The following is a 57671-nucleotide window of genomic DNA, read 5'->3' on the forward strand; positions in this document are numbered from 1 at the left end:
GGCCATAAGACAGTATAGGTAAAGTATTCCCCAAAGAGGAACCAATTAAGCCACCTAATACAACCCCAGTAACAATAAGCAGTAATAATATCCAAGGATTACGATATCTACTCATGCTTTTCCCCCTTTTTCCCCTTCGGTGTATTACTTTAAACCTGTCGCTCTAGATAAACAAATGAAGTGACTAACACGAAAGTTATGAATTAAACTTTCGGTTATCTTAAGCGACAATTTAAGCACTACATCCTCGAAATAAATTCGGCTACAATTCAGAGGGAAAAAGACTCCCTCTAGATAAACAATCTAAGTGACCATCACAAAATCAGAGATTTTGGATGTCTACTTATGGTCATCTACTTATGAATTAAGTCTCATTTTATCAGATTGTGTTCATGCCATTCTTAAAAAGTATTTTAGCTTTTTCAAGAGTAAAGTTTGCCGTTAAGCCTATAAATATACCAGTGAAAATGCTAGCTAATATCATTATTGGTAGATATACATAGATTCTAACATTATTGATGATGAGTGCAGCTACACTTAACTGTGCCACATTATGGCCTAAAGCACCAAACACACTGACTCCAATCAAACTGAAATATCTGCTGAAAAATTTGTATACTACCCACATCAATAAAGTGCTAGCAAGAGCACCTGCCATACTATACATCATTGATGTAATTGCTCCCGATGCGATCCCAGCAATAAAACACCTTAACAAATTTACTGTTATTGCATATTTAAATCCGTAGATAACCAATGTTATCAATCCAATAATATTGGCTAGCCCCAATTTAGCACCTGGAGCAATACCAATAAAAGGGTTAGGAATAAATATTTCAATAATATGCAGTGCTAAACCTAACGAGGTTAGCATTGCCAAATGGACTAATTTTTTTGTATTCATGTTAAATCACACTTTCTATATACCAAATTGTTTACTAACCCATTAAAAGTTTATCATTAAAGGATTGAAGTTACAAGTAGAAAATAATTGATATTTGCTAATGAAGAAGCTTTATTTGTTAGAACAATGTTTTCTATAAATTAACCCTCTAGCTTTTATTGGCTAGAGGGTTAATCAATTAGTTCATAGTAATGGATTTTTTAGGGCATTTAGCTTCACAAGCGCCACACCCAATACATTTATCCGCTAGTATTTTATGTTTTCCCTTTAATTCTCCCTCAATTGCTTCAACGGGACAATGCTTTTTGCAGATCGTACAACCGACACATGTATTTTCATCTATCACTGCTTTTTTTCGCTTTTCTAGATCTCCTTCTATAGCACCTGTTGGACATTTTTCTACACATACAAAACATTGAGTACATTTATCATAATCAATAAAAGCTAAATTATTTTTAAAATCAATTGCATCAAATGGACACGCTTTAACACAGATTTGGCACGCAATACACGCAACCTCACATTTTTTTCTAACTACTTTACCAGTTTCTTTATTATTGCATGTAATAACAACAGTTTGATCATAAGGAACCATGTCAATTACATCCTTTGGACATACCTCAATACACTTACCGCAAGCTGTACATTTTTCTGGAATAATTCTAGCTATTCTTCCCTCAATAATTTCAATAGCATCAAATTGACAGGCTTTTACACAGGTTCCAAAACCTAAGCAGGAATAATTGCAGGCTTTGTCACCTCCACCTCCTACCATAGAAGCCGCCACACAGTCGTTGATTCCATGATAATCAAACTTATCTCTACATTTTTCTTTGTCTCCATTACAAATAACTTTTGCAACTTTTCTAGCTCTTTCATCTACTTCTACTCCCATAATTTCTGCCAATGCTTTTGCACAGTCAGGTCCACCAACAGGACATCCATCTACAGGAGACTTTCCCTCTGCTACAGCTTTTGCAAAACTATCACATCCTGGCAAACCACAACCTCCACAGTTTGCTCCAGGTAAAGCATCTCTTATGGCAAGGGCCCTTGGATCTATTTCAACAGCAAATTTTTGGGACGCATAGGCTAAACCTGCACCAAAAACTAATCCCAACCCACCTAAACTAATAATCGGATATATTATACTTTGAAGATTCATTTTATCACTCCTCTACACAAGTCCAGCGAATCCTAGGAAGGCCAATGACATCAAGCTTGCAGTAATAAGTGCAATTGGAAATCCTTTGAAAGCCTTAGGAACATGAGATAATTCTAACCTTTCACGAATTGCAGCGAATAAGACAATGGCTAAAGTAAATCCTAATGCTGCACCTATAGCGTGAACGATTGTTTCTATTAGATTATATTCTTGCGAAATATTTATAAGTGTTAATCCTAACACCGCACAGTTGGTAGTAATCAAAGGAAGAAATACACCTAAGGATTGATAAAGTGTAGGACTACTCTTTTGAATAACCATCTCTACAAATTGAACTAAAGAGGCAATAACTAAAATAAAAACAATGGTTTGCATATACTGTATATTTAATTCCTCTAAAATTAAAATTTGCGCTAAATAAGTTATGATTGAAGCTAAGGCCATTACAAAGGTAACCGCCATCCCCATACCAAAGGCAGTTTCAACTTGCTTTGAAACCCCTAAAAAAGGACAAATCCCTAAGAAACGAGATAAAATAAAGTTGTTTACTAAAATAGCACTAACTAAAATAATAAATAATGATGAAACGGACACATCCTACACCTCCTTATAGTTCATTTAAGTCTTTTGAAGTAATTTTATTAAACAGCGCCAACAGTAAGCCTAAAGCTAAAAACGCACCTGGAGGCATTGTCATAAATCTTGCTGGTTCGAAGCTACTCCACATAACAACATTGCCAAATATTGTACCAGCACCTAACCACTCTCTTACCATTCCTAAAATTACTAATGCACCTGTAAAGCCCAAACCCATTCCTGCTCCATCTACTAACGATCCGATAGCAGAACTTTTAGAAGCAAAGGATTCAGCTCTAGCTAAAATCAAGCAATTTACAACAATTAGAGGTATAAATATACCTAGCGCCGCATTTAAGGCTGGTAAATATGCTTTCAACAACATACCTATTACTGTTACAAAAGTAGCAATTACTACTATAAAAGAAGGAATTCTAATTTTACTTGGAATGAAATTTTTCAACAATGAAATTGCTACGTTTGAACCTACTAATACTGCAGTAGTTGCCAGACCCATTCCCAATGCATTAAACGCTGAATTGGTTACAGCTAATGTAGGACACATGCCTAATACCTGTACAAACACTGGATTATCATATATTAAACCTTTCATAAATATTCTATTTGGTTTCACAGTACTTCACCTCCTGTTATTTAACGGTTCTTCAATACCTCTTCAAATAAGCTACGAGCACTATTTACTCCTTCTACTGCAGCTTCTGAAGAAACAGTGGCACCACTAATAGCTTCAATATACTGGTCATCAGTTTCGCCGCCTTTTGTTGGAATAAATTCCGCTTCTGTAGATTTATCCAAAAACTGATTAGTAAACGATGCATCAGCTATTTTGGAACCTACTCCCGGTGTCTCAGTATGTTCACCTACTTTTACACCAGTAATTCTACCTTCACCAGATATACCCACTAGCATTTTTATCCTACCATCGTAACCTTGAGGATTTACTTGCACTGTATATCCTATGACTTCTCCATTTGATATACCTTCATATACTTCTAATATGTTTCTTCTACTAAGCATTTCTTCATCATCAATAATAGCAAAATCTTCTGCTTCTGGTAGTAAAGCTATCAAAGCTTCTCTTGTTTCCGCAAGAGCTCTTTCCTGAATAATTCCTTGGGTTAAATCATTTGTAAAACCAAGTATAAGACCTGCCACTGAAGTAATAATCAATAAAATGACACCTAACTTAATAATTTCCTTCATCTTTACTTCACCTCCCCAAATACTCTAGGGCTTGTAAATCTATCTATTAAAGGCGATGCTACGTTCATCAATAATATAGAAAACGCTACACCTTCTGGATATGATCCAAATAACCTAATTATAGAAGTCAGTAATCCACATCCAAAAGCAAAATACATTCTTCCTTTTGGTGTTACAGGAGAAGAAGCATAATCAGTAGCCATATAGATAGCACCTATCATCAATCCACCTGAGAAAACATGGTATAACATATAGGTAAAGTCAAATCCACCATATATTAGCGTTAATAATGCCACAGTACCTATATAAATGCCAGGTATCTTCCAAGAGATAACACCTTTATAAATTAGGTAAACACCGCCTAATATTAAAAGAATAGCAGATGTTTCTCCCATACTCCCTCCAATATTCCCTATAATTGTGTTAACTAATGGTGGTAAATTTGTTGGTACTGTACCTCCTGCCGTCTTCATAACTGCAAGAGGTGTCGCTGTTGTTACAGCATCTACGCCAGGAGTAATCCAATCTGTCATACGATCTGTCCATGAAAGAGTCAAAAATATTCTTCCCGCCAATGCAGGATTCATAAAGTTATGGCCTACACCGCCAAAAACTTGTTTTACAATAGCAATAGCGAAAAAAGAACCAACAACAGGCATCCACCATGCAGCAGATGCTGGTATGTTTAGTGCCAATAATAATCCTGTTACTACAGCACTGAAATCATTTATTGTTACAGGTCGTCCCATCCACTTTTGTACTCCTGCCTCCGTAACAACAGCAGTTAATACTGCTAACAATATAATAATAGCAGCATTTGTTCTAAAATAATATACAGATGCTATGGTAGCTGGTAATAAGGCTATAACAACATCTAACATGATTCTCTTTACTGTATCATCATCCAAAATGTGTGGAGAAGAAGATACAATTAGCTTTTCATCCATTGATTTCCCTCCCATTTAATTACTTTTCTTTTGCTCTCGTTTTTTAGCAATTATTTGATTTTTAGCTACTCTAATAGATGGTAGTAAAGGTCTTCTTGATGGACACACATAGGAACAAGAACCACATTCTATACAGTCTAAAGCCCTATATTTCTCAGCGTGCTCCATCCTATTAGCTAATGAATTTTCACTTATATATACTGGTTGTAAATTTGCAGGACAAATTTCAACACATCTACCACATCGAATACAGTTTAATGGATTAGGCATTTCAGCCTCTTCCTTATTAAAAACCAGTACTCCTGACGTTCCCTTGACTGCAGGTATTTCGTCATTATGTTGTGCAAACCCCATCATTGGCCCTCCTAAGATGAGTTTGCCTGGCTCCTCCACATATCCTCCGCATTGTTCAATCAACTCTTTCACTGGCGTACCAATTTTAATCAATAAATTTTTAGGCTCCTTAATAGCTTTTCCAGTCACAGTAGTGATTCGTTCAATTAACGGCATTCCAGTTTTTATAGTTTTGGCTATTTGTGCCGCAGTGCCTACATTACTCACAATTACACCTACATCCATCGGTAACCCACCTGAAGGAACTTCTTTATTGGTGATAGCGAAAATTAGTTGTTTTTCTCCACCTTGTGGATACTTTGTTTGTAATGCCGCTACTTTTATATTAGATTCTTTTTCAACAGCCTTTAACATCATATCAATAGCGTCAGGTTTGTTATTTTCAATACCTATATACCCATTTTCTACCCCCACAGCCTTCATCATTGCCTTTAATCCTAATATGATATCATCAGGGTTTTCAAGCATTAAACGGTGGTCAGCCGTTAGATATGGTTCACATTCAGCACCATTTAATATGATGGTATCCACCTTCTTTTCAGGAGGCGGAGAAAGCTTTACATGTGTAGGAAAAGTAGCTCCTCCCATACCCACAATACCAGCTTCTTTAATGATATCAATAATTTTTTTTGGCTCCAACGCTTCGATGTTACCCTTTGGTTGAATTGAGCCATCCACTTCATTTTTTCCATCTGACTCAATAACAATTGCTAAAGCTTCATTCCCAGTACCTATTGGCACATCACCAATAGCCTTAACAGTCCCAGATATACTTGCATGTACCGGAGCTGAAACAAAGCCTTTAGCTTCACCTATCTTCTGACCAATTTTCACAGCATCCCCCACTTTCACAATAGGTTCACAGGGGGCACCTATATGTTGTTGCAAAGGTATTATCACCGTAGCAGGCTCAACTGCTTTTTCAATCTTGAGTTGGGCAGTTGTCTCCTTCTCTTCAGGTGGATGAATACCTCCTCTAAAAGTAAAAAACTTCATTTGTATTTTCACCCCTTATTTAAAGTTTAAAGAACAATTAATAACAATAATGTTATGTTAATAATATAATCAAGATACTATTTGTATCTTATTATCTTGTATACTGTATATCTTGTTTTCTATATTTATACTATTGTTCTATTGTTTAGTATATCCTTCTATTATTCAATATAAAAACATGTATATCTATACAGCAAGACTGGTTGTTAAAAAGTTAATTATTATAATAACAAGATATCAAATAATATTATACAATAATTCTGTATGAATTACCATGTTATAAGGGTAAGTTTAAGAATTAACGATGTCTTTTATCTCATCAGCAACGTGCCTTTTTATCCAATCAATAACTTTAATGTCTGTTATTGGTAATCCTTGCAGTATAGCTTTAACTTCTTTGGTGTTAAAAGAAAAACTATTATTATTATAATGATGGTTGTATATATAATCAACTTCCTTTTCCATCATTAAAAGTGTAACTATAGTATCTTCTATAGATCCTAAAGGCGCCCTGTCAATATGGCTATGTTTAAAAACAACTGTTAAAATCGTGCCCATTCTTTTTTTTGACAAAATGTTAAAACTACCTTCGCATTGTAATGCAGCAGTTTTTAATAAAGAAACACCTAATCCAATTTTTCTTGTGTTTCTCGTAGTAAAAAAAGGATCCTCTACTCTTTTTAAAGTTTCCTCATCCATACCAATACCATTATCTTTTATTTCAATAGAGAATATATCTTTTGTAATATCTTCTTTAATAGTAATTTCTATTAACGTTGCCTCCGCCCTTATAGAATTCTGAGCAATATCTAATATATGTAAAGCTAATTCCTTCAACGCTACTCCTCCTAAGACTACATACTTTGTTCAAAAGTAGATGACTCAAAGTTTGATTTATAACTTTTAAGTCAGTCACTTTCACAGAGTGCAATAAAAAGTTTCTGTAATTTAAGTATGTAAATTTGACAGAATTTCACTTGCTTCTTTACTAAAGCCCTCAATAAGAAAATTACGTTCAAAAATAGTTCCTAGTCCGTGAGCATCAGAGCTAATAATTTTTTTATAATCACATAAATAAGGATGTTTCTTCGCTAATCTGATATAATCACATGTACTTGTAATTTCGACTACCTTCAAATTAAGTTCCGGTGAAATGAAACCTAAATTTGATAAAATGCTAAAACTATGTCGATCAATATGGGCTGGTATTGGAATGCCTCCAATTTTAATAACTTCGTCAATAGTTTCCTTTAAAGTTAAAGAAATAGCACTTATTAACAATTTACTATAATCTTCAACTATGTTATCTTCTTCATCATAAATATATTGATTTCCAAAAAGCTTAGTATTGTTGTTAATCTTAGGCAGAGTAACATCAAGTATCTCTTGAAATTTAGCAGCCTGCGTCAAGTTGTGAAATAATGCCAGCAGATGAACTTCTTCTTTTGTAGTTATTTCCACACCTGGAATAACAATCATATCATACTTCTCAGATACCTTTAAAAAACTTTGCAGATTTCTAGTGCTATTATGGTCGGTAATAGCAATAGCATCAAGCCCTTTTAACTGAGCCATACGTATTACATTGTTAGGAGTCATGTCATTGTCTGAACAAGGAGATAAGCCACTGTGAATATGCAAATCTACTGCCAGCATCATTATATTTGTAAGTACTTATTTATTTTAACTGCAATCTCGTATGCGCTTAATGGGCTTACTAAAAGAGGTATTCCTTCTTCATCAGCCTTTAATAAGGTAGCTTCTTCAATTTCTGCGTTCTCTGCTACAATGATACAGGATGCCTCCCCTAACGCTGCAACGGCAATAACATTCATGTTTGTCTGTATGGTAATCCAAACATCTTCTTTTTTAATATGTGCCATTACCCAGCTTAATAAATCCCCTATATAAACTCCTTTAATTATGTTACTCATATTATTTTGACCTGCAGCTACTTCTAAAAGCAATTCATTTTTTAATTGTTCTACTGTTAGCATAGTCTATCCCCTTTATCATTATTATTTTAAATTTCTAAATCAACTTAGTATGACAAAGCTGTAAGATTACTATTGACTATTAAAATCAACCGTATTTATCAATAGAAATGTTATGGATTGTAAATTACTATTTCTAATCTTGTACACTTTCCAACAGTTGATTCTATTTGAAATTCATCAGAACATCTCTTTATATTAGGTAATCCCATTCCTGCACCAAAACCTAATTCTCTGATCTTTTCTGAAGCAGTAGAGTATCCTGCCTTCATGGCTAATTCAATATTTTCAATCCCCGGGCCTCGGTCTTCAGCTATTATATTAACTTTCTCCGGATCGATATTAACTTCTATGAATCCACCTTCTGAATGTATAATAATATTCATTTCAGCTTCATATGTGGCAATTGCTATTCTTCTAAGAATTTGTGCATCGATACCTAACTGCTTTAACACCTTTTTAATGCTGCTAGACGCTTGTCCTGCTCTTGTGAAATCATCTTTTTCTATTTGATAACTTAATTTAATGGTTATCACTTCCTCCTATAAATTCTAATTAATTAAGCTATTTATGTACAATTTGTGCACCCTTTAGACCTTTCGAGTATAGAATACCGGAACTTACATACATAATATGCGGCGTAGACATAATTGCAATTTCATTTTCCTCAGCCAGCCTAATTGTATCTTCATCAGGCTTTTTACCTCGCACAAAAACCACCGCTGAAATATCCATCATTTCAGCAGTTCGAATCGTATGAGAATTTACTAATCCTGTCAAAAGTAAAGTTTTATCATCTACAAATGCAAGTACATCGCTCATTAAGTCGCAAGCAAAAGCAGTTTTCACTTCTCTTTCTAAATATTCCGTACCAGTTATAATTTCTGCTTCTAATAATTCTTTAACTTCTTTTAATGTCATTTCTTCACCTCCATATTATTTATCATTTGATGGTTTCTAACATTCTAAATAAGTTGTCTAAAAACAAGCTATGTAGCCTATATATGTTTTCTTCGTCTTCTAACAATTCTAAAGAGTGTTTAATATTGCTTTCTTGATGATGAATCATTTTTTCTACATTTTCACTTTTAGGTAATCCTTCAGGTATATTTTCGTCCTTTACCTTTTCCAATAATTGACCTACTAAAGTTTGTTGCTGTATTAGTAATTCTTTATATGTATCTAATTCACTTCGTTTATTTATAAAATTATACCATTCTTTAGCTTGTTTATCCATTATTTCAATTAAACTATTTAAGTCTTTTATTATACTTTCACTTGTTTCTTCCTTTGATTTATCATAACTAATTTTTTTTGCTGGTAAGTGAATTTCACTTATATAAGCATCAGGATAATATTCTCTTGCATAGGGAAGCTGTGTTTCTACAAACATTCTATTTGTTAATCCTAAAATATAGACTTTATATGCATTGTCAATTTTATATATTAAATGAGGCAATTTTTTTTCATTCAATTCTTCAACAAAGCTCTCTATATTCGCAGTATCAGAAACACTTGCTATTTGAATCATAAAAACTGAAAGCGGTAAAAGATCGCTTGTTGCCTGCTCTTCTAGGACACTATTATTTACTTCGCTTTCTTGGTTGAGGGCTTCTTCCTTATCACTTGACTCATTATTTAAGTCATCTGAATTTATTATTTCTTCTAATACATCCTCCTCTAGTGGTAAATCAGAATACAAAGCTGGCATTACTATTCTTTCAGTAATTCTTGAACCAAGAAAAATCGCGACTAGTGGTATAACAATTAGAAAAAGAATTATTAACGTATAATTATAATTCTTCCTAATCTTCATTGTTTTAAATCGTTTTCTTCTCATACCCATACCTCCAATTAGAATTTTATTTATAATAATATTCATCAATTTTATTGAATACTTGTCTTAATATATATATAATAGAATTAAGTGAAATTATTCCATAATTGGAGTTGATAGTATGATTAAAAATATTGTTCATCAGATTTACTTGGAAAAAATATCTCAAATTCAAAATCGCATACCTATTTCTCTAAATGTACCTACAAACAATAATACATCTTTTTCAGAAATCTTTAATCATGAAATTTCTAGTGCAGAATCATATACACATACTTCTAGCTTAAATCAATATATTAATATGGCGGCAGAAAAATATGATATTGCTCCAGAACTTATAAAATCTGTTATTAAAGTAGAATCAAACTTTAATATAAAAGCCTTATCCAAGGCGGGTGCTCAGGGTTTAATGCAATTGATGCCGTCTACAGCTAGAGAGCTTCAGGTAGTAAACCCTTGGAATCCACAACAAAATATAGAAGGTGGAACCAAATATTTGCGAAGGCTTTTAGATCAATATGAAGGTGATTTAACCTTAGCATTAGCTGCTTATAATGCTGGTCCTAGTAATGTAAATCATTATGGAGGAATCCCTCCTTTTTCAGAAACTCAGAACTATGTAAGTAAGGTATTAAAGGAATTAGGTTCATATGAGAATTCAACTCTCACTGTTTAATTAATACTTCTATTTAAAGTATTAATTAAACAGTTTTTCAACTATTATTTATCATTTTGTTTAGAAAAATTTTATTATATAACACATAAAAAAACAGGCTTAAAAGCCTGTTTTTTTATGTGCCTTTTTCTACAACCTTACTGCCGTTGAATATCTTCCATTATAATGTCCTGTATTTAGTGGAGATATTATAATTTTAGCATCACCAGGAGTTGAAGATGCATGAATAAATTCATTGTTTCCAATGTATATACCCACATGACTAATAGTAGAACTACTGCCACTATTAAAGAATACTAAATCACCTACCTGAAGTTGGTCTCTATTTATACGAGTCCCTACGTTTGCTTGATCTCGCGAAGACCTTGGCAAATTAATGCCTTTTTCTTTAAGATAATCTTTATAATAAGTATTCATAATATAATATACAAATCCTGAACAATCAAAACTATCCGGTCCAGCTGAAGCATATTTATATGGTTTTCCTAAATACTTTTCACTAACTGATTTTATACTACTAAGTGTATGTGTTCTGGTGCCAGAACGGTTTACGGGTTGTACCACATTAATCTGCAATTCAGCTTCTTCACTCTTAATCCAGCCTTCAATGAAATCCTTCGTTAAGATATTGTACCATCCATTGTCATAATTCTTTATATAGATATTATCATTTTTATTTAATGTAACAGCTATCTTACTTTGAGCGTTTGGACTTTCGTATATATTACTACTAACGGCTATTATCTTAGCTTGCGGATAATTTGGCACAGGATCTACAAAATCTGAATGAACAAAACCCTTCACCCCAGTGCTTAATTGTATTTGATACCATTCTTCATCTGTACTAAGAATAGGAACCTCTGTCCCATTAGACAATTTTGATATGATAGTGCCCTCTGTAGATGGCACAGAACGTACATTTAATACACCATCAGCATTAATAATTCCTTTTTTAAGAGCATTAGCTTTCTCATCATATTTTACGATAATATCCTTGTACATCCACCCTTTAGTGGCGTTATCCTGTAATACAACTTGATACCAATCATTTTTTGTTTCTTGTACCAACACTTCCGTTCCAATAGGTAAAGATTGTATTACTTCTCCATTAAAATCTGCTGTTGATCTTAACATTCCTTGTCCAGCTATAACAATAGCGTTATTTTCATTGGCATAGACTAAGGTTGTTGACATCATCATAATGACTAGTAGTACGTATACTACAAAAAGTGCGTTTTTCTTCTTAAGTCTTCTCATTAAACACATCCACCACCTAAAGTAAATATTGTAATTTTTCATTTAATTACATTATTCTACTTTTTTATTTAAAACCCTTCTTATTTATGGAAATAATTTCGACTTATGTTAAAATTTTATTCGGTTTTCAATATATATTAGTGTTGGAAATATATTATTGTTACCATATGTAAAAAAAAGATAAATCATACGTTTCTTAAAAAACCATATGATTTATCTAATATCTAACGATTTTGTTTATACTTAGCCTCTAATTTTTCAAGGACTTCTTTTGCATATTCTTGCGCCCCAAATAAGGACATATCTCTATAATTACCACATTGAATTGGATTAACAGCAGGTATTTCTTTAGCTTTAAGCACCTTCTTTAATGTATTGATTAAAGCGGAAGCTATTACCTCTTCCGTACTATCACCTAATTTAATAAGATAAAACCCCGTTCGGCAGCCCATAGGGGAGATATCAATAATATCTGATAATTCTTCTCTTATATATCCTGCTAAAAGATGTTCAATTGCATGTATAGCGGAAGTCGGCATGGAATCTACATTAGGCTGTGTAAATCTTAGATCATATTTTGTTATTACATCACCCTTAGGTGTGTTTATATGTCCACATTTTCTAACAAAAGGTGCATTTACCTTTGTATGGTCCATTGTAAAGCTTTCAACAACAATCTTCAAGTCAAACTCTCCTTTCTTAACAATCAATTTCTTCACTTCCATAGGCGGCCAAACTTCTTCTTTATTTCTCTTTGCCGATTTAAAGTTAGTAGTTCGTCCACTATATATTTACCATCTTCAAATACTAAAACGTCTCCTTCTTTAGAAGAAGATGGGATCATGCTTATTGTCGATGTGCAGAAACTCTCCTTCTTTTTCTAAAACAACGATATTTCCTTCGAAACGGTCTAGAATCATCAAAATAATTCCTCCTAATGATAGGAAAGTTAAATTATCATGTCTAAGTTTCCTTCAAATGATAATACACTTGCTGCACATCATCATTGTCCTCAAGCATATCAATTAGTTTATCCATCTTTTTAACGTCTTCATTCTGTAGTCCCATCTCTGTTTGAGGAATGTACATAATGTCTGCTTGAATGAATTGGTAGCCTTCTTTATGAATGTTTATCATAATTCAGTTGTAACATTTTCCATGGTTTATAGATAGTATATCATCATTCACATAAGTGAATCAAGGTTTTAGCAATAGTGTGCTTTCTTAAATTTATTACTCCTACTATTCAATGCGTTGCATTACTCCTTCTAGTATCGCTATATCGGCTCAAAAAGATTATAAGTCACTTATAATGCCCTTTTGTTTATTCAGCTAAGCTTGATTTTATATAGATAGTTCTTCTTCAACCAAATCTTTAAAGAAGAATATCCCTTCTATAACGTTTATGAATGTTATTCCATTATCACCTTTGATGCTGTATGCTTTTCCATTACTATATGCAGTTTTTTCATTTGAACTTATGACAAAAGTATCTCCATCTTTTAAATAAAATACAAGTTCAATTAAAGGCTCTTTTTCTTCTGGCGTTCCCAGTTTATATGTTAGTAAATTAATCATATTGATAGCCTTCTCTATCTCCTCCTTTTCTGTAAACTTTCGTGCATTAATATCTAATCTATTATCAGAAATTTCTACATAAGCAATATCTTCTAATTTGGGAACGCCTAGCAATGGGATACCGTTCATGAAAAAATATCCAATACTTATAATTGTCGACGATATCATTATTGGAATAAGATAATATAAAAATTTGTTAATACTAATCTTTTTCATCAAATCTCTCCTATTCACCCCTATGGTTCTTTATAAATTATCTTTTCTACACATTATACTTTTATAGGTATCGCGATTTATTCTTCTTATACAACAGATTAATAAGATAACCTATTGAAAGGGCAATTGCAAAAACTTTCAATCTAACAATCCCTGTATTTTTACCTAATAGTTCTAATGTGATTGTTACTACAAAACAAGCTATAAACCCTGCTAGAAAGCTCTTAACCCCTTGGTTTCAAGGCATAAATTCACCACCTAACTATTTTTACTATTCGCTAAACACACTTGTTCCTTTCGGTATAGTAAGTCTTGGTAAGTTTTTCTCTACATATTTATTGACAATTAAAATAGAAAAAAGTTTCACAAGCTTCAAGAAATATGACAATTTAGTATTTTATTGACTTATTCCGTTGTAGATATTGATTAGCGTCTTCTTCTGCCAAGATATTTTTTATACAGAATTTTAAAAGCATATTCTCTTTGGACACAGTGCGCAAAGAATGCTTTGAAAATTTGAATCTACTCTCCAATCATCATAAAAAACCTCCTATATGAATATTTAATAATAAACATTCATATAGGAGGGTGTTCTATCCCTATACGTAGCTTGGAGCACTAAAATCTCACATACACTATTACTCAATATATCATCATTCATTTCCTCTAAATGATCTAAGAAAGTAACCTTATATCAGTATTTTTAAGCTTCCTTCCAATTATGGTGCACTTCCTGCACATCATCGTTATCCTCAAGCATATCTATTAGTTTTTCCATCTTTTTAATATCTGCTTCCTGCAGCTCTGTTTCTGTTTGAGGAATGTACATGATATCTGCTTGAATGAATTGGTAGCCTTCTGCTAATAGATTATCTTTTACAGTTGGGAAATCTTCTGGCATAGTAATAATTTCATATGCATCTTCTTCTGCTGTAAAATCTTCAGCTCCAGCATCTAATGCTGCCAGCATTAATGTTTCTTCGTTAATGCTGTCGTTTTTTTCAATTATAATTTGTCCTTTTCTATCAAACATAAAAGAAACGCAACCAGTGGTTCCTAGATTTCCTCCATTCTTATCAAAGGCATGTCTAACTTCTCCGGCAGTTCTGTTCCTATTATCCGTTAATGCCTCTACTATAACAGCTACACCGCTGGGGCCATAGCCCTCATAAATAATTTTTTCATATTGATCTCCACCTGCATCTCCAGCAGCTTTTTTAATAGCTCTATCTATGTTATCATTAGGCATATTACCAGCTTTTGCTTTATCTATTGCACTCTTTAAGCTAGCATTATATTCGGGGTCAGTTCCTCCCTCTCGTGCTGCTACAGTAATTAATCTAGCAAGTTTTGTATATATTTTTGCCCGTTTAGAATCTTGCTTTGCTTTTCTATCTTTAATATTACCAATTCGACCCATAATTTAATCGCTCCCTATCCAATTAAGTTTTAACTTGATATTTTATCAGATAAATTTTATCATAAGCAACTACGTTAATCAATTTATATATTAATTTGGGGTATAGGAGGCAGTTCTCTTTTATGTTGTGATGATTTATGAAACCTATCTATAATCTCTTTGTCTTTTTGATCAATAGGCTTTCCCTCTAAATAAGCATCGATACTTTTATAAGTAACTCCCATTTCTACTTCATCTGTTTGACCTTCCCATAAACCAGCAGTGGGTGGTCTGTCTACAATTCGTTGAGGCACTCCTAGCACTTTGGCCCATTCGTACACTTCATATTTTTTTAGGTTAGCGATTGGCAATAAATCTACCCCACCGTCTCCATATTTGGTAAAATAACCAGTATGTAATTCGGCAGCATTGTCTGTGCCCACTACTAGATAGTTTAGGTTGTTTGCGGTGGAGTAAAGTGTGCTCATTCTAAGTCTAGCTCTGAGGTTAGCATCCATTACCCGTTGATTTTTCTCATGATAGAGGTTTTGATTTTTTAATTCATTTGTTACCTTTCCAACTATGTCCTCCTGTTGTTTGCTGAGGTCTACTGTAATGTATTTAATGCCACAGGCTTCTGCCACTAATATCCCATCTTCAACATCCTTATGATTACTTTTAACAGGGAGAATTACTCCAAGGGAATTGTCTGGGAATGCTTTCTTAATGAGATTTGCTACTACAGCAGAGTCAATACCCCCTGATATGCCTACAACTAGTCCCCTTGTTCCAGACAGTTTAACCTGTTGTCTTAGCCAGTCCACTACAAAATCAATTTGTTTCTGAATTTTCATCGTCATTCTTACTTCAATCTCCTTTCGTAAATACAATTCACTTCATTATTTATTTTGAATATAGAGCAAAGTCTTCCTTCTTAAGGTGGAAGGGTTGACTCTGTTATCACATAGTATAAGAATTACGGTTTACTAAAGCATTTATTTTAAAAAGTAATTGTCAATATAGGTATACGTCTCTAAATTTCAACATACTAAGAACTGAAACCGTAGACCGTGTATATTAAAATTTGATTATAAAGGCGTATACAGATTATAAGAACATTATAAACTATTTTGATAAACTATTTTGCAAATTCTTTTTTCTTTTTATAATATTTTTATGCATTTTTTATTAGCAATTGATAAATTTTATCTATTTGCTAGGTTGATGTTTAACATCTGTTGTATACATAGATAAGTGCATCATGAATAGATTCGTTTTATATGGTTAAATTAAAATCATCTTTATCTTTTGTTAAAACACTCACTTCTATTAGTGAGTGTTACAGCTTATGTACATTAGATAGGTTACTTTGCCTATCAAAATTCCTTCTATTCAGCATGAACTGGAGTGGTTCAATTATTAATCAGAGGTGATAGAATCAATGAAGAATCTATACTGGTTTAAAGTTTTATTAGTAGGGTTCATTGCCGGAGTTATTAATGGATTGTTCGGAGCAGGAGGTGGCACTATTATTGTCCCTGCTTTAAATTTTGTCTTTGATGTTCCCCAACACAAAGCCCATGCAACAGCTATTTCTATTATTCTTCCTTTTGCTATGATCAGTAGTTTTATTTATTATAAACATGGATTTACCGCCATAGATGTAACTTATAAGGTTGCTCTAGGTGGAATTATTGGTAGTTACATAGGTTCAAAAGCATTAAATCGGTTTTCTGATAATTATTTAAGAAAAATATTCGGCGTCTTTATGATTTTAGCAGCATTAAGGATGGTGTTTTAATGGCTATATTTATATTAGGCCTTTTGGCAGGAATAATAGGCGGAATGGGAATTGGTGGCGGCACTATATTAATACCTGGCCTGATCTTTTTAACGGATTTCAAGCAACAAACGATTCAGAGTATCAATTTACTATCCTTTATCCCTGTAGCTATTGTAGCTTTAATTATTCATTTTAAAAACAAAAATATCATCTTTAAGCTGAGTTTACCGATTATTTCATTTGGTTTATTAGGCGCCTGGTTAGGATCAAAACTAGCCCTCACAATACCTTCCTCGAATTTAAGACGTTTATTTGGAGCATTTTTATTTATCATGGGTGTCTATGAGATATTATGTAAAGACAAACTTCAAAAAAGAAAGTAGGATAAATAAATTTATCCTATTCTCCCAAGGCCACCAATACACAATCATAATACACAATATTTAGATTATAACCTTCTGCTTTATCTATTGTCTCTTCATCAAAGGTTCCAGGTTGAAACCACACATAAGGTATTTCTAATTCTTTAATCTCATTTAAAATCATTTTGCTTATTTTTGGTCCCACCACCATGTCTATACATTCAGGTTTTTCTGGAAGATCCTTGAGATCTTTGTAAACCTTGTCTCCTTCAATCTTTTCATACTTTGGGTTTACTGCATAAACGGTGTAGCCATGGGCTTTCAATTTTTTGTATATTTTATAGCCAAATTTTTCAGTATCTGGTGTAGCTCCAACAACAGCCCAGACTTTTTTTTGCAACATTTCTTTTTTGTTTTTTTCAATAATATCCATGTAATTACCTCCTATAAGTATTATTAATTATCTTATTACCCAACTACTCAAATTATATTCTTAGGGATAAACGATTTTTCCATCTATCTCTATTAAATAATCTTCTTTTATTTCTTCCGCTTCGCATCTTGCATTTGTCCATTCTGTTAATTGTTTTAAAAATGTTTCAACTTCGTCCTTTTTAACATATACATAGAAATGCACTGCGTCATCATATTGAGTCTCTTTAAGTAAATATTTGTTCTGTAGTATTTCGTTTTGGATTTTGCCTAATAGCGTATAATCTATTCTTACATGAATCATTTTATGAGCTCTTTTAACAATTATTCTTGCAGCTTCTAGCGCAATTTTTGCGCCCTTAGTATATGCTCTTACTAAACCTCCAGTACCTAGTTTAACACCCCCAAAATATCTAGTTACTACTATTGCAACATTTCTCAAATCTTCTTTTTTAATTACTTCCAGCACTGGAATTCCTGCTGTTCCAGATGGTTCACCATCATCACTGTACCGTTGTATCTCGTTGCGGTCCCCTATAACATAGGCTGGTACGTTATGAGTAGCATCTTTATGCTTAGCTTTTATTTCTTCAACAAACTGAATAGCACTTTCCTCTGAATAGACAGGCTTTGCATATCCAATAAATCTTGATTTTTCAATTATAATTTCATCTTTTCCTCTGTCAAACAAGGTCCGATATTCTTTTAGCATATAATTTCATCCTTTTACTATATTTTAATTCATTATTATACCATAATTTGAAAATTATATCACTAATCAAAAATATTTATGTAGTCTTCTATAGCTAGTTAATCTTATATGACAAAGTATTAAAGAACCGAATTCTATCGGACCGTTAAAAAAACTTTATCTTCTTCATCACTTCAAAAACCCAGCATCCCAACGTACTATATATACGCTGCGGTCGCTGGGTTTTGTTGTTCCTTGAATCTGAAGACTTTTGAATAGTCTGGATTTTATTAATTTTTACACTAACCTTTAGAAGTTGGTTCTGCTTCTTGCTTTGAAATCCTAAACTGCTACTCTTTCTTTTTTCTCCTTCATGATTTCCTTATATTTCTTATAGGATAGATTCACAAGGGATTGATCCTGACTATAGCTTATTATTCTTATTGCTTCATCAATAGGAAAAAATCCACCATCTTTAAAGCCTAGTTTTTTATTTATTTCAGATTCTTTATTTTTTGTTATCATGATGTACCAAGTTATTTGGTTACAAACTGGTTGTTTTCTTGAAATAGAAAAAAATTCGTAACATGTTTCTCCAGCTGTCGATAGAATCTCAGTATCTAAACTAGTTTCTATCTTAACACGACTTATTGCCGCATCAATTGAAGACTCATCATTACGAATTTTTCCTTTTGGTAATACCCATTCATTTTTTTCGTTTTTAAGGAGAAATACTTGGTTTGCATAGAAGACCACACCACCTGCACAATTTCTAAAAATCATGGCTAAAACCTCCTTTAACTGTTGTTACTTACTATCATACACTAAATTAGAAAAATTTACAATATTTTTTCAGAATATTTACCTAAGTTTTCTTACGCGACACTATCTTTTATGCTATATAGTATACTTAATAATTGTTATAATATTCTTTTTTTATATTTTGTTCAAAAATATTACGTATTCCATTTTAAGACCCCTTTACTCATCAGAATAAAGAGGTCTAATATTATTATATATACTCATATTTTTTATATTTTTCATAAAGAATGCTATCTATTTTTACCTTTAATACAATTCCTGATTCTTGATATTCTTGGTCTAATACTTCTGCTTCATCATGAAGCTGAGAAACAATATGGCCTTTACTATATGGAACTATAAGATTTAATTCCATGATTTTTTTGCCAACCGTGTTACAGATCATTTCCAAAAGCTGTTGAATGTTCATACCAGTTTTTGCAGAAATAAAAATCGTATCCTCATCTTTTGATAATTCAATAGACTCTCCTATTAGGTCACACTTGTTGAACACATTAATGATACTTTTATCATTAGCACCTAATTCCTTTAATACTTTTTGTGTTGTATCCTTTTGTAATGTATAACTTTCATTAGAAGCATCAATAATGTGTAATAATAGGTCTGCATATTTTACTTCTTCTAATGTGGATTTAAATGCATCTACTAAGTCATGGGGTAGCTTACTAACAAAGCCAACAGTATCTGTCAATAGAAACTCAACATTATTTGACAGAGATATTTTCCTTAAAGATATATCTAATGTTGCAAACAACTGATCTTTGGCAAATACTTCTCTGCTTTCCTCGTAATCTTGACTTCCTCTTAGTAAAGCATTCATTAATGTAGATTTTCCAGCATTCGTATATCCAACTAACGCTACAATAGGAAGTTCAGATTTAATTCTTTGAGATCTCTGGGTTTCTCTGTTTTTTCTAACTTCTTTTAGCTGCTTTTTTATTTCATCTATTCTTCTTAAAATGTGTCTTCTATCAGTTTCTAGCTTCATTTCTCCAGGTCCTCTTGTACCAATTCCTCCTCCCTGTCGAGATAACTGTTTTCCTAAGCCAGTTAATCTTGGCAGTCGATATTTTAGCTGAGCTAATTCTACCTGGAGTTTTCCTTCTTTAGTTTGTGCCCGTTGAGCAAATATATCCAGTATTATTGCAGTACGATCTATTACATCTACTTCTATTATTGTTTCTAGATTTCTGATTTGTGAGCCAGATAATTCATCATTAAAAACCACCAAATTTACTTCATGGTTCTTGCACATATCTGCTATCTCTTCTGCTTTACCTTTGCCGATAAAAAATGCTGGATGAATATTATGCTTGTTTTGTGCTGTTATAGCAACTACTTCAGCTCCAGCGGCCTTAACTAGCTCTTCTAATTCCTCCATAGACTCATCCGTTTTTCCAATGTTTTCTCTACCTTCTACATTAATACCAACAAGTATTGCTCTGTTTTTTTGTTCTTCCTTTACTTCTATCCTCATTTTTTCACTCCTATATATTTATCTTAAGTCTCTTTATATATTAATCAATAAGTAACGTAGAATACAATACTAAAATGAATTTAAACTGTTGTGCTAGTTAAAATTTACAAATACAAAAACCCCAGCTGATTATGTTAACTTTCCTTGATAACGACCAAGAAATCAAGATAGGAGGGAAACATATGTTGGAGTTTTCTAAAGAATATTCTATCAAAGAAATAGGTGATTTAAAAGACTTTATTACTGTCACCTACATCCTAATTAATGATATTTATCAGAGAGTTCTCCCAACACATATTAAAAAACTTAGAAATATCAACACTTCTATTCTGAGTGATAGTGAAATAATTACCATTAGTATTGTGGATGAATTACTCACTATTTATTCTGAAAAAGCATGGTTAGGTTTTTGTAAAAAGAATTTGCCAGACTTGTTTCCAAAATTCTGTAGTAGAACTTGCTTCAATAGAACACGTAGAGGATTACATGCTGTGATAGATGAAATCCGTAAAGAACTTACACTTATGTTAGGCTATAATCATATTGTTAGTACATGAATAAATTAAGGAGTATTATAACTTTCTTGATTACCATAATATTTCTTAATAAAAATTTTATTAAGTAGCATAACGAGTTAAATTAGAAAAATGATTATTTATGATTTGATAATTGTAGCTAATACTATGATGATGAATAAAGTAGCTTCAGATGTAGCATTAACAATTCAAGAGCATCTTAAACAAATTCAAACGGCATCTGAAAAAATTCCATTGGGAAACGCCCTTGGAAGCCAATTGTTGGCGCAATATGGTCCCAAATTTAAATTAACAGTTACCCCTCTTGGTATGGTGGATGTAAATTTTGGCACAGAATTTGAACAATCAGGTATTAATCAAACAAGACATCGTATTTTTTTAATTGTTAACACAAAGGTGCGAGTAATAATACCCTTTAGTTCCAATACTATTGAAGTAACCACATATATACCAGTAGCTGAAACAATTATTGTGGGTAGAGTACCTATGAATTATATAAATGTTCCAAAAGATCAGTTTTTAAACATTGCTCCACTTTATGGAGAGTAAGGTATAAATTAACCTGTTGTGCTAGTTAAAATTTACAAATAGAAAAACCCCAACAAATTATATTAACCTATCTTAATATAACGACCAAAAAACTAAGATAGGAGGAAAACATATGCTAGAGTTTACTAAAGGATATTCTATCAAAGAAATAGGTAACTTAAAGGACTTTATTACTGTCACCTATATCTTAATTGATAATATTTATCAAAAAGTTGCCCCAATACATATTAAAAAACGTAGAAATTTCAAGGATTTTATCCTTATAGCAGGTGATTTTCCTTATACAATAATAAAAGAAAGAGCAAGTTCTCTCTTTCTTTTTTATGTTCTATTATGATTATAGTTTTTTCTATTAAACAAGGAGAATAATAACAAAGTTAGGGGAATGATAATTTGAAAAGGTATTGAATAAATTGGCCATATTTCCATTGTAACAGTGACCTGTTCCATGACAGTACCACGAACCATCATTGACAAGGATACAGCAAAAGCCGTTAAGGGTAAAAGCAGTATTCGATAATTTAAAAGACCAAAAACCTCGGTGATTAGTTTGGCTGATGCATAAATACATATAGAGGTTTTCACTATTCCTGCCATAATCAGATTGATATCTAAAAGAGGTGCAACATCTATTCCTGGTATAAGTCTGAATACGATATGGGAAGGGAAGATGTCTCTTGCCAGCATATCTGCCCCCAGTACCAGAAGATTTCTACAGACTACAATAAATAATATGCAGCCAACTATTAAATAAGCTAGAAGGGAGGTTTTCTTAAAACTATTTTGATGATTGAGATTAGGTAAAACCATTAAGAAAATAATAAATTCACCAAAAGGCAAAATCATTGTAGTAAATCCAGCCGTTAATGGCGGAAGAAACCCTTGAGACAATATAGGCTGAAAATTGCTAATATCCATAGAAGATAAGGAGGCAGAAAAGGTGAAAAGAACAACCAGAATAATAAAAGGCACAAAAACTTCACTAATCCTGCCTATGGTTTCAATACCTACCTTCAGTGAATAGATTACCACCAAAGAATAGGAGACAGAAAAAAAAAGTAGTGGTGTTTCAGGATAAGTTACAGTTGTTGTATAGCTGGCGTAGGTACGGATTACTTCTGCTGAAAGATGTATGAAATACCATCCATATACCAGGGCTATTAATTTTCCCAAAACCCTTCCAAAACAATCTATCAATATTCCCACCAAGGACTTTTTAGGATGCAACTCTGCAATTTTTATTGCAACCCATAGCAAAATAAGCCCCCCACCCCAGCCAAACAAAAAGGCTAACCAGGCATCTTGTTTTGCTATAACAGCAGGATTTATTGCTAAAGCACTGCCTATAAAGAAGGAAATTATTATCATTCCTAGCTGATAAGAAGACATTTTTTCTTCTGTCATTTTATTTCTCCTCCATTTTAGTATAGTTTAAAGGTAAGTTGGAATTTAGTTTTCTATAACTATTTTTTTTCAATAATATTTTTTAACATTAACATAGGTCCAGGGAGATCTTCTACTAAAATCTGTAGAATACTAATGAATAACCCAAGAGATAGTAGGGTAAAGTAGATTATTATATATTTCTTTTTTTTATCTTGCTTGGATAGTTTAGGAAAATCAATGACCCCAATAATTAGAAACACAATAAGTATCGCAATGATTTTCATTTTCTCACTCCTTTATGTCAGAAAATGCAGGCTCAATGATAAGGCCTGAAGTATTAAGGTTAAATTTTACTTCAATTTCTATTGGTGTATTTGAAAATATATTCTCCCAATTATCCTCAAGTTCTAACCATTTTTTGTATTGTTTTCTATAAAGCTCTCCACCAAAGCCAAATATGTCACTTTGATATTCCTGCTGTGCTATTTTCACCACTTGATTTATCTCATCCTTTATACCTTCCTCAAGATTTTTTTGCAATGTGTCTAATAAATCAAACTTGGCTAAATTTTTTTCTCCAATAATTTCTCCCAGATTTCCCGTAGCTTCTACTTCGATTTTTAGCATGAGTTGGTTTTCATCAAATTTTGCTTCTATATTCCCGTTACTATTAAGAACTTCTACAGCAAATAATTTTTCTGGTAGTAATGGATTAGGAATAGTAAGAAGGGTGCTTTGAATCTTATCAGTAGCAAATAGAAAGCCTCTGGTTTCAGTTGGAGAAAGGAAACCTGTCAATCTGCCATGTTTGAAAACGCTGGCTCCTTGAAGTTCCATATCCTCAATATAAGCTGCTTCAGAAGAGCCGCCAGGAGATATGATACCTATAACAACAGAACGTCCCGGCTCATGAATTTGCTGAATAATATCAAAAAGAGTAATTTTTTGAATTTTGCCACCAGATTCACTGGCTTCTAAGCTTTTCATAAGGTGAATAGAAGTTAAATTTTCTATTTGAGTCTGGGCTTTAAGTATCTCTTTAGCAGTTGTTCCTTTTGCTATAAGAAAATCTGCTTTTCTTCTAGTTTCATGATCCCGTTCCCAAAAATCTATGATTTCCTTCAACCCATCCCGTGCAAGGGATTCTCCAATGATGACCACTTGAATGTGGGAAAAAAACATTTTTTTACTGGAATAGCCTATTAAATTTCTAGCAGCAGCAAAAACTGTAGTGCCAGATGCAGATATTTCAACACTTGACTGGAGGTTCCCACTGCCCCCGCCTGCTCCCTCTTCAGAGTGTATTGCTGAAGGATTTACCATCTCAATAGTAAGTTCAATTTCTCCTGAATCTGTTTTATCCAGACCAACACCAACTGCTATAGCAATATCAGTTATATCTCTATTATTCCAGCAAGAGGTGGTCAAAGATAAGGTGAGTAGGATGGATACTAAAAATACTTTTTTGCATATTTTTTTACTCATTGATCAATCAACATCCTGTCTAAATAATTTGAATTGCTAATAATGATATTAAGTCTTTCTAAAAAAAGATCTGGGTTTAAGCAATAGTGCCCATATAGGATAACGAATAAAGCTGTCTTTTAAATCACTTGCTTCAAGTGGTGTTATTGGAGATAAATAAGGTATATTAAAGGATTTAAGACTACACATATGAATGAATAGTAATAACGTTCCAATAATTATTCCAAAAATCCCCACTATATTTGCTGCAATAAGCAGCAACAATCGTATAATCAATAGTCCACCAGCAATCTGAGGAATGATGAAACTACTGATTGCAGTAATAGCAATTACCACAACCATAGGAATACTTACAAGGCCAGCTCTAACAGCAGCATCTCCAATAACTAAGGCCCCCACAATGCTAATGGCCTGCCCAATTGGTCTAGGCATGCGAACACCTGCTTCTCTTAATAACTCAAAGGTAAAAATCATTATCAATGCTTCGGAAAATGCTGAAAAAGGAATACCTTCCCTTGAAGCAGACATAGTTAACAGTAATTTGAATGGAATCACATCCTGATGAAAACTTATTAAAGCTACATAATAGGCCGGGATCATAGTACTTATCCAAAAAGCCATCAATCGTATAAACCGTACTAGTAAAGAATAAACCCACCTTGAATAGTAATCTTCACCAGCCTGCAATACTTCTATAAAAAGATGGGGAACCGTTAAAACAAAAGGTGTTCCATCACAAAGTATAGCAATTCTGCCTTCTAGAACTTTAGAGGCTACGATATCAGGCTTTTCGCTATTGGCTATAGTAGGAAATAGTGAAAAGGGAGCATCCTCAATATACTCTTCAATATTGCCAGACTCCAGAATGCTGTCAGCTTTAATTCTATTTAATCTTCTTTTTACTTCATCAACGATTTCTTGATTTGCGATTCCTTTGATATAGCATATAATGATTTCAGTTTTAGTTTGTTTGCCAATTGTTAATGTCTCAAACCTAAGTAAAGAGTTTTTGATTTTTCTTCTTAATAGAGAAGTGTTGGTCAGTATTGACTCAGTAAAGCCCTCTCTTGGCCCCCGCACAACGGATTCTGTTAAAGGCTCTTCAACACTTCGCATATTCCCTCCTTGCACACTTACCTTTAAAGCTTTTCCAATACCATCTACATATACGAGGGCGTTGCCATTTAGAATTCCATCTATACTTTCGTGAAAATCTCTTATTTCATCAATATTGCAGTTGACAATAAGACTTTCTTTTAAAAAATCGAGAAAGGCTTCGTTAATTGATAAGGCATTAAAATTAAATGAGATATTCTGCTGCATGAGAGGCTTTATAATATCACTATTGATTAGTTTTTTATCTATTATTCCATCTATAAAAATAATTAATACTGGGATAGAAAGATTTCTACCTTTTCTACCTAAAGATATTTTCCTAATAATTAAATCACTGCTATTTTCAAATGTATTCTTCAATAGGTCTTCAACATTTCTTATATCTTTTGGAATTTTTTCTATTGCCTCATCTATTTTTTGCGCTTGAGTCAGGGTATTAGTTTTGCTTCTCTTTAAATATTTTAAGGGCTTTTTAATGTTTTTTGACATAATTTCCTCCAAAATGCTAGTGATAAGATTAGTATTATCATGTCAAACAAAATAATATATTATACTAATAGCTTTATAATATACAGTTTGATTGAAATGCACCATGAAAACACTGTAAAATTCATCTCTGCTGATATAATCTCATTTGAACAACATTCTTTTCCGTAAATAATCTTTTTAAAAGCTTGTTTATAAATATCAAATACTGCTGCTGAAAAAATTTTTAATATATTTGCAATTTCTGTATAAGAATACTTCTGCCTCAATAGTGATACCTCTTTCTACCGCTCAGTCAAACCATACAAGGGGGTCAAGATATCTTCTTCAGTAATTGAATTGTAGACCTTCTGTTACATAGCTATCCAGCCTTTTAATATACATTCTGCACCCCCCTTATCTTTAGTTTTTTACTATACATTTACATAGTTCTTCATAGTATTCTTTAGCCTTAGGATCTCGGTTGTTTATAAGCTGTATCAGTTTTTCAAACAACTGTTCAGCGTATATACTGCTCACCTTTTGGCTAAATTCTTTTTGTTCTTCTTTAGGTAAGTCTTCAAATAATATATCCCCTACAAATAGATTTACTTTTATGTCTTTCATATTTATCATCTCCCACATTACAACATATGGGTTTAGCGGTTTGTACTATTCTTTTAGTGTTGTTTATTATCAAATATCCTTATTGATGTAAAACATCTCCCCAATCTATCACTTTTTACTTAAGATATAATATTGTATATTTACAATCTAACAACTAACACTGCGAAGTACCCACCAATTATGACCATAGGCTGCTACAATGCCAGCTAAGACTATGGAAACACCTATTAAACTATGAAATACAATTTACATATTTTTGTAGCGTTGCATATTATCATCACTTAAAAACTCGTATGCAGCAGTAATTCCTTGGAAAATCTCTGTTGCATTTGGAACTTTACTCAAATCTGGATGATACTCCTTTGCCTTTTTTCTATATGCGCTTTTAATTTGAGTCCTATCTGCATCATAGGATACCCCTAGAACATCACAATTTCTCTCATACTTATTCTTAAACTCAACATTAGGATCAACAAAGCCATGGCCGTAACTACCCTGGCTGCCATAATCACCATAGGTACCTTGGCCCCTTTGATAATTCTGTTGATACCATTGTTGTTTAAAACGTTCTTCCCATTCTCTTTGCTGCTCATAATAACGACGTTGTTGTTCTCTTATTCTGTCTTCTTCGGCTTTTTTGTAAGCTGCTTTGTATTCATTAAAAGCTTTATATTGATAGTTTATCTCATCCATAAGGTAATTGGCAGTATTAAATAAAAATTCCGTTGTAATATATTTTAGATATTTCAAATAGGATACAAACTTACCCCCAAGCATTAAAAATGCCAATAAAAACAATATTACAGATAACCCAACAGGATGCATCAATATCTTTAAGCCCAAATTAGCAAATATCAAAAAAAACAAACAGCCCCCCATACTTGCTAAAGCTAAACAGCCCTTGAAAAAACTTCCTACATATAAAACCATATTCTCGATTAGCTGTATTAAGCTATCCATTATTACACATATTATCTTACCTATTCCATGTAAGATTTTACCTAAAGCTTTCTTAATTAGTCTCATCTCCAGTTACCCTCTCCTTATTGCCTTAAACTTTGCTAAAGGCTAGTCTGATTAAGTTTTTTTAATAGACTGATCCTTACACTTGGGACATGTAATCAAGATTTTCCCTATACCCTTTGGAACCCGCAGCATCGTCTTGCACTTAGTACACCTATAATATTTATGAGTCTTTAAGTCTTTAATACGATCTTGTACTTTTTTTAACCTAGAGTAAACAGGATTTACAAATATAGCAAACTTGTAATTTTCCATACTGCGTTTTTGTATATCCTTTGAAAGCATTCTATAAACAGCTCCAAATAGAGGAAAATAACTTATAATCATTAATATTGAAATTCCAGTAATCCGCGCTATTATTGTTAAAACTATTGATAAGGCAAGTAAAAAAATAGAGAGTTGATCACCTCCATATCTTCCAACCATAAACGTTCTTAACCAGTTCATCTTTATCACTCCTAATAAATACTAACTACCATTTCTTATATTTTATACCTTCTTGTAAAATGCTTATGGTTCCCTATAAGTAAATTTTTCTCTTAAATAATTATATATTTAAAAATACTATATCTCAAGTACCTTAAACTTCCTTTGCAATAACTACATAGAAAGCCACCTTTCTAGATAATGATACACATTTGTTCATATAATAGACTCCTCTAATCAAAAATCCCTCAGACTTTTCTGAGGGAACATATACGCGTTCCAATTTTTATCTAAAACCCCCTACATCTCTGATTTCAACCAATCCCTCCCCTACCAGCATACCCAACATATGTCGTCTTGGAAAGAACATGCGAAGTAGAAATCATTGTTCGATGTTGTAGGGGCAGTACGTCATGATACTGCCATGTATAATCTTCCTCTTATCAATTCAAAAGTCCCCAGCTAGTGAAAAGCATCTTTAAAGTTGTTGCCGTATACTCAGAAATCATATTCCTAATCTGTGAGGCTACCTGTAACCTGTATTGTGTTTTAGGGACAATCCCCCGCCTCCTTGTCCTAATTTATGTCTTCTAATTAACACTTTTCTTCACTTCAGAATAAAATAATCTATGAGTTCTTATTTCTATTATTTAATTTGAAGGGAGAGAGCGCTATGGGTGGAATTGGTAATTTAATTGCTGATCGTTTTAGAGACCAAAGCTTTGATATTGCAAAACAGGATTATAAGTTTATGAGGATTAAAAAAGTAAAGGAGGAAGCAATCAAGAAGTATCCCGATATGGAATTTATTGATATGGATGTTGGCGAACCTGACTTAACAGCAGATAAGAGAATTGTAGAGTTACTATGCAAGGAAGCAGGTAAAAAAGAAAATAGGTTGTATGCCGATAATGGCATCTCGGAATTTCAGAAGGCAGCGGCAAATTATCTCTATGGGGTTTTTGGCATAGATAATCTTGACCCTTATCAGGAGATTCTTCATGGAATTGGGGCAAAGTCTATTCTATCAATGCTACCTTTATGTTTTATTAATCCAGGTGATATTACTTTAACTACCTTACCGAGTTATCCTATTATCGCCACTCATACCAAGTATCTTGGGGGAGTTGTTTATGAGGTTCCATTGACTAAAGCAAATAATTTCTATCCAGATTTTTCTAGTATCCCAAATTTTATTTTATATCGTTCTAAGCTTCTATATATTAATTATCCTAATAATCCCACTGGTCAAGTAGCCACTAAGGATTTTTATCAAAGGGTTGTGGAGTTCGCTCATAAAAATAATATCATTGTAGTGGCTGATTCCACCTATGCTACTATTGTATTTGATGATGAGAAACCCTTAAGCTTTCTATCCATTGTTGGAGCCAAAGATGTAGGTGTTGAAATTCATTCTCTTTCAAAAACCTATAATATGACAGGCTGGCGTATAGCTTTTGCTGCTGGGAATCCTGAAGCAATTGGTATTTTAAGCACTGTAAAGGCTAACTCAGATTCTGGACAGTTTCGTGCTATTCAGAAGGCTGGTGCATATGCTTTAAATCATCCTGAGATTTCTTTATGTAACTGCAACCGTTATTCTAGAAGATTTAATCTTCTCATTCCTGCCTTAAGAGAGATAGGCTTCAGTATAGAAAAACCTAAGGCCACCTTCTACTGCTATCTACCTATTCCTAAAGGAACTCGAGGTGGTATAACATTTAAAGATGCAGAGGACTTCTCCATCTTTTTATTAACCCGTGCTCAAATTTGTACCGTACCATGGAATACCCCAGAACCTTATGTCAGACTATCTGTCACATTTGAGGCTAAAGATTTAGAAGATGAAAAAAGAATTATTAATCTAATAAAAGAACGGTTATTACAACTTGAATTGGTTTTTTAGTACTAAATAAACAAGGGTTAACAGGAATATGTCCTGGTAACCTTTTTTATTATTAACGATGATATTAATAATTTATAAGTTATACCATTTTTTGCTATAACTAGTTTAGATATACAGGGGGGGTTTTTTGGAATAGATACTCAAAGTACTTGTTTCTTTTAAGGCATATTATGATTTGTATTATAGGGGCTAATATAATTTCTAGATTCATATTTTCACATGAAAAACTGGTTATATTCATTACTTGGTGCCTTATTATTGTAGTTAATGATTACCTGAAACATAGGGTTGCTTTTTTAGAAAGAATAGGGGACAAATCACGAATAATGTACAAATTGAAGAACTTCCAATAGAAAATGTATTTACATGGAATTTCTTACACCCAGTATCTACAATGTTTCTAACAAAAAACCGCCGTTACTTATGATACGATTCTCCGTATCGCTGTAACTACGGTTTTTTTATAAGCTGATTTGGGTTGATAATATAACTCCTATATTGCGTATGTATACTATGATACTAAGCACCATTGTACCAATCGATTCAATAACTTCATTCAGAATTTCACTGATATCTTATATATTTAAACTCTGAATTATCTTATAACACTAGGAATTAACACAACATAAATTAGCAAATTTCCAAGACCATGTATAATTACACCAGGCCATATAGACTTATATCTTTGACTTAAATAAGGCACAATCAAGGTTACTGGCAGGAGAGTAATAATCGACCACCTCATAAAGTAATGTATACTAATATTCCAAAGTATTCCATTAACTAACCATGCCCACTTATGAAAATACATTTCCATTCTAGGTAAAGCATAACCTCTCCAAAGAATTTCTTCACAGCCAATATTAACAGTTAGCCATATTGCAAAGAAAAATAAAGAATAATAATTTCCTGATAAGTTCATGCCTAGAAAAGTTTCTAAAGGAATTTCAATTGTCAAATCAGCTCTAAATATATCTGGAAAGTAGTCAGGTACACGAAAGCCCTGTAAAGTAGCAAGTAACGGTGTAGTAAAAGATAAAAGTAGCTCACCAACTTGAGCTATAAGAAAAGCTCCCAGTACAATTAATAATTGTCTTTTATTTAATTTATTTATCCAAAAAAATTCTTTAAAATCAATATCACTTTTTTTAAATTCCATTAAAACAATACTAAGTAATATTAATAAAGGTATCCACAAACAAATAAAAGTTACCCAATGAACTGGTAAATTCAATTCAATTAATGAATTAAATCCCCAAGTAAACATACTGAAAATAACTAGCCCTGGTATACCAAAAAATAATAATGTCTTTTTAAAATCCATTTGTTTGATATTAACACCCCTTAAATTTCATTTGTGTCAAACAAGTTTTGCAAAGTAGATTTTACAATTAATTCTAAGCTCTCATAACATTCCACACCAATCATATTTTGATTGATATATATAAAGAAAAAACTTCTTAAAGTTGCTTCAAATACATTAGTCGATGATTTTAATTTATATCCCATCTGATTAGCTAAGTTAATATAATCTTTAATCTTTCTTTGATCTTGGTAAATGCTACGTTGCTGCTCCTTCAAACTAATTTTCATCCAAATCTCTTGAATCTGCCGAGAATCATTCAGAATAAATAACAACGGTTCATTTTCTAAATATCTAAATAATTTGAGTATATATATTTCCATTGCTTTGGGAAATTTATGTGCGATTGCTAACTTATTTAAATGGTTCATTCCCTCTCTATGAATCTCTAATTCAATGTTCATCAATAAATCAAATACCAAAGATTCTTTGGATGAATAGAAATTGTAAAATGTCCCCTTAGCAATGCCTGCTTTTTCAACGATTTGATCCACACTAGTTTTTTTTATCCCTTGTTTTTCAAACATTTTTTTACTTTCATCTAAAAGTTTCTTCTTAATAACCTGTTTATCCTCTTCAGAAAAATGCTTTGCCATCATGCTCCTCCTGTTCAATGACCAAATTTATATTATAGTCATTGTATCAGTGGTTTTTATGCTTGTCAACTCAATCAGTTTCCTCTTCAATATTTTCGAATTTAATTTACCTTTATAACGTATTTATCATATACTGTAATTTTAAATGGTATCTTCTCCCGAAAACAGAAAACAACCCTTCTGAATTATCCTCAGAAGGGTCGTTGCTATTCTACACATCCTACTCTATTTAATCTATTTCCTTTGTAATTATTTATATTTGGGTTATGATATGGTCTTGAAACCGTACCATAACCCAAACCAAATAAGCACATTCCAGCATATAACCTATTTTCCTTACTTCATATAAGATAATAATTAAAATAGGCCTCATATCCTACGTCTTATACATCAGTATTTACAATGTTTTCAAGAAAAACCGTCGTTACTTATGGTAAGGTTCACCGTATCACTTTACTTGCGGTTTTTTTATATATATTTTGAGTAATGAAGCGAATAATAATTTTCACACAATATACTTATCCTCTTATCACGATTTACGTTTTTATAACAAGTCCAAATAATTTTGAAAAGCCTACCGCTTGCATAGGAGAAACAATGGCACCCCTAATATCTTCAAGGCCTACACCTACTCCTTCAAAATCAGAATTACTCAAGTCTATTCCTGACAAGCTTGTTCCCGACATTTGACTTAGTTTAAAATTACATTTTCTAAACTCAACCTTATCAAATTTACTGTGTTGAGAATTACTATTTTCAAATATACAATCTGATAGGATCACATTTTTCATTCGAATATAATTCATTTGAACAAATTGAGCATTACAGTTATTTATATAAACATTCTGGAGCGTGGCATCATTGAGATTTAAACCCATCAACTTACAATCTATAAACTCAGCTCTATGTATAATTCCCCCAATAAAATTTGCATTTGATAAGTCACAGTTTTCAAATCTTACATCAATAAGCTCTAATAAGTTTAATGTAATACCTTTAAAATCTACTTTATTAAAAATTACACCTTCAAAACCCACTTTATTAGCTTCCTGCGTTTTTATCCTACACTCTGATATATATATATATTCTTAATGATACATTCATCTTCACTATCGACAACTTCCATACATGTTTGCTCAATACCTTTTATAAATTTTGGCTTAATTACTTTTGGAAGAACTTGCTTCTTATTCATGGTATCCTCCCCTTAAACTTATTTTTGTACCTAAATGAAAAACACAGGATTTTATTAAACTCCTATTTCGTAGAGACATGGGAACAAGTTATTATGCCGCTACACTCATTGCCCCCTTACTGTACTATATTGTTTTGTAACATAAAAAATTATATGGAATAAAATAATTAGCACCTACTTAAAAGGGGGTATTGTCATGGGATTGCTAGTTATTTTAGAGAGTGTTCTTTCTTTATTTATTATGATTTTAGTAGGGGTCTATGCTAGCAAGAAAAAAATCATTACTACAAAAATGAATAAAGGATTAACAAATATTCTTATACAGATAGCATTACCCTTTATGATTCTTTCTTCTTTCATTTACACCTATGACAATACTATTAGGTCTAATGTTGTAAAAACATTTTACTATTCTATTATAACTTATATCGTAATTATCATTGTTTCCTACTTGTTGCTACTACCAATAAAGAGGGATAAAAAAACAATATTGCATTTTGCTAACGTGTTTATGAATACAGGTTATGTTGGATTTCCAATACTGAATTCTATCTATGGTGCAGAGGGTATCGTATATGGATCTATATTTAATATGTTTTTCGTAATATTGTTATGGACCTATGGACTTGTACTATTTAAAGGTAGTTTTGATAAGAAAGAATTAAAGAAGGAACTTAAAAAAATTCTTCTAAACCCATCTATTATAGCAGTTTGTATAGGTGCTATCATCATGATATTTAATATTCAATTGTCAGGTGGCCTATTATCCAGTATAGAAGCTATTGGTAATATCACAGGTCCCTTATCTATGATTATTATTGGCGTTATCCTTTCAAATGTTAAAATAAAAAAGTATTTAATAGATTGGACAATATATTATGGAGTAACCACTAAATTAATAATTATACCTGCTATTATCTACTTAATCTCATTGTCAGTAGGAGAACCATCCAAAGCCATAAATACAGTAATTATAATGTCTGCCATGCCAGCCTCCGCCATGACTTCAATACTAGCAGAAAGTTTTGATAAAGAAAAAGAATATGCAGCTGTTATTGTGTCTGTGACCACATTACTTTCTTTAGTTACTGTTACTGTGCTATTAAAAATCATAATATAATTTTAAATCCTATATATTCTTAGTAATTCATTATATCAATTTTATTTTTCTGTGTGATAAATTGTTGTAAACTATGAATAAGTTAGTTCTCTTTTAATTTCCTAAGTTTACTGTAAATTCCTTTGATAATAAATCCTATTAAAGCTCCCAATAGCCAGGGGGCCGAGGCCATAAATAAATATGAATTTGAGCTTAGAAATCCTTTTATTTTATCAATAGTGGTTATTTCTTCGTTATAATATAGAGAAAAGGAAAGATCTACCTCGGGTAATGATTCAAAACTTCCAGTATAGGTTCCGTCTTCTTTTCTGACTAGGTTTACACTGCTGTCTATTATATATGGATGCTCAGCAGGAGGCCTTATCTCAATATTAAGATTATTAAATGATGCCCAGTTCTTTGCAGGATTTAAAATATAGTCAAAGGTATAAAGTGGCTCTGCAGTTTTTGTCTTATCCATGGTGCCCCTAGAATTATAGCTTACACTAACATCATTTGTGCTATGAGGCTGGAAATCTACTACATAAATTAGTACAAAAAATCTTTCCATACCATCAATTAAAAAAAATTCATCAACCCCTAGATTAACCACCTTTTGTTCAATAAGTTCATCCAGTAGTTTTGAACTTAGATTGAATATCTGATTGTCGGCCAGATAATCTAAATAATTAACCTTATTCTTAAATATTTCAATTTCTTTAGTTAGATATTCTCTCATAGATACCTCTTGAGTCCTTATATCAAGTGAATATTGGTCTGTTTTATTTGTGAGCTCCACGTCTGAATATGCATTAAAATTAAACTCTACATCTTGTCCTAGAAGAAATATTTCAAATTCTTCATTCTCCCTAATCCGAGCAATTATACTTTCAGTACCATCCTTTATTTGATATCCATTAAATCCCTTACTCATAATTCTGCTTTTCTCATGATCATAGGTATAATCTATGGTAGCACTTAACTCATCCTCACCAATTGAAACTACATCATATGTATATAAAGTCCCTATCTCATCTAAATTGTAATTTGTAGGGGTATATTCCGAACTACTAATGGACTTTACAATAGAGCTAAAATCCAACTGTTCCTTATTATCCTTTCCTCGGCTTCTAGTATCAAGTTTATTGCCAATAAATACTTCAAAGGGTATTTTCTCATTATTTACTTTAATGTCAATAGCCTCAGGATTAAAATTTTGAATATGAGATATAAAAGGAAATGCCATTTGTACAGTTTGCCTATTTTCAGTGTAATTAGACATGGTGTATTTTGCTGTAACTCGACTAGATATACTATAATAATTATGATCTAAGTATTCATCCCTGGTAAAATCAAATATTAAATCCTCTTTTTCAACTTCAATTGAGCTATTTTCTTCAATTGTCAGAATTCCAGATGATGGATACCCCTTCCAGTAGGTAGGCCCTGCATTTGCATGGGCAAATGTAGGAGTTGCTAATATACAAAACATTAAAATGAATGTTGTTGCTTTTCTCATCTAAATATCCTCCCTTTAAGTTTCTTCGCTACGCTCAGAATGACCAAGATACTATAACACAATAATCTTACTTATCTACTTATGATACGGTTCACCACCCATCATCCTAAACTTTACTAAATATTTGAATTTTTTACATGTTTATGTCACTTACATTAATTCTAATGGGTTGAAACCATACCAATTTAACATTATATTCTCCATCTTTCTGCCCACCCACAAATTATTTAAATTACATTAATTATACAATAATTTTCCAATTTGTGAAATTAAATATCCACATGGTGAGATTATATATTACTTACCACTTTATTCCTAATATGCTATAATGAAACAAATGTTCTTTTAAGATCTTTCTGTATTTAGGAATCAATTTAAATTTGAAATGCAAAGCTATCGTCTGAAGCATATTATGTTGTGATAAATAGTTAAGTTGAGGTGATTTAAATGAAAATAGCAATCTACTCAAGAAAATCAAAATTCACCGGTAAAGGTGAATCTATAGAAAACCAAATAACACTTTGTAAGGAATATGCTAAAAATCATTTTAATGCTGATGAATTTATTGTATATGAAGATGAGGGTTTCTCCGGTGGAAATGTAGATAGACCTGAATTTAAAAAATTGGTTAAAGATGCAGAAAAGAAAAAATATGATATTTTAATCTGCTATAGGTTAGACCGTATTAGCCGTAATGTATCAGACTTTTCTAATACACTCGAATTACTGCAGAAAAACAATATAGCTTTTGTCTCCATTAAAGAGCAATTCGATACTTCTACCCCAATGGGCCGTGCCATGATGTATATTGCCTCCGTCTTTGCACAATTAGAAAGAGAAACTATAGCTGAACGTATTAGAGATAACATGATGCAGTTAGCCCGTACCGGTAGATGGTTAGGTGGTACCTACCCTACTGGGTTTACTAGTGAGCCAATTAACTTTATTGATCAGAACATGAAAGAAAGAAAGCTATACAAATTAATTCCAATCAAAGAAGAGTTAGAGATCATAAAGGTAATATTTGAGAAATATCTAGAATTGCAGTCATTGCAGAAATTAGAGACCTTTTGTTTGCTTAATGGAATCAAAACTAGAAATGGAAATGACTTTCAAAAGCAGACTCTAAAGCAAATACTTCATAATCCTGTCTATGCTACTGCTGATGAATTTATATATGAGTATCTTAATTCCATGGATGCTGATATATGTAACGATAAAGAAGAGTTTAATGGCAAGTTTGCTTTAATGGGCTACAATAAAAGAGACTTAAAAAATACCAGAATGGGTCGTTATAATGAAAAATCTGATTGGATTATTGCTATTGGTAAGCATAAGGGTATCATATCAGGAAAGGTCTGGGTGAAGGTTCAGCAGTTGTTTGATAAAAACAAGTCCAAGGCCCCTCGCAGTGGCACCTCTGCAGCTGCCCTACTCAGTGGTCTGATGAAGTGCTCTTGCGGCAGCTTCATGAGAGTATTATTTGGTCCCAAAAAACTTAACTCAGATGTGAGATATCATTACTATGTCTGTAATAAAAAAGTCATATCTAAAAACACACTATGCAATTCTACTAGATTAAATGGTGGGAAAACTGATGATATTGTTATAGAGAAATTAAAAAAGATCATCTCCCCCACTGTTTTCAAGAGTATAGAAAATGCAAAAAAGGTAAATAAAGATAAAGTAAAGAAAAATAGCTTAATTAAAGAGAAAATAGATAAGAATAAAAAGTCTATAGATAACCTGGTCAAACAAATTGCAGGAAAAGAAGATTCTCTAGCAGCTGAATATTTAATGGCTGAAATCGAGAAGATAGCGAAAGACAATAAAGGATTAGAAAATCAGCTTATTGAAGATAATTCAGATATGGATAACTTTAATCTCGACCTTTTTAAGGAAGCACTCCTTGAATTTAACAGCAAGATAGACGATAGTAAATTTGAGGAGAAAAGAAGGCTTTTAAAGACTATTGTTGATCATATTGAATGGGATGGAAAAGCCCTAAACATTAAAACCCTGAAATTATAACTCCTGCATATTACACAGGAGTTTTATAACTTTTGTCATCATAGTATTAGCTTGCATAAAAGTAATATTGCCTTCAGCATCTTCTTTTATAGATATTAAATCTTCGTATTTAACATCTTGTTTAACAACAACACTGACGGATTCATTAATGGCTCTAGTTGTAATTTCTTGTGCCTTTAATTCACCAATTGCTTGTACTGTAGGCATGATCTTATTATCAATATAGAAAAAACCAAAAGTTAAGACCATCAACATAAAGATGATTATTGTATATATTTTAACTTTTAGATATCTTTTTCTTTTCTTTATGTACAAAATAATCATCTCCTTTTATATAGTATATGTTGGCAATAGGAATATTGTGTGATATCTCTAGAAAGAGTTTTTGACTTTTTTATATAAATTGTGTATAGTAGGATAGATGCTTAACAGTGCATGTTTTTTGTGTTATAATATTACTATTGCTATATATGTTCTAGTCTTTGAAAAACGTATTGTTAAGTAAGTAAAGAAGTGTATAAAAGAGAAATATTTTCAAGGTAGTTTTATTATTATAGGATCCTTTTTATTTTAAGGATGGAGGTATATGTATGTCACAAAAAAAGCAACCAGAAAATACAAGTAATAAATCTATTAAAAAGACAAAAAGGACTAAACTGAGAAGGTTTTTCTTAACCCTTACCATTCTTATTATTTTAGTTGGCTTTATAGGCGCTGGAGCTGTAGTTGGAATTGTAGCTGGTATCATAAAAGATACAGAGCCAATTGATGCTTCTAATATCTATGATAGGCTTGATGAAAGTTCTTTTATATTGGATTCAGAAGGACAAGTTATAGAAAAAGTACAAACCGAAGGTTATAGGGATATCATTGATTATAGTCGAATGCCGGATCATTTAATAAACGCTTTTATAGCTATTGAGGATGAACGTTTTTGGAACCATAATGGTCTTGATTTTAAGCGTATATTCGGAGCAGCATGGACTAATTTAAAAACAGGTTCAAGACAGGGTGCCAGCACCATTAATCAGCAGTTAGCAAAAAACTTATATTTAACCCTTGATCAAACCTATACTAGAAAAATACAGGATATGTACTATGCAGTTCAATTAAACAGACAGCTTTCAAAGGAACAAATATTAGAGGCTTATTTAAATACCATTAATTTAGGTAGTGGTGCTTATGGAGTACAAGCAGCTGCACAGGTATACTTTTCTAAAGATGTACAGGATTTAACTATTGCAGAAGCTGCTCTTATTGCAGGGATTGCTAGAAATCCTTCCCGTTACCCACCAATGAGAACATTGGAAAAACAGCATGTGGATGTAGATAAACATGATATTCTAGATGATAGTCATCCAATATATACTATAGTTTATAATGATGAATTTGAAGGAAGACAACGTTTGGTGTTAAACAATATGAAACGACTAGGCATGATTTCAGAGGAAGAATATAATACTGCTTTAAATGAAGATATTAAAGCTAAGCTTGCCCCAAGTAGATTTACAAGTGAACAAACATCCTCCTATTTTGGAGATTTAGTAAAAGATGAAGTTCTTACTGCCCTTATGAATAAAGGTCATTCAAGAGAAGAAGCTAATAATATGCTGTACTCAGGCGGTTTAAGAATATATAGTACGCTAGATTCAAGAATGCAAAAAATATTAGATGAAGAATATGAGAATCAGGATAATTTTGTTGACCCTCAAGGTCGTCCATTATTAACTGTAGGCGAGGACGGAAATGTACAACCCCAATCTGCAATGGTTATTATGGACCATACAAATGGAGAAATAAAAGCCCTGATTGGTGGTCGTGGAATAACCGGCCGTAAAATCTATAATAGAGCTTTAAGCCCAAGACAACCAGGCTCATCTATTAAACCAATTGCTGTTTATACACCTGCTATAGATTTAGGTTTGACTGCTGCAACAGTGATTGATGATGTGCCAGTTTATTATGATAGAGGTAATCCTACAAGACGTTATCCAGCAAATTATAATCATAAATTCCCTGGACTCTCAACAATAAGAGAAGCAATTCAGAGATCTAGTAATGTTGGTGCTGTTACGACCATTCATCGATTAGGTAACTATAATGATGCTGCAGCCTTTAACATTATGTTTGATTATATGGAAAAAATGGGAATCACTACCGTAGTAAGACCAGAAAATCCTTATGTTACGGCTAATGGAAGAAAGTTTATGGATACTACCTATTCAACTGCCTTAGGAGGAATGACTCACGGTGTATCTCCAGTAGAAATGACTGGTGCCTTTAGTACTTTAGCTAATGAAGGTATTTATACGAAACCTATTACCTTTACTGAAATAAAAGATAAACACGGAAATATGATTTTAGAAAACAAACCAGAGAAACAGCGTGTTGTTTCTCCAGAAGTAGCATATATTATGACAGATATGTTAAAATCTGCTGTCACATCAGGATCAGGCAGTAAAGCACGATTAGACAGTAACAACTCACAAATTCCCGTTGCTGGTAAAACCGGTACAACTAACGATCAAAAAGATGCTTGGTTTGTAGGCTATACTCCTTATTATGTAGCATCTACATGGATTGGTTATGATACCCCTGATAAACTACCACAAGGCAGTGTCATGGCTGCTCAGGTATGGAGTAATATTATGAAGCGAATTCATGCTGACCACAGTCCAAAGGATTTTGAACCAGCTGATAATATCGTAAAGAAAAGTATTTGCACTAAATCTGGAAAATTAGCAACTGAGTTTTGCTCCCTAGATCCTAGAGGTAGTACTGTTAGAACAGAAATCTTTGTGCGGGGAACAGAACCCACAGAATACTGTGATGTTCATGTAATGGCTGACATCCACGTTCCAACTGGAAAACTAGCTACTGAACAAACTCCACCTTGGGAAATTGAGTCTAAAGTATTTATCCAGAGACCAGTACCATATTATCCTGAAAAACACGGGGGCATCGTTCCTGATGATTATATGTATGACCTTCCAAAAGAATACTATGACCCTTTAGTAGATGGATTTGGTTTACCCCCTTATTTAGATGGTTTGCCAGATGATTTGATAGATAATGAAAATCCAGATGATATGTGGCCAGATGATGAGTACTATGAACCATATCTTGACGATCCAATTATTGATTCTATTCCAAATAATAATTAATAACAAAAAGAGCAGAGTTTTCTGCTCTTTTTGTCAATTAACTAAATCCCCCTCACTCCTGTTCAATATTTCCTGTAAAGCCTTTGTTATAATCGGAGCACCTTTTCTCCGATCATCCTTACCTTTCATCTTCCCTATATCACCTATCCCAATAACAATTGGCACATTACACTTTTCTACGATATCTACAGTATCTCCATACAGGATCTTTTTGTTAGTTGCGTTCCCTTCTTTATCAACAGCTTCCTCTATAATGTTGCCATAAGCATCAATTGAAAAATCAGGATGTACACCTTCTACATCCCTCGTATTAGATGCTACTACCACTACCCCAATAACTTCGATAGAAGGATGCTTTATAAGCTGACATAGTATCTTTTCTCCAATTCCCATATTTTCATTTCCTTCATCATCTACCATAACTACTATTGGATCATATTTAGCTTGTTCTACCAGTTCAATAATTTCTTTTGCAGTAATTGGCGTAGGATTACCTGCTGACCTTGAGATACATCTGCCTCCTATGTTTTTCACTGCAGTTTCTATAGTTTTTTTTGCACACATATCACCATCAGTAACTAAAATTACTTTCTTTTTATCACCCATTTTTTTCTCCTTCTACGGTTTTGTTTTAGGATTAAAAATAATAGCCATTAAATAGCCAAATACTATGGCAGCAGTTATACCACCTGAGGTAGCCTCAACTCCTCCAAAAAAAGCGCCTATCAATCCATTTTCTTCTACCCCCTTAAAAGCACCCTTAGCTAAGGAGTAGCCAAACCCTGGTAAAGGAATAGTAGCTCCAGCCCCACCTATTTTTACTAAAGGTTCATAGACACCTATTGCGGTCAATATTACTCCTGCAGTAACAAAAATAATTAGTACTCTAGCAGAAGGGAGTTTTGCTACATCCATCAATAACTGGCCTGCTAGGCAAATTAATCCCCCCACAACAAATGCATTTATATAACCCATAGTGATACACCTCCTAGTTCTTTAGCTGCTTCTAATTGCTACTGCATGAGCAATACTAGGAATTGATTCCCCCTGTTGAATACTGGTGGGAGATAACAGTGCCCCAGTGGAGACTAATAATAAATTCTTGATTTTTTTCTCTATTAATTCTGTATATAGATAGCCACAAAAAACTACTGCTGAACAACCGCAGCCACTGCCTCCAGCATGAGTATCTTGTTTTTCATGATCAAATATCTTAACACCACAATCACTGAAGTTATGACTAACATTAATGCCTTCCTTCATTAGTAAATCTTTGGCAATATCCATTCCTATAACACCTAAATCACCAGTGATAATTAAATCGTAATCACTTGGTGATAAACCGGTGTCACTAAAATGTGTCTTAATGGTATCAACTGCTGCTGGCGCCATCGCGGCTCCCATATTATTAGCATCAAATATACCAAAATCAATAACCTTCCCTATCGTTGCATAAGCAATACTTGGCCCTTTTCCTTTATTAGATAGTATGGCTGCGCCTGCACCTGTTACTGTCCATTGAGAAGTCAAAGGCCTTTGATTTCCTAATTCTAACGGAAATCTAAATTGTCTTTCTGCTGTAGAGAAATGACTAGAGGTTGCAGCTACTGCATAATCACCATAACCCCCATCTATCATCATTGCAGATAAACTTAAGGATTCTGTTAAAGTAGAACAAGCACCAAATAAACCAATATAGGGTATTTGCAGATCTCTAGCAGCGAAGGTTGAAGACATTAATTGATTTAATAAGTCCCCTGCAAAGAAATAGTCTATATCTTTTATTGAAAGTTTTATCTTTGAAGCAGCCGCTTTAACGGTTTCTTCTATCATCTTACTTTCAGCTTTTTCCCAGCTTTTTAAGCCAAATAAATCATCATCCAAAATTGTGTCAAAATGTTGGGCTAAGGGACCTTCCCCTTCTTTTGGTCCTACAATAGCATTTGCTGATATAATTTTAGGGGCTTCTAAAAACTTAATTGTTTGTTTGCCTATTTTTTTATTTAGCATATCCTATTCACCTTATTTTCAAAAAGTAATATAGTATACCTACCACTACAGATGATGTGATACCGTAAACTAAAACAGGTCCTGCTAATACGAACATTCTAGCCGCAATGCCAAATACATATCCTTCTCTTTTAAATTCCATGGCAGGCGCAACAATAGAATTTGCAAACCCTGTTATGGGAACAATTGATCCTGCTCCTGCTCTTTTGCCAATTAGATCGTATACACCTATTCCAGTTAATGATGCTCCAATAAAAATCATGATTAATATTGTTGCATTAGTAGCATCTAGATGACTTAGATTTAAAGCGGCTTCAATCCTATTATGAATAAATTGACCAATAGTACATATCAGTCCACCCACAATAAAAGCCCAGGTACAGTTTTTTAAATAATTCGGTTTAGGTATTTTATCTTCAATAAATTTTTCATAATCACTTTGAGATGGTTGGTTTTTTTTCATTACGTCACCTCTAAATCTACATAATTTAATTATCTTAATTCATTTGCCTTTTTTTTATCCTCTAATTTATCCAGATTTATATGGATTGATTTATTTTCAAACTGATGAATTACTTTTTTCTCTTCCAAATTTTCTAACTTCATAGGATTAATTTCTAACCTGTTATGATAACCTTTGTTTATTTGCATATATCATTTCTCCTTTACTTATGTATTACCATCCAATGTATAAAAGATCCAACTGTTTTTCCTAATATTAAAGCATATACAATGTGAAAAACATATTCTTCTATTTGAAACCTTCTTACAATTACTGGAATTACATTCATAACTTCTGCTAAAGCTGAAGCTAATAACCCTATAAAAATCCCCATAAAAAATCCAACGATGATAACAAATGCTACACCTGTATTTATGCCCATTTTAGCTAAAGAAAAAAATGCTGCTAACGCTGCACTATAAATAATTACATCTTCATAGATTGATATATAATTATAGGTTTTAGTTAGTTGTGCTAATCTTGGGATAATATCTAATAGAGTAAGCAAAGCAACAATGCCACTGCCTACAATAATCCCATTGGAAAACCCTATGATTGGTAATATGATCAACTCCATTATAATCCCTTCTATTTAGTATGTTTCTCACTATTATTTTTTATGTATTGGTCCAAATTTTCTTGATACAAGTGGACCTCTACTTCTAACGGACTTGGTTCATTATTAATACGCTTTCTAAAAATATGATTAAAAAATACTGACATTCCAACACCTATACCTAAAGAATATGGTATTTGTAAAAGCAAAAGATTATCACTTTCTTTACCAGTTATAATTCGATAAATTGTTTTTTGTGTTTCAGGCATATCTACATCTGAGTGAAAATTAATAATAGCAGTTGCAGCTCCTACAAAAAGCAAAAAACAAACTAATATCACTCTTATTAACTTACCTTTACTGTCTTCTCTATTGCTTTTATGCTGAAAGCTTACTAATATGTCTGTTTCTCCAATTACACTAATATTTGAATTTGGAAATTGAAGATTAATTAAAGAGATAATTGAAAATACAGAAATTATGAAAGTATTCTTTATTTTTTTATCTTGAATCTTATATTCAATGTTCTCAATTTCTTTTCTTAAGTTATAATCACTACTATAGATATCCATTAAGTCCTTTAGTAATATAGGCTGATTTTTTTCTAGCTTTACTTTTTTTTTTGATTGGATATATATTATATTATCCATTGTAATCCTCTGAGTTTTCAATAGATTGTCCATATAATACTAAATCCGCCCTATCAGGAGCTTCTTTTATCTGTCTATTGCTAAAAAAATACCATGTTCCTAAAATCAATAACAAAATTCCAATAGTTATAATAATATGTCTAAAATTTTTTATTAAACTCGTCATATAATCACCTTCCTTAACTTATTATGATCCAAAAACTTTTTTTAATTCTTTTTATAATTTGATAAAATTTATAACCTAATAATCTATGGGTTAATAAATAAAAAAGAAGCCATTATGGCTTCTTCATTAATTCCTTCATAATCTGCAATACTTTTTTTTCAATTCTCGATACCTGAACTTGAGATATTCCTAACACCTCAGCAATTTCTGTCTGCGTTTTATCTTTAAAATACCTTAAAATAATAATCTGACGTTCTCGTGGTTCTAATTTTGCTAATGTATCCTGTAGCAGTATTCTATCAATAACCTCAGTATCATTTAATGAATCATCTTTGCTAATTTTATCCATTAAATATATTGGTGAACCATCATCGTGATGAATAATATCAAACAAATATTCTGGATGGGCATTAGAATCTAATGCCATTACAATTTCTTCCTTTTCAATATGTAAATCATCTGAGATTTCCTGCAAAGTCGCCTCTCTTCCTAATTCTTTAAAGAGCTTCTCCTTTGTGATTTTAACCTTTGAAGCTGTTTGTTTTAAATTTCTAGAAACTTTAATAATTCCATCATCTCTTAGAAAACGCTTTATTTCTCCAACAATCATTGGAACTGCATAAGTAGAAAACTTAACATCATAACTGGAATCAAATTTTTTTATAGCTTTAATAAGTCCAATACATCCCAGTTGAAATAAATCTTCCTTTTCATAGCCTCTGTTAGTAAATCGATTAATCATGCTACGCACTAACCCTAAATTATGACTCACCAATATTTCCTGTGCCTTCATGTCTCCCTTCTGTGCCTTTTCAATCAATTTCATCGTTTCTTCATGTTCTAATATTTCGTTATATTCCCCTGAAAATGCTGGTATATTCATTTTATCTACCCCTTAATCTTCATCCAGGCTTTTGAACTTTTTAGTCATAGAAATTTTAGTTCCCTTTCCCATTTCAGAATTAACTTCAACTGTATCCATAAAGGTTTCCATCACTGTGAAACCCATACCTGAACGTTCTAGCTCAGGTTTGGAAGTATATAAGGGTTCTCTTGCCTTTCCAATATCCTCTATGCCTTTACCTTTATCTTCTACTATAATTTCCAATTCATTATCATTTATTCTACATATTATCGTTACTAGTTCATTTTTATCGTCATAACCATGAATAATGGCATTGGTTACAGCTTCGGATACTGCTGTTTTTATATCGGAGATTTCCTCAATAGTCGGATCCAATTGGGCAGCAAATGCTGCTACAACGACTCTAGCAAAGGCTTCATTCTGAGACTTGCTGTGAAATTCTAATTTCATATAATTTTTATATTCCATGATATTACACTCCTTTACATACATTTAAGAGCATCCTTTTGATTTTTGTATTTATCAATAATACGATACAGCCCAGCTAAATTAAATATCTTATCTACTTTTTCTGATACTTCTATTACTGCAACCTTACCCCCAAATTTATTAATGTTCTTATACCGCCCAATAATAACACCTATACCTGAACTATCCATAAAATTCAATTCTTTTAAGTTAAAAATTAAATTTCTCGATCGTTTATTGGAAATCATTTCATCTAATTCTACCCTAATTTTCTCCGCAACATGATGATCCAATTCACCTTGTAACTTTACAATAAGTGTATTATCAATATTTTCATAATATAATTGCAATGTCCTTCCCTCCTTTTAAATTGATGACTACTATTTCTAGATATAAACAAATTATTCCTTCAAAGAAAAACCACTACTTTTGTTGCTTTATTAAAGATTTTGTTGAATATAATATAACATCGTTCATTAGCTAGTACTATACTAGAAAAACTAGATTAAGATTTTTTAAAAATACTGTATACAATATACAGTATTTTGTGTTATAATTTCCTTGAAGATAATAATTTCATTAAAGGAGTGATCCAGGTGATGAATACCTATAGAAATGACAAAGGCAAGTGGATTGAAGATATAGATGTTAGAACCTTTATACAGGCTAACTATTCTCCCTATTATGGAGATGATAATTTCTTACAAAGCTCTACTCATGCCACTAATGAGCTATGGAATAGAGTTTTAGGATTAATGGAAGAAGAAAGAAAAAACAATGGTACCTTAGATATAGATGTTGATACGATTTCTACAATTATATCCCATAAGCCAGGATATATTGATAAAAATCTTGAAAAAATTGTTGGATTGCAAACAGATGCACCTCTTAAAAGAGCTGTTATGCCTTATGGTGGTATTCGAATGGTAGATAGTGCTTGTAAAGCCTATGGCTATAAATTAAATCCACAAATTAAGGATGTCTTTTATAAATATCGAAAAACTCACAATGATGGTGTCTTTGATGTCTACACAAAAGAAATGTTAGAGGCTAGAAAAGCTGGTATTATTACGGGGCTTCCTGATGCCTATGGTAGAGGTCGAATTATTGGAGATTATCGAAGAGTGGCTCTCTATGGAGTAGATAGACTAATAAAAGACAAAGAGCAACAAAAGATTTCTCTGGAATTAGATTGTATAAATGAAACAACGATGCAGCTTAGAGAGGAAATACAGGAGCAAATCAATGCATTAAAAGAGTTAAAAGAAATGGCTGAGACATATGGATTTGATATTTCTAATGCTGCTACCAATGCCTTTGAAGCCATTCAATGGGTCTATCTTTCTTACTTAGCTGCCGTTAAGGAGCAAAATGGAGCGGCTATGAGTTTAGGTAGGGTTTCGACCTTCTTGGACATTTATATTGAAAAGGATATTGCTTCAGGTAATCTAACTGAAGAAGAAGCTCAAGAGTTAATTGATCATTTTGTAATGAAGTTACGAATGATTAGATTCTTAAGAACACCCGAATACAATGATCTTTTTAGTGGAGATCCTACTTGGATAACCGAATGTATTGGTGGAGTTGGTTTAGACGGGAGGCCTTTGGTAACAAAAACTTCCTTTAGAATTCTTCATACTTTGTATAACTTAGGGCCAGCACCTGAACCAAACTTAACCGTATTGTGGTCCAAACAACTGCCGGAAGCATTTAAAAGCTTTTGCTCAAAGATTTCCATTGATACAAGCTCTTTACAATATGAGAATGATGATTTAATGCGTCCTTATTGGGGAGATGATTACGGTATTGCCTGCTGTGTATCAGCTATGCCAATAGGTAAACAAATGCAATTTTTTGGAGCTAGATGCAATTTAGCTAAAGCCCTGTTGTACTCTATTAACGGTGGTAAAGATGAATTATCTGGCAAGCAAGTTGGTCCTAAGTTTGAATCCATTACAACTGATTATCTAGACTACGATGATGTTATGGAGAAGTTTAATACATTTATTGATTGGATTGCTCGGTTATATGTTAATACATTGAATGTTATCCACTATATGCATGATAAATATGCTTATGAAAGGATTCAAATGGCCCTCCATGATCGCGATGTTATTAGAACTATGGCTTGTGGTATCGCTGGGTTATCTGTTTGTGCAGATGCATTAAGTGCAATAAAATACGCAAAGGTAAAGGCTATTAGAAATGAACATGGTTTAGCGGTTGATTATGAAATAGATGGAGATTTTCCTAAGTATGGAAATAATGATGACGCTGTTGATAAAATAGCAGAATCTCTTGTAACAAGATTTATGGATTCCATAAGAAAAAACAAAACCTATAGAAATGCTATTCCCACTCAATCTGTATTGACAATAACTTCTAATGTTGTTTATGGTAAAAAAACAGGAAATACACCAGACGGAAGAAAAGAAGGGGAGCCTTTTGCTCCAGGTGCAAATCCAATGCATGGTCGAGATATTAAAGGTGCGTTAGCCTCCTTATCCTCTGTCGCTAAGCTTCCATACAAAGATGCTCAGGATGGTATTTCCTACACCTTTTCCATCGTACCTAAAGCCTTAGGAAAAACGTTAGAAGATAGAATAAAAATTTTAACATCTTTGCTTGATGGCTATTTTGTCCAAGGCGGACATCACATTAACGTGAATGTATTTGATAGAGAAACATTGATAGATGCTATGAATCATCCTGAAAAATATCCTCAATTAACGATTCGTGTTTCTGGCTATGCTGTTAACTTCATTAAGCTAACAAAAGAACAACAAATTGATATTATCCATAGAACCTTCCATGGCTCTATGCAATAAATCTAATGTAAGGAGGATTTTCTTATGTCTTTAGAAGGAAGAATTCATTCGGTTGAAACTTTTGGTACTGTTGATGGTCCTGGTATTCGTTATGTTATCTTTTTTCAAGGCTGCCCTTTAAGATGTAAATTTTGTCATAATAGAGACACTTGGAATATACAGGATGGTAAAGAGATCACTGTTGCAGAGTTAGTGAATGACATAAAAAAATATATTCCTTTTATGGATTCTTCTGGTGGTGGGGTAACGATTAGCGGTGGAGAACCTACTCTTCAGTTGGAGTTCTTATTAAGTTTGCTAAAGGAGCTTAAAAAATATAATATTCATACTTGCTTAGATACCTCTGGTTTTGTTCATCTTAATTCTGATATGGATGAGATCTTAAAATATATTGATTTGGTATTATTAGATTTAAAGCATATCGATCCTATAAAACATAAGAATTTGACTGGAGTTAGTAATGATAAGATATTATCTTTTGCAAAATATCTAAACGCAAAAAAAGTAGATATATGGATTCGCCATGTTGTTATTCCTGCTGTTACGGATGAGGAAGTTGACATAAAAAGTCTAGCTGAATTTATCTTTACTCTAAATATTGTGAAAAAAATCGACTTATTACCTTATCATTCGATGGGAAAATTTAAATGGCTAAGTACCCAAGGGTTTTATCCGTTGGAAGAAATAAGGGAAGCTACTGATGCAGATGTTTTGCGGTTTAAAAACATTTTGTATCGATATTTGTATAAATATGATTTAATTGCCGTATAATTGCCTAGGAGAGTCTTATAGTAGTTAACACTATAAGACTTTTTCTATTTCTAGATAATCAAATTCAACTTTGCACTTCATTAAATTATCGGCTATACTAGTATTGTATTACTAAAGAATACATAATAAGGAGGTTCTATATCATGTCATTTACAATCGGTGTGATAACTGCCAGTGATAAGGGTTCTGTTGGAGAACGAAAGGATACAAGTGGTCCTCTAATAGCTGAGCTTTTAAAGGATATTGGCGGTATCTTAAAAGAATATATTATCGTACCTGATGAAAGAGAAAAAATAGCAAATGCCCTTAGATCCATGTGTGATGATGCTAACATAGATGTAATTTTTACCACGGGTGGAACAGGGTTCTCCCCTAGAGATGTTACCCCTGAAGCGACACTTGATGTGGTGGATAGGCTTGCTCCTGGTATATCAGAGGCAATAAGAATGAAAAGCCTCAGTATTACGCCAAAGGCTATGTTATCTCGAGCTGTGTCAGGCATTAGAAAACAAACCTTAATTATCAACCTACCAGGAAGTCCTAAGGGTGTTAGAGAAAGCTTGGAAGTGATTCTACCTGCCCTTTCTCATGGTATTGGTATCCTAAAAGGTGTCGAAGGAGAATGTGGTAATGATCATAAAAAATAAGCACATTGAATGTGCTTATTTTTTTATTCTTCTTCCCTAAGGAAGTCTCCTGATTTTCCACCTGTCTTTTTTACTAATTTAATCTCAGTGATTTTCATTCCTCGATCTACTGCTTTACACATATCATAAATAGTAAGGGCCGCTACTGAAACAGCAGTTAATGCTTCAATTTCAACTCCCGTTTTTCCGGTAGTCCGTACGGTAGCTTGTATATTTATTTTATTATTCTCTTGGTCAATATTAAAATGAATATCCGCGCCAGTTAAGGTAATATTATGGCACATAGGAATCATGTCACTTGTTTTTTTAGCTGCCATAATCCCAGCAACCTGAGATACTGCTAAAACATCACCTTTACTAATATTATTATTCATGATTTTTTTTAAAGTTTCTGGCATCATATATATACTTCCCTGAGCTATAGCTTCTCTTTTTGTATTTAGTTTATTACCTACCTCCACCATTTTTGCTCGACCCTCTTCATTAAAGTGCGTAAAGTCGTTCATTATTCTACCTCCTTCTATTTTCTCTACCTCTATTCTTCAAATTGAATCATTTCTTCTTCCATGTTTTCAATAGCCTCATTTATTAATCCTTCAACATCCAGTAGTCCTTCAGATTGTAAAATTTTCTCTAAACTAGGTTTTGTGACTGGATGCTTTGGTAAAAACACAGTACAACAATCTTCAAAAGGCAGTATAGAAGTTTCAAAGGTTTCAATTTTTTGAGCTAGTTCAATAATATCTACTTTATCCATGGCAATTAGAGGTCTAAATACTGGCATATCAACTGCAGCGTTTGTTACTTGGAGGCTTTTAACGGTTTGACTTGCAACTTGTCCAATACTCTCCCCAGTAACTAATGCATCACAATTTGATTCTAATGCTACTCTTTCAGCAATTTTCATCATAAATCTTCTTGATAAGATAGTCATCTCCTCTTCTGGACATTTTTCATTGATTTCCTTTTGAATTGGTAATATGTTTATTGAGAAAAGTTTAAATTCTCCACAATAAATAGATAATATCTTAGCTAAGTCTAAAACTTTCTCCTTGGCTCTTTCGCTAGTAAAAGGATAGCTATGAAAGTGAATTGCTTCTATCTTTACTCCTCTTTTTCCCACTAGCCATCCAGCTACAGGACTGTCAATACCTCCTGATAATAGTAACATTGCCTTTCCATTTGTTCCAAGAGGCAATCCTCCGAATCCATTGATTTTTTTGCTATGTACAAAAGCACAGTTTCTGATCTCTACATGAACTACAGCTTCAGGTTGATGTACATCTACTGTTAGTCCATCAATATTTTGCAATATATAGGCACCTATCTCTTTGCTTATCTCAGGAGACTTCATAGGAAAATTTTTATCTCCTCTTTTACTCTCCACTTTAAAGGTTCTTGCTCCTTTTTGCTTTGCAAGGGACTGTATTTCCTCTAATGCCACTTTTTTTATTTGTTCCATATCTACTGGAAACCTATTGGCAGGGCTCATGGAAACCACACCAAAAACCTTTTTAACTCTATCAATGATATCATCTTCATTGTAATCATCTACATCCACATAAATTCTACTATGCTCTTTATATACTTTTAATTTACCTAAGTCCTTTAAAGCATGTCGAATATGCTTGGCTAGCTTGTCTTCAAAGAATCTTTTATTTAACCCTTTCAATATAATTTCTCCATAACGAATAATAATAACTCTATCCATAGTCCCCTCACCTCCTGATAATTTTTCTTAAGCTATATAAATGGCTTTTAATTTTTTCCACTGCATAATCAATTTCCTCTTTTGTATTTGTATAACTTAAACTAATTCTAATAGCGCTGTCAATATAATCTTCTTTCATATTCATAGCTTCTAAAACATGGCTATATCCCTTTTTCTTGGCGGAGCAAGCTGATCCAGAAGACACAAATATTCCATCCGACTCCAAGCTATGTAACATAATTTCGCTTCTTACTCCCACTAGAGAAACATTGATTATATGAGGTGCATAATCATCATTTATTCCACTTGTGATATGAATGTTTTCCAACTCTGCTTCTAATAATTTATATAAGTATTCTTTTAATTCTTTAATCTTAGTGATATTTTTGTCATAATTTTCTAGTAAAATATTGATAGCAGCACCTAATCCAAATATACCTGGAACATTTTCTGTTCCTGCTCTTAATTCCACTTCTTGACCACCACCTATAAGTAGTGGAGCTATTTTAATGCCATTTCTAATATATATCGCACCGATTCCCTTGGGTCCATGAAATTTATGCCCACTTATGGAAAGACTATCAATGTTTAGATCCTTTACAGAATATTTGATTTTTCCAAAGGATTGAATACCATCAACATGGAATCCTGTTCTAGGATTTTTCTCTTTAATGATAGCAGCAATTTCTTTAATAGGTTGTATACTTCCAACTTCATTATTAACATGCATAATACTTACTAATATTGTTTCTTCAGAAATAGCTTCTCTTAGTTGCTGTAAGGAAATAAAGCCTTTGGCATCAACATCTAAATAAGTTACCCTATACCCTTCCTTTTCCATCTCTTTATAAAGACTAAGAACAGACTTATGCTCTATTTTAGAAGTAATGAGATGTTTACCAATTCTACTATTAGCCTTAATGAAACCTTTTATAGCAAGATTATTGGCCTCAGTACCCCCTGAAGCGAAAATGATTTCCTTCTCATTACAGCCCAATGCTTTAGCAACCAACCGTCTAATCTTTTTGATCTCTCGCTCTACCTCCACACCTTTTCGATGCAAAGATGATGGGTTTCCATATAACTCCACAAGAGATTTTAGCATTGCATTAACAACTTCTTCTGCTGGCTTTGAAGTAGCAGCATTGTCTAAATATACTTCCATTATTCTTCACCTTCACTCTTTATTACAGCTATTATTTAATGCTGCCCTTTATCATTGATTTTCACTATTTTTATTGTTTCCTATTAAATAGAAGGAATACATTTCTTTCTAATCTATATCATAGTTATATTATTTTGAAGCATAAACAATGTCAAGCACCCAGTATCATCATGATATTGAGTGCCTTAGAAAAGTATCTTAAAAACCTAAAGATTCACCAATAATATATACGTTTAGATCAATAGTCATTGGTTTATGGTTAATAATTACTGTTACATTACACATTCTATCTTCACTTAAACAGTTATTACAATTTCCAGTTAGTGCACAGGGAGTCTTCAATCCAAGTCGTTTTGCATTTGGTGGACAAGCCTCTGCCTTGATTCTATCCATAGCGGAAATTAAGTCACTACAAATTTTATTTATGCCACAAACTACCACCACCTTTTTAGGTCCATAGTACATGGCACTAACCCTATTTCCCATTCCATCAATATTAACTAATTCCCCACTCTCTGTTAATGCATTGGTACTTGTTAGATAGACATCCGCATTTGAGGCAAGTTGTCTAACTTCATTCCTCTTCTCAGGCTCTACTAACCAATGCCAATGAACATTTTTCCCTTTTTTCATTAACTCTTCATGCAGGTTCATTTCCATAATCGTCATAGATCCACCAATCCCTATGTTCGTATGGGTCTCTAATTCTTTTAATATTTCTGTTTTTGCTTCTTCCTTAGTATTAAAGAACTTTGCATTTATTTTTCTTTTCTCTAGGTTCCTTATTAATTCCTTTACTATAGTTTCCATTCTTAACCCCACCTTTGGAAATTTCTTTTAATCCTATTATATACTATAAAGATATCGAATCCAAATATACTTATGGAAAATTTTAATAATATTTCAATTAAAAATCATTATTTGCTAATAATCACAAAATATATGTCGACAAACTATTGCACATTTTGTCGACATTTGCTATAATTATTTTATGGTTATCCCCCTGATAACCTCGTAAATATAATCTCTATTCCCAATACCCCTTTTAAACAAATTTTTTTCATTTTATCCGGGCCGGTCCCGGATTTTTTTTATTTTGATTGATAAAAGTAAATCTGTTAATATATAAGTAATGGTACATGCTATGTTTTATAATTTATGTTCTATTTGTTTTGTAATAACATTGTTCTATATTATTAAAGGAGGTATTTTATGTCAAAACCTAAAGTTGCTATTATATTTACTGGAGGAACTATTTCTATGACTGTAGATCCCCGAATTGGTGCAGCAATCCCTTCCTTATCAAATGAGGAAATTATGTCTTTGGTAACAAATATAGATAAGTTTGCAGAAATTGAACCTATAAACTTTTCTAAACTTCCCGGTCCTCATATTGATCCTTTGATGATGATGGATATGCAAAAGCTTGTTGTTGAAACATTAGAAAGAAAAGATATCGCTGGTGTTATTATTACCCATGGTACAGATACTTTGGAAGAGACAGCATACTTATTAGATCTCACAATTAATTGTGAAAAGCCTGTGGTCGTGGTAGGTGCCATGAGAAATAGCTCTGAGTTAGGCTATGATGGTCCTAGTAATTTAGCTTCAGCCGTATGTACAGTTATTTCTCCTGATGCAAAGAATAAGGGTGTTCTAGTAGTAATGAACAATGAAGTAAATGCTGCCAGTGAGGTTACTAAAACCAATACATTACGGTTAAATACATTCAAATCTTTAGAATTTGGAGCATTAGGAATCGTTGATAACGATAAAGTGATTTTTCATCGCCAAATACTTGATAGACAGCATATCCCAGCCAAAACCATTATACCTAACGTTGATTTGATTAAATGTGTAGCAGGAATGGATTCTAAGCTTGTTAAATACTGTGTTGATACTGGTGCTAAGGGTATTGTTATCGAAGCTCTAGGTAGAGGTAATGTTCCACCTGCTATGTTAGAGGGAATAGAATATGCTCTAACTAATAATGTTGTAGTTGTTATGGTTTCACGTTGCCCTACAGGGCGTGTCTTGGATACTTATGGCTATGAAGGTGGAGGTAGGCAATTAAGAAATCTAGGTGTTATTCTTGGAGGAGACTTGCCTGGACAAAAAGCCCGAATTAAGTTAATGCTAGCTTTAAGTATATCTAATGAGTTAGATGCTATAAGAGAAATGATAGAAAGTAATCAATATCAATAAAAAGCATTAAAATTTTAACAAGTTATAGCCACCTTGCACAAAGGTGGTTTATTAATATTTATATCTACAACAGAAAACTTCTTGCAAAATCTGTCACAAAGTATATATTTAATACCAATAATTTTGCAGGAATCTCTTTATTTTTGTAGAAATCTAATTATTATCAGAATTCAATACTTTCTTTCTAGAACAAATTATTGTTTCGGTGCTTATTTTACAGTAATCGATGATATTAAGATTATTTCTATTTGAATTTTCACAATATTTAGAATAACGCATTTTGCTATTTACATGTTCTCAAAAGTGTTCATCACCCTATGTTGCATTTTTTGATAAATTCACTTTTAAAAGGAGGTCTTCTTATCTTAAAACATATTGAACCATTAATCAATCTGCTTCCTATAGGCGTAATAATTTTCGATCAAAAATATAAAATTTATTTCAAAAACAGTAAAGCTCTAAACTTCTTAGAAGAATACACGAAAAAAGTTGAGGTTAAAGATTCGATTGAAGATCTATTAAAGTTGGTTGAAAAAGAAGATATTCAAAAGATTTCTTTAAATACAACAAAGGATTTTATGATCAACTCCTTTGTTCTTGAAAGGCATGAGGATAATATAGTCTATGGGATTATAATTTATGATTGTGAAAAAATATGTAGTTTCATATCAAATGTAAACTTTCAAGAGGTAAAGCTAATACTCGACTCCGTACAAGAAGCCATTACTATTGATGATAAGAATGGAAACACTGTATGGGTAAACAAAGCATGTGAACAATTATATGAAATAAAAAGAGAAGACTTAATTGGGAAAAATATAGACACACTTGAAAAAATAGGTGTATTTTCTCATTCAGTTGCAAAAGAAGTATTTAGGAAAAAACAACAAATTTCTATTCTTCACAATAATAAAAAAGGTAAAAGAGTACTAACTACAGGAACCCCTATTCTAGACGTTGATGGCAATATAAAGCAAGTGGTCAGTACTTCTAGAGATATTACAGAATTAATTGTTTTGAAAAATGAATTAGAAGACATACAAAATGAGTTAGAAGAGCTTAGGGAAAAGCAACAGGTAATCATGAATGATTTTATTATCGAAAGCCAGGAAATGAAGGATATATTACTGTTGGCTAAGAGATTATCTCAGGTTGATTCTACCGTTTTAATCACTGGTGAATCAGGCGTTGGAAAAGGTGAAATAGCAAAGTATATTCATCAATCTGGTCCTAGAAGTAATCATTCTCTTATCAAAGTAAACTGTGGAGCTATTCCAGAATCTTTATTGGAGTCCGAGCTTTTTGGATACGAATACGGTGCTTTTACTGGATCTAAAAAACAGGGAAAAATGGGCCTGTTCGAATTAGCCCATAAGGGTACCATTTTTCTAGATGAAATTGGTGAGTTGCCATTAAATCTACAGGTAAAAATACTCCAAGTCATACAGGACAAGGAAATCCAAAAAGTTGGTGGCATAACTACTATTCCTGTCGATGTAAGAATTATAGCTGCTACAAATAAAGATTTACAAAATATGGTACATGAAAAGAAATTTAGAGAGGATTTATTCTATAGATTAAACGTTGTACCTATTCATATACCTTGTTTACATGAAAGACCCGAAGATATATTTCCCCTCATTCGCCATTTTCTTCGTAAATATAACAAAAAATTCAACCTAGTGAAACGAATAGATTCTAATGCAGTAGCAATACTACTGAAATATCCTTGGCCTGGTAATGTTAGAGAGCTAGAAAATATTATCGAAAGAGTTGTTATTACTACAAAACAAGATATTATCCTGCCACAAAATCTGCCAAACTATATAATAAGCGAGGGAGATAATTCCTCTGATATTAAAGTTCCTACAAGTACCGTAAACTTAAAGGATACTATCGAAGAAGTAGAAAAACAGATCATCCACAAAGCAGTAATTAAATACAAAACTAC

The 57671-nt window shown here is 32.6% G+C and carries 68 protein-coding genes and 2 pseudogenes (2 of these 70 running past the window's edge); 15 read left to right on the forward strand and 55 right to left on the reverse strand.

Translation table 11 applies throughout. From position 1 onward, the window contains the following. The 14 genes from CHB72_RS10225 to CHB72_RS10290 form a co-directional block, all read right to left on the reverse strand. A protein-coding gene (locus CHB72_RS10225; protein WP_089282794.1) for a DUF4321 domain-containing protein crosses the window boundary here: on the reverse strand, positions 1–115 show its 5' end (the start). The gene continues 134 nt to the left of window position 1, outside the view; 115 of the gene's 249 nt are visible here — the first part of the coding sequence; the start codon lies at positions 113–115; its stop codon lies beyond the left edge, outside the window. A gap of 264 nt (positions 116–379) precedes the next feature. Next, on the reverse strand, positions 380–904 hold the full coding sequence (locus tag CHB72_RS10230) for a Gx transporter family protein (protein ID WP_089282795.1): 525 nt from the start codon (positions 902–904) through the stop codon (positions 380–382). 178 nt (positions 905–1082) lie between these two features. Beyond that, positions 1083–2069: an RnfABCDGE type electron transport complex subunit B gene (locus CHB72_RS10235; protein WP_089282796.1), complete on the reverse strand. Its 987-nt coding sequence runs from the start codon at positions 2067–2069 to the stop codon at positions 1083–1085. A 12-nt stretch (positions 2070–2081) separates the two neighbouring features. Continuing rightward, on the reverse strand, positions 2082–2663 hold the full coding sequence (gene rsxA, locus CHB72_RS10240) for an electron transport complex subunit RsxA (RefSeq protein WP_089282797.1): 582 nt from the start codon (positions 2661–2663) through the stop codon (positions 2082–2084). A gap of 13 nt (positions 2664–2676) precedes the next feature. After that, the gene (gene rsxE / locus CHB72_RS10245; RefSeq protein ID WP_408606564.1) at positions 2677–3258 is read right to left on the reverse strand and encodes an electron transport complex subunit RsxE; all 582 of its coding nucleotides are present in this window, start codon (positions 3256–3258) and stop codon (positions 2677–2679) included. A gap of 41 nt (positions 3259–3299) precedes the next feature. Then, complete coding sequence (locus CHB72_RS10250; RefSeq protein WP_089282799.1) at positions 3300–3869, reverse strand: RnfABCDGE type electron transport complex subunit G; 570 nt, start codon at positions 3867–3869, stop codon at positions 3300–3302. 2 nt (positions 3870–3871) lie between these two features. Beyond that, on the reverse strand, positions 3872–4816 hold the full coding sequence (locus CHB72_RS10255; protein WP_089282800.1) for an RnfABCDGE type electron transport complex subunit D: 945 nt from the start codon (positions 4814–4816) through the stop codon (positions 3872–3874). A 15-nt stretch (positions 4817–4831) separates the two neighbouring features. Next, the gene (rsxC, locus tag CHB72_RS10260) at positions 4832–6166 is read right to left on the reverse strand and encodes an electron transport complex subunit RsxC (protein ID WP_176431310.1); all 1335 of its coding nucleotides are present in this window, start codon (positions 6164–6166) and stop codon (positions 4832–4834) included. Between the two features lie 291 nt (positions 6167–6457). Beyond that, positions 6458–7003 carry an ATP-binding protein gene (locus CHB72_RS10265; protein WP_089282801.1) on the reverse strand — a complete coding sequence of 182 codons (546 nt, stop codon included), beginning with the start codon at positions 7001–7003 and terminating at the stop codon, positions 6458–6460. Between the two features lie 111 nt (positions 7004–7114). Continuing rightward, positions 7115–7825, reverse strand: coding sequence for a PHP domain-containing protein (locus tag CHB72_RS10270; protein WP_089282802.1), 711 nt, complete (start codon positions 7823–7825; stop codon positions 7115–7117). Continuing rightward, positions 7825–8163, reverse strand: coding sequence for a DRTGG domain-containing protein (locus tag CHB72_RS10275; protein ID WP_089282803.1), 339 nt, complete (start codon positions 8161–8163; stop codon positions 7825–7827). Before CHB72_RS10275 ends, CHB72_RS10270 begins: the two co-directional genes overlap by 1 nt. Before the next feature lie 110 nt (positions 8164–8273). Further along, a complete protein-coding gene (locus CHB72_RS10280) occupies positions 8274–8696 on the reverse strand; it encodes an ATP-binding protein (RefSeq protein ID WP_242975096.1) in 423 nt (140 codons plus the stop codon). Positions 8697–8724: 28 nt separating this feature from the next. Beyond that, a complete protein-coding gene (locus CHB72_RS10285) occupies positions 8725–9081 on the reverse strand; it encodes a DRTGG domain-containing protein (protein ID WP_089282804.1) in 357 nt (118 codons plus the stop codon). 22 nt (positions 9082–9103) lie between these two features. Beyond that, the gene (locus CHB72_RS10290) at positions 9104–10000 is read right to left on the reverse strand and encodes a hypothetical protein (protein WP_089282805.1); all 897 of its coding nucleotides are present in this window, start codon (positions 9998–10000) and stop codon (positions 9104–9106) included. Between the two features lie 118 nt (positions 10001–10118). On the opposite strand from CHB72_RS10290, the gene CHB72_RS10295 reads away from it, so the two are divergent. Further along, positions 10119–10673: a lytic transglycosylase domain-containing protein gene (locus CHB72_RS10295; RefSeq protein ID WP_089282806.1), complete on the forward strand. Its 555-nt coding sequence runs from the start codon at positions 10119–10121 to the stop codon at positions 10671–10673. A gap of 129 nt (positions 10674–10802) precedes the next feature. Here the strand turns inward: CHB72_RS10295 and CHB72_RS10300 are convergent, their stop codons facing one another. From CHB72_RS10300 to nadE, 8 genes are all read right to left on the reverse strand, one after another. After that, a complete protein-coding gene (locus tag CHB72_RS10300; protein ID WP_176431312.1) occupies positions 10803–11930 on the reverse strand; it encodes a C40 family peptidase in 1128 nt (375 codons plus the stop codon). A gap of 224 nt (positions 11931–12154) precedes the next feature. After that, entirely contained in the window at positions 12155–12655 is a 501-nt protein-coding gene (locus CHB72_RS10305; RefSeq protein WP_089282808.1) for an S-ribosylhomocysteine lyase, read from the reverse strand. Next, positions 12646–12774, reverse strand: coding sequence for a DUF3006 domain-containing protein (locus CHB72_RS28265; RefSeq protein ID WP_089282809.1), 129 nt, complete (start codon positions 12772–12774; stop codon positions 12646–12648). The genes CHB72_RS10305 and CHB72_RS28265 overlap by 10 nt, the downstream gene beginning before the upstream one ends. Further along, positions 12755–12853 carry a DUF3006 domain-containing protein gene (locus CHB72_RS27330; RefSeq protein WP_242975097.1) on the reverse strand — a complete coding sequence of 33 codons (99 nt, stop codon included), beginning with the start codon at positions 12851–12853 and terminating at the stop codon, positions 12755–12757. The genes CHB72_RS28265 and CHB72_RS27330 overlap by 20 nt, the downstream gene beginning before the upstream one ends. A 40-nt stretch (positions 12854–12893) precedes the next feature. Then, complete coding sequence (locus tag CHB72_RS10315) at positions 12894–13067, reverse strand: YebC/PmpR family DNA-binding transcriptional regulator (RefSeq protein ID WP_089282810.1); 174 nt, start codon at positions 13065–13067, stop codon at positions 12894–12896. 207 nt (positions 13068–13274) lie between these two features. Continuing rightward, positions 13275–13724 (reverse strand): hypothetical protein, encoded by a 450-nt coding sequence (locus CHB72_RS10320; RefSeq protein ID WP_089282811.1) that lies wholly within the window; start codon positions 13722–13724, stop codon positions 13275–13277. Between the two features lie 703 nt (positions 13725–14427). After that, positions 14428–15144: a YebC/PmpR family DNA-binding transcriptional regulator gene (locus CHB72_RS10325; protein WP_089282812.1), complete on the reverse strand. Its 717-nt coding sequence runs from the start codon at positions 15142–15144 to the stop codon at positions 14428–14430. Positions 15145–15227: 83 nt separating this feature from the next. Then, positions 15228–15977, reverse strand: a complete 750-nt coding sequence (gene nadE / locus CHB72_RS10330) for an NAD(+) synthase (RefSeq protein WP_089282872.1) — start codon at positions 15975–15977, stop codon at positions 15228–15230. A 587-nt stretch (positions 15978–16564) separates the two neighbouring features. Here nadE and CHB72_RS10335 point away from each other — a divergent pair. Then, the gene (locus CHB72_RS10335; RefSeq protein WP_089282813.1) at positions 16565–16924 is read left to right on the forward strand and encodes a sulfite exporter TauE/SafE family protein; all 360 of its coding nucleotides are present in this window, start codon (positions 16565–16567) and stop codon (positions 16922–16924) included. Next, entirely contained in the window at positions 16924–17289 is a 366-nt protein-coding gene (locus CHB72_RS10340) for a sulfite exporter TauE/SafE family protein (RefSeq protein WP_089282814.1), read from the forward strand. The genes CHB72_RS10335 and CHB72_RS10340 overlap by 1 nt, the downstream gene beginning before the upstream one ends. A gap of 16 nt (positions 17290–17305) precedes the next feature. Here the strand turns inward: CHB72_RS10340 and CHB72_RS10345 are convergent, their stop codons facing one another. The 4 genes from CHB72_RS10345 to hflX form a co-directional block, all read right to left on the reverse strand. Continuing rightward, positions 17306–17701 carry a CoA-binding protein gene (locus CHB72_RS10345; RefSeq protein WP_089282815.1) on the reverse strand — a complete coding sequence of 132 codons (396 nt, stop codon included), beginning with the start codon at positions 17699–17701 and terminating at the stop codon, positions 17306–17308. Positions 17702–17761: 60 nt separating this feature from the next. Next, a complete protein-coding gene (locus CHB72_RS10350) occupies positions 17762–18412 on the reverse strand; it encodes a YigZ family protein (protein ID WP_089282816.1) in 651 nt (216 codons plus the stop codon). A 321-nt stretch (positions 18413–18733) separates the two neighbouring features. Next, positions 18734–19174, reverse strand: coding sequence for an NUDIX domain-containing protein (locus tag CHB72_RS10355; RefSeq protein WP_089282817.1), 441 nt, complete (start codon positions 19172–19174; stop codon positions 18734–18736). Positions 19175–19403: 229 nt separating this feature from the next. Continuing rightward, positions 19404–20690 carry a GTPase HflX gene (gene hflX, locus CHB72_RS10360; protein ID WP_089282818.1) on the reverse strand — a complete coding sequence of 429 codons (1287 nt, stop codon included), beginning with the start codon at positions 20688–20690 and terminating at the stop codon, positions 19404–19406. A 182-nt stretch (positions 20691–20872) separates the two neighbouring features. Between hflX and CHB72_RS10365 the strand changes: the two are divergent. The 3 genes and pseudogenes from CHB72_RS10365 to CHB72_RS28270 all read left to right on the forward strand — a co-directional run. After that, a pseudogene (locus CHB72_RS10365) lies at positions 20873–21226 on the forward strand (IS982 family transposase); the annotation flags it as partial. Between the two features lie 111 nt (positions 21227–21337). After that, entirely contained in the window at positions 21338–21775 is a 438-nt protein-coding gene (gene yunB / locus CHB72_RS10370) for a sporulation protein YunB (protein ID WP_278277827.1), read from the forward strand. A 112-nt stretch (positions 21776–21887) separates the two neighbouring features. After that, positions 21888–22037, forward strand: a pseudogene (locus CHB72_RS28270) (IS982 family transposase); the annotation flags it as partial. A gap of 59 nt (positions 22038–22096) precedes the next feature. Here CHB72_RS28270 and CHB72_RS10380 read toward each other — a convergent pair. From CHB72_RS10380 to CHB72_RS10415, 8 genes are all read right to left on the reverse strand, one after another. Further along, positions 22097–23179: a GerAB/ArcD/ProY family transporter gene (locus tag CHB72_RS10380; protein ID WP_089282820.1), complete on the reverse strand. Its 1083-nt coding sequence runs from the start codon at positions 23177–23179 to the stop codon at positions 22097–22099. Positions 23180–23238: 59 nt separating this feature from the next. Beyond that, positions 23239–23445, reverse strand: coding sequence for a hypothetical protein (locus CHB72_RS10385; RefSeq protein WP_089282821.1), 207 nt, complete (start codon positions 23443–23445; stop codon positions 23239–23241). Between the two features lie 4 nt (positions 23446–23449). Continuing rightward, entirely contained in the window at positions 23450–24646 is a 1197-nt protein-coding gene (locus CHB72_RS10390; RefSeq protein WP_089282822.1) for a Ger(x)C family spore germination protein, read from the reverse strand. A 48-nt stretch (positions 24647–24694) separates the two neighbouring features. Continuing rightward, positions 24695–26251, reverse strand: coding sequence for a spore germination protein (locus CHB72_RS10395; protein WP_089282823.1), 1557 nt, complete (start codon positions 26249–26251; stop codon positions 24695–24697). 59 nt (positions 26252–26310) lie between these two features. After that, positions 26311–26517, reverse strand: coding sequence for a hypothetical protein (locus CHB72_RS10400; protein ID WP_089282824.1), 207 nt, complete (start codon positions 26515–26517; stop codon positions 26311–26313). A 133-nt stretch (positions 26518–26650) separates the two neighbouring features. Then, positions 26651–26854 (reverse strand): hypothetical protein, encoded by a 204-nt coding sequence (locus CHB72_RS10405; protein WP_089282825.1) that lies wholly within the window; start codon positions 26852–26854, stop codon positions 26651–26653. Between the two features lie 246 nt (positions 26855–27100). Further along, positions 27101–27880, reverse strand: a complete 780-nt coding sequence (locus tag CHB72_RS10410; RefSeq protein WP_089282826.1) for a J domain-containing protein — start codon at positions 27878–27880, stop codon at positions 27101–27103. 51 nt (positions 27881–27931) lie between these two features. Then, positions 27932–28324, reverse strand: coding sequence for a hypothetical protein (locus CHB72_RS10415; RefSeq protein ID WP_089282827.1), 393 nt, complete (start codon positions 28322–28324; stop codon positions 27932–27934). A gap of 652 nt (positions 28325–28976) precedes the next feature. Here CHB72_RS10415 and CHB72_RS10420 point away from each other — a divergent pair. Further along, positions 28977–30209 (forward strand): LL-diaminopimelate aminotransferase, encoded by a 1233-nt coding sequence (locus CHB72_RS10420; protein ID WP_089282828.1) that lies wholly within the window; start codon positions 28977–28979, stop codon positions 30207–30209. Between the two features lie 595 nt (positions 30210–30804). Here the strand turns inward: CHB72_RS10420 and CHB72_RS10425 are convergent. The 4 genes from CHB72_RS10425 to CHB72_RS26505 form a co-directional block, all read right to left on the reverse strand. After that, entirely contained in the window at positions 30805–31533 is a 729-nt protein-coding gene (locus CHB72_RS10425) for a CPBP family intramembrane glutamic endopeptidase (RefSeq protein WP_089282829.1), read from the reverse strand. Positions 31534–31553: 20 nt separating this feature from the next. Then, positions 31554–32168, reverse strand: coding sequence for a TetR/AcrR family transcriptional regulator (locus tag CHB72_RS10430; protein WP_176431313.1), 615 nt, complete (start codon positions 32166–32168; stop codon positions 31554–31556). Positions 32169–32704: 536 nt separating this feature from the next. Beyond that, a complete protein-coding gene (locus CHB72_RS10435; RefSeq protein WP_089282831.1) occupies positions 32705–33205 on the reverse strand; it encodes a pentapeptide repeat-containing protein in 501 nt (166 codons plus the stop codon). Positions 33206–33225: 20 nt separating this feature from the next. After that, a complete protein-coding gene (locus CHB72_RS26505) occupies positions 33226–33363 on the reverse strand; it encodes a hypothetical protein (RefSeq protein ID WP_176431314.1) in 138 nt (45 codons plus the stop codon). 196 nt (positions 33364–33559) lie between these two features. Here CHB72_RS26505 and CHB72_RS10440 point away from each other — a divergent pair, with 196 nt between their 5' ends. Then, positions 33560–34483, forward strand: coding sequence for an AEC family transporter (locus tag CHB72_RS10440; RefSeq protein ID WP_089282832.1), 924 nt, complete (start codon positions 33560–33562; stop codon positions 34481–34483). A gap of 82 nt (positions 34484–34565) precedes the next feature. Here the strand turns inward: CHB72_RS10440 and CHB72_RS10445 are convergent, their stop codons facing one another. Then, a complete protein-coding gene (locus CHB72_RS10445; RefSeq protein WP_089282833.1) occupies positions 34566–35981 on the reverse strand; it encodes a hypothetical protein in 1416 nt (471 codons plus the stop codon). 447 nt (positions 35982–36428) lie between these two features. Here CHB72_RS10445 and CHB72_RS10450 point away from each other — a divergent pair, with 447 nt between their 5' ends. Continuing rightward, positions 36429–38012, forward strand: a complete 1584-nt coding sequence (locus CHB72_RS10450) for a recombinase family protein (RefSeq protein WP_089282834.1) — start codon at positions 36429–36431, stop codon at positions 38010–38012. On the opposite strand, the gene CHB72_RS26510 is transcribed toward CHB72_RS10450, so the two are convergent. Next, complete coding sequence (locus tag CHB72_RS26510) at positions 38007–38327, reverse strand: hypothetical protein (protein WP_176431315.1); 321 nt, start codon at positions 38325–38327, stop codon at positions 38007–38009. The genes CHB72_RS10450 and CHB72_RS26510 overlap by 6 nt on opposite strands. Positions 38328–38602: 275 nt before the next feature. Between CHB72_RS26510 and CHB72_RS10460 the strand changes: the two genes are divergently transcribed. Further along, entirely contained in the window at positions 38603–41176 is a 2574-nt protein-coding gene (locus CHB72_RS10460; protein ID WP_089282835.1) for a transglycosylase domain-containing protein, read from the forward strand. 33 nt (positions 41177–41209) lie between these two features. Here CHB72_RS10460 and CHB72_RS10465 read toward each other — a convergent pair whose 3' ends face one another. The 11 genes from CHB72_RS10465 to spoIIAA form a co-directional block, all read right to left on the reverse strand. After that, positions 41210–41782 carry a stage V sporulation protein AE gene (locus CHB72_RS10465; protein ID WP_089282836.1) on the reverse strand — a complete coding sequence of 191 codons (573 nt, stop codon included), beginning with the start codon at positions 41780–41782 and terminating at the stop codon, positions 41210–41212. Between the two features lie 12 nt (positions 41783–41794). Then, positions 41795–42151 carry a stage V sporulation protein AE gene (spoVAE, locus tag CHB72_RS10470; RefSeq protein WP_089282837.1) on the reverse strand — a complete coding sequence of 119 codons (357 nt, stop codon included), beginning with the start codon at positions 42149–42151 and terminating at the stop codon, positions 41795–41797. A 21-nt stretch (positions 42152–42172) separates the two neighbouring features. Continuing rightward, positions 42173–43186, reverse strand: coding sequence for a stage V sporulation protein AD (spoVAD, locus tag CHB72_RS10475; protein ID WP_089282838.1), 1014 nt, complete (start codon positions 43184–43186; stop codon positions 42173–42175). 7 nt (positions 43187–43193) lie between these two features. Beyond that, positions 43194–43649: a stage V sporulation protein AC gene (spoVAC, locus tag CHB72_RS10480; RefSeq protein WP_089282839.1), complete on the reverse strand. Its 456-nt coding sequence runs from the start codon at positions 43647–43649 to the stop codon at positions 43194–43196. A 29-nt stretch (positions 43650–43678) separates the two neighbouring features. Next, positions 43679–43837, reverse strand: coding sequence for a hypothetical protein (locus CHB72_RS26515; protein WP_176431316.1), 159 nt, complete (start codon positions 43835–43837; stop codon positions 43679–43681). Positions 43838–43851: 14 nt separating this feature from the next. Then, positions 43852–44265 carry a stage V sporulation protein AB gene (locus CHB72_RS10485; RefSeq protein ID WP_089282840.1) on the reverse strand — a complete coding sequence of 138 codons (414 nt, stop codon included), beginning with the start codon at positions 44263–44265 and terminating at the stop codon, positions 43852–43854. Between the two features lie 11 nt (positions 44266–44276). Next, positions 44277–44894, reverse strand: coding sequence for a stage V sporulation protein AA (locus CHB72_RS27750; RefSeq protein WP_089282841.1), 618 nt, complete (start codon positions 44892–44894; stop codon positions 44277–44279). Continuing rightward, a complete protein-coding gene (locus tag CHB72_RS26520) occupies positions 44887–45060 on the reverse strand; it encodes a hypothetical protein (RefSeq protein ID WP_176431317.1) in 174 nt (57 codons plus the stop codon). The genes CHB72_RS27750 and CHB72_RS26520 overlap by 8 nt, the downstream gene beginning before the upstream one ends. A 112-nt stretch (positions 45061–45172) precedes the next feature. Then, entirely contained in the window at positions 45173–45943 is a 771-nt protein-coding gene (gene sigF, locus CHB72_RS10495) for an RNA polymerase sporulation sigma factor SigF (protein ID WP_089282842.1), read from the reverse strand. A 12-nt stretch (positions 45944–45955) separates the two neighbouring features. Then, a complete protein-coding gene (spoIIAB, locus tag CHB72_RS10500) occupies positions 45956–46393 on the reverse strand; it encodes an anti-sigma F factor (RefSeq protein ID WP_089282873.1) in 438 nt (145 codons plus the stop codon). Between the two features lie 14 nt (positions 46394–46407). Then, the gene (gene spoIIAA, locus CHB72_RS10505; protein ID WP_089282843.1) at positions 46408–46743 is read right to left on the reverse strand and encodes an anti-sigma F factor antagonist; all 336 of its coding nucleotides are present in this window, start codon (positions 46741–46743) and stop codon (positions 46408–46410) included. A 249-nt stretch (positions 46744–46992) separates the two neighbouring features. Here spoIIAA and pflB point away from each other — a divergent pair, with 249 nt between their 5' ends. The 3 genes from pflB (at position 46993) to CHB72_RS10520 (ending at position 50639) form a co-directional block, all read left to right on the forward strand. Continuing rightward, entirely contained in the window at positions 46993–49221 is a 2229-nt protein-coding gene (pflB, locus tag CHB72_RS10510; RefSeq protein ID WP_089282844.1) for a formate C-acetyltransferase, read from the forward strand. 24 nt (positions 49222–49245) lie between these two features. Then, positions 49246–49992: a pyruvate formate-lyase-activating protein gene (pflA, locus tag CHB72_RS10515; protein WP_089282845.1), complete on the forward strand. Its 747-nt coding sequence runs from the start codon at positions 49246–49248 to the stop codon at positions 49990–49992. A 143-nt stretch (positions 49993–50135) separates the two neighbouring features. Then, complete coding sequence (locus CHB72_RS10520) at positions 50136–50639, forward strand: MogA/MoaB family molybdenum cofactor biosynthesis protein (protein WP_089282846.1); 504 nt, start codon at positions 50136–50138, stop codon at positions 50637–50639. A gap of 23 nt (positions 50640–50662) precedes the next feature. On the opposite strand, the gene moaC is transcribed toward CHB72_RS10520, so the two are convergent. From moaC to CHB72_RS10540, 4 genes are all read right to left on the reverse strand, one after another. After that, positions 50663–51145 carry a cyclic pyranopterin monophosphate synthase MoaC gene (moaC, locus tag CHB72_RS10525; RefSeq protein ID WP_089282847.1) on the reverse strand — a complete coding sequence of 161 codons (483 nt, stop codon included), beginning with the start codon at positions 51143–51145 and terminating at the stop codon, positions 50663–50665. A 29-nt stretch (positions 51146–51174) separates the two neighbouring features. Then, positions 51175–52350: a tRNA uracil 4-sulfurtransferase ThiI gene (gene thiI, locus CHB72_RS10530; RefSeq protein ID WP_089282848.1), complete on the reverse strand. Its 1176-nt coding sequence runs from the start codon at positions 52348–52350 to the stop codon at positions 51175–51177. Positions 52351–52357: 7 nt separating this feature from the next. Then, entirely contained in the window at positions 52358–53515 is a 1158-nt protein-coding gene (locus CHB72_RS10535) for a cysteine desulfurase family protein (RefSeq protein WP_089282849.1), read from the reverse strand. A gap of 198 nt (positions 53516–53713) precedes the next feature. Beyond that, entirely contained in the window at positions 53714–54325 is a 612-nt protein-coding gene (locus tag CHB72_RS10540) for a lactate utilization protein (RefSeq protein WP_089282850.1), read from the reverse strand. A 402-nt stretch (positions 54326–54727) separates the two neighbouring features. On the opposite strand from CHB72_RS10540, the gene CHB72_RS10545 reads away from it, so the two are divergent. Then, on the forward strand, positions 54728–55720 hold the full coding sequence (locus tag CHB72_RS10545; protein ID WP_089282851.1) for an asparaginase: 993 nt from the start codon (positions 54728–54730) through the stop codon (positions 55718–55720). Between the two features lie 329 nt (positions 55721–56049). Next, positions 56050–57671, forward strand: the 5' portion of a protein-coding gene (locus tag CHB72_RS10550) for a sigma-54 interaction domain-containing protein (RefSeq protein WP_176431318.1). 112 nt of this gene lie beyond the right edge of the window; the window shows 1622 of its 1734 coding nt (coding positions 1–1622); its start codon is at positions 56050–56052; its stop codon lies off the right edge, out of view.

The sequence above is a fragment of the Anaerovirgula multivorans genome (genome assembly GCF_900188145.1).
Lineage (GTDB): Bacteria > Bacillota > Clostridia > Peptostreptococcales > Natronincolaceae > Anaerovirgula > Anaerovirgula multivorans.

Bases quoted from the DNA above. Each gene is read 5' to 3' on its own strand.
- hflX (WP_089282818.1), bottom strand. From the start codon at position 20,690: ATGAGGATAGAAGTAAAGGAAGAACAAAAAAACAGAGCAATACTTGTT.
- CHB72_RS27750 (WP_089282841.1), bottom strand. From the start codon at position 44,894: ATGGATAATATAATATATATCCAATCAAAAAAAAAAGTAAAGCTAGAA.
- CHB72_RS10380 (WP_089282820.1), bottom strand. From the start codon at position 23,179: ATGACAGAAGAAAAAATGTCTTCTTATCAGCTAGGAATGATAATAATT.
- CHB72_RS10250 (WP_089282799.1), bottom strand. From the start codon at position 3,869: ATGAAGGAAATTATTAAGTTAGGTGTCATTTTATTGATTATTACTTCA.
- CHB72_RS10445 (WP_089282833.1), bottom strand. From the start codon at position 35,981: ATGAGAAAAGCAACAACATTCATTTTAATGTTTTGTATATTAGCAACT.
- CHB72_RS26520 (WP_176431317.1), bottom strand. From the start codon at position 45,060: ATGACGAGTTTAATAAAAAATTTTAGACATATTATTATAACTATTGGA.
- CHB72_RS10535 (WP_089282849.1), bottom strand. From the start codon at position 53,515: ATGGAAGTATATTTAGACAATGCTGCTACTTCAAAGCCAGCAGAAGAA.
- CHB72_RS10235 (WP_089282796.1), bottom strand. From the start codon at position 2,069: ATGAATCTTCAAAGTATAATATATCCGATTATTAGTTTAGGTGGGTTG.
- rsxC (WP_176431310.1), bottom strand. From the start codon at position 6,166: ATGAAGTTTTTTACTTTTAGAGGAGGTATTCATCCACCTGAAGAGAAG.
- spoVAD (WP_089282838.1), bottom strand. From the start codon at position 43,186: ATGCTAAATAAAAAAATAGGCAAACAAACAATTAAGTTTTTAGAAGCC.
- CHB72_RS10340 (WP_089282814.1), top strand. From the start codon at position 16,924: ATGGCTATATTTATATTAGGCCTTTTGGCAGGAATAATAGGCGGAATG.
- CHB72_RS10395 (WP_089282823.1), bottom strand. From the start codon at position 26,251: ATGTCAAAAAACATTAAAAAGCCCTTAAAATATTTAAAGAGAAGCAAA.
- CHB72_RS10270 (WP_089282802.1), bottom strand. From the start codon at position 7,825: ATGATGCTGGCAGTAGATTTGCATATTCACAGTGGCTTATCTCCTTGT.
- CHB72_RS10305 (WP_089282808.1), bottom strand. From the start codon at position 12,655: ATGGAAGTGAAGAAATTGATTGTTAAGAAAGGAGAGTTTGACTTGAAG.
- CHB72_RS10545 (WP_089282851.1), top strand. From the start codon at position 54,728: ATGTCAAAACCTAAAGTTGCTATTATATTTACTGGAGGAACTATTTCT.
- CHB72_RS10420 (WP_089282828.1), top strand. From the start codon at position 28,977: ATGGGTGGAATTGGTAATTTAATTGCTGATCGTTTTAGAGACCAAAGC.
- CHB72_RS10485 (WP_089282840.1), bottom strand. From the start codon at position 44,265: ATGGAGTTGATCATATTACCAATCATAGGGTTTTCCAATGGGATTATT.
- CHB72_RS10410 (WP_089282826.1), bottom strand. From the start codon at position 27,880: ATGAGACTAATTAAGAAAGCTTTAGGTAAAATCTTACATGGAATAGGT.
- CHB72_RS10230 (WP_089282795.1), bottom strand. From the start codon at position 904: ATGAATACAAAAAAATTAGTCCATTTGGCAATGCTAACCTCGTTAGGT.
- CHB72_RS10300 (WP_176431312.1), bottom strand. From the start codon at position 11,930: ATGAGAAGACTTAAGAAGAAAAACGCACTTTTTGTAGTATACGTACTA.
- CHB72_RS10320 (WP_089282811.1), bottom strand. From the start codon at position 13,724: ATGAAAAAGATTAGTATTAACAAATTTTTATATTATCTTATTCCAATA.
- sigF (WP_089282842.1), bottom strand. From the start codon at position 45,943: ATGAATATACCAGCATTTTCAGGGGAATATAACGAAATATTAGAACAT.
- CHB72_RS10275 (WP_089282803.1), bottom strand. From the start codon at position 8,163: ATGCTAACAGTAGAACAATTAAAAAATGAATTGCTTTTAGAAGTAGCT.
- CHB72_RS10355 (WP_089282817.1), bottom strand. From the start codon at position 19,174: ATGATTTTTAGAAATTGTGCAGGTGGTGTGGTCTTCTATGCAAACCAA.
- yunB (WP_278277827.1), top strand. From the start codon at position 21,338: ATGATTATTTATGATTTGATAATTGTAGCTAATACTATGATGATGAAT.
- CHB72_RS10350 (WP_089282816.1), bottom strand. From the start codon at position 18,412: ATGCTAAAAGAATATCGGACCTTGTTTGACAGAGGAAAAGATGAAATT.
- pflB (WP_089282844.1), top strand. From the start codon at position 46,993: ATGAATACCTATAGAAATGACAAAGGCAAGTGGATTGAAGATATAGAT.
- CHB72_RS26505 (WP_176431314.1), bottom strand. From the start codon at position 33,363: ATGAATAAGAAGCAAGTTCTTCCAAAAGTAATTAAGCCAAAATTTATA.
- CHB72_RS10385 (WP_089282821.1), bottom strand. From the start codon at position 23,445: ATGAAAATCATTGCGATACTTATTGTGTTTCTAATTATTGGGGTCATT.
- CHB72_RS10285 (WP_089282804.1), bottom strand. From the start codon at position 9,081: ATGACATTAAAAGAAGTTAAAGAATTATTAGAAGCAGAAATTATAACT.
- CHB72_RS10450 (WP_089282834.1), top strand. From the start codon at position 36,429: ATGAAAATAGCAATCTACTCAAGAAAATCAAAATTCACCGGTAAAGGT.
- CHB72_RS10290 (WP_089282805.1), bottom strand. From the start codon at position 10,000: ATGAGAAGAAAACGATTTAAAACAATGAAGATTAGGAAGAATTATAAT.
- spoVAC (WP_089282839.1), bottom strand. From the start codon at position 43,649: ATGAAAAAAAACCAACCATCTCAAAGTGATTATGAAAAATTTATTGAA.
- CHB72_RS10315 (WP_089282810.1), bottom strand. From the start codon at position 13,067: ATGATAAACATTCATAAAGAAGGCTACCAATTCATTCAAGCAGACATT.
- CHB72_RS10430 (WP_176431313.1), bottom strand. From the start codon at position 32,168: ATGGCAAAGCATTTTTCTGAAGAGGATAAACAGGTTATTAAGAAGAAA.
- spoIIAB (WP_089282873.1), bottom strand. From the start codon at position 46,393: ATGGAATATAAAAATTATATGAAATTAGAATTTCACAGCAAGTCTCAG.
- CHB72_RS10520 (WP_089282846.1), top strand. From the start codon at position 50,136: ATGTCATTTACAATCGGTGTGATAACTGCCAGTGATAAGGGTTCTGTT.
- CHB72_RS10325 (WP_089282812.1), bottom strand. From the start codon at position 15,144: ATGGGTCGAATTGGTAATATTAAAGATAGAAAAGCAAAGCAAGATTCT.
- CHB72_RS26515 (WP_176431316.1), bottom strand. From the start codon at position 43,837: ATGCAAATAAACAAAGGTTATCATAACAGGTTAGAAATTAATCCTATG.
- moaC (WP_089282847.1), bottom strand. From the start codon at position 51,145: ATGAACGACTTTACGCACTTTAATGAAGAGGGTCGAGCAAAAATGGTG.
- thiI (WP_089282848.1), bottom strand. From the start codon at position 52,350: ATGGATAGAGTTATTATTATTCGTTATGGAGAAATTATATTGAAAGGG.
- spoVAE (WP_089282837.1), bottom strand. From the start codon at position 42,151: ATGGGTTATATAAATGCATTTGTTGTGGGGGGATTAATTTGCCTAGCA.
- rsxE (WP_408606564.1), bottom strand. From the start codon at position 3,258: ATGAAAGGTTTAATATATGATAATCCAGTGTTTGTACAGGTATTAGGC.
- CHB72_RS10255 (WP_089282800.1), bottom strand. From the start codon at position 4,816: ATGGATGAAAAGCTAATTGTATCTTCTTCTCCACACATTTTGGATGAT.
- CHB72_RS10425 (WP_089282829.1), bottom strand. From the start codon at position 31,533: ATGGATTTTAAAAAGACATTATTATTTTTTGGTATACCAGGGCTAGTT.
- CHB72_RS10335 (WP_089282813.1), top strand. From the start codon at position 16,565: ATGAAGAATCTATACTGGTTTAAAGTTTTATTAGTAGGGTTCATTGCC.
- CHB72_RS10415 (WP_089282827.1), bottom strand. From the start codon at position 28,324: ATGAACTGGTTAAGAACGTTTATGGTTGGAAGATATGGAGGTGATCAA.
- CHB72_RS10460 (WP_089282835.1), top strand. From the start codon at position 38,603: ATGTCACAAAAAAAGCAACCAGAAAATACAAGTAATAAATCTATTAAA.
- CHB72_RS28265 (WP_089282809.1), bottom strand. From the start codon at position 12,774: ATGATCCCATCTTCTTCTAAAGAAGGAGACGTTTTAGTATTTGAAGAT.
- pflA (WP_089282845.1), top strand. From the start codon at position 49,246: ATGTCTTTAGAAGGAAGAATTCATTCGGTTGAAACTTTTGGTACTGTT.
- CHB72_RS10540 (WP_089282850.1), bottom strand. From the start codon at position 54,325: ATGGAAACTATAGTAAAGGAATTAATAAGGAACCTAGAGAAAAGAAAA.
- CHB72_RS10295 (WP_089282806.1), top strand. From the start codon at position 10,119: ATGATTAAAAATATTGTTCATCAGATTTACTTGGAAAAAATATCTCAA.
- nadE (WP_089282872.1), bottom strand. From the start codon at position 15,977: ATGAAAATTCAGAAACAAATTGATTTTGTAGTGGACTGGCTAAGACAA.
- CHB72_RS10405 (WP_089282825.1), bottom strand. From the start codon at position 26,854: ATGAAAGACATAAAAGTAAATCTATTTGTAGGGGATATATTATTTGAA.
- CHB72_RS10440 (WP_089282832.1), top strand. From the start codon at position 33,560: ATGGGATTGCTAGTTATTTTAGAGAGTGTTCTTTCTTTATTTATTATG.
- CHB72_RS10465 (WP_089282836.1), bottom strand. From the start codon at position 41,782: ATGGGTGATAAAAAGAAAGTAATTTTAGTTACTGATGGTGATATGTGT.
- CHB72_RS10345 (WP_089282815.1), bottom strand. From the start codon at position 17,701: ATGGATATTATTGAAAAAAACAAAAAAGAAATGTTGCAAAAAAAAGTC.
- CHB72_RS10390 (WP_089282822.1), bottom strand. From the start codon at position 24,646: ATGAGTAAAAAAATATGCAAAAAAGTATTTTTAGTATCCATCCTACTC.